The organism is uncultured Microscilla sp. (assembly GCF_947493425.1).
Taxonomy (GTDB): Bacteria; Bacteroidota; Bacteroidia; order Cytophagales; family Microscillaceae; genus Microscilla.
In genome coordinates this window covers 1-41805 of the sequence record NZ_CANLRP010000061.1, presented here as the reverse complement: position 1 = coordinate 41805, position 41805 = coordinate 1, and the positions used below count along the sequence as shown (strand labels likewise).

At 40.8% G+C, this 41805-nt stretch carries 30 protein-coding genes; 17 read left to right on the top strand and 13 right to left on the bottom strand.

Features of this window, described 5'->3' with window-relative positions; translation table 11 throughout:
• Positions 1 to 279: 279 nt before the first annotated feature.
• From Q0954_RS16630 to gldF, 4 genes are all read left to right on the top strand, one after another.
• Positions 280 to 1428 carry a serine hydrolase gene (locus Q0954_RS16630; protein WP_299458622.1) on the top strand — a complete coding sequence of 383 codons (1149 nt, stop codon included), beginning with the start codon at positions 280 to 282 and terminating at the stop codon, positions 1426 to 1428.
• 399 nt (positions 1429 to 1827) lie between these two features.
• The gene (gldA, locus tag Q0954_RS16625; RefSeq protein ID WP_299458621.1) at positions 1828 to 2739 is read left to right on the top strand and encodes a gliding motility-associated ABC transporter ATP-binding subunit GldA; all 912 of its coding nucleotides are present in this window, start codon (positions 1828 to 1830) and stop codon (positions 2737 to 2739) included.
• A 9-nt stretch (positions 2740 to 2748) separates the two neighbouring features.
• Complete coding sequence (locus tag Q0954_RS16620) at positions 2749 to 4221, top strand: DUF6056 family protein (RefSeq protein ID WP_299458620.1); 1473 nt, start codon at positions 2749 to 2751, stop codon at positions 4219 to 4221.
• A gap of 11 nt (positions 4222 to 4232) precedes the next feature.
• Positions 4233 to 4961 (top strand): gliding motility-associated ABC transporter permease subunit GldF, encoded by a 729-nt coding sequence (gene gldF / locus Q0954_RS16615; RefSeq protein ID WP_299458619.1) that lies wholly within the window; start codon positions 4233 to 4235, stop codon positions 4959 to 4961.
• A 75-nt stretch (positions 4962 to 5036) separates the two neighbouring features.
• Here gldF and Q0954_RS16610 read toward each other — a convergent pair whose 3' ends face one another.
• Entirely contained in the window at positions 5037 to 5723 is a 687-nt protein-coding gene (locus Q0954_RS16610; protein WP_299458618.1) for a hypothetical protein, read from the bottom strand.
• Positions 5724 to 5975: 252 nt separating this feature from the next.
• Between Q0954_RS16610 and Q0954_RS16605 the strand changes: the two genes are divergently transcribed.
• Positions 5976 to 6671: an Ig-like domain-containing protein gene (locus Q0954_RS16605; protein WP_299458617.1), complete on the top strand. Its 696-nt coding sequence runs from the start codon at positions 5976 to 5978 to the stop codon at positions 6669 to 6671.
• Between the two features lie 115 nt (positions 6672 to 6786).
• A complete protein-coding gene (locus Q0954_RS16600) occupies positions 6787 to 6930 on the top strand; it encodes a hypothetical protein (RefSeq protein ID WP_299458616.1) in 144 nt (47 codons plus the stop codon).
• A gap of 51 nt (positions 6931 to 6981) precedes the next feature.
• Here the strand turns inward: Q0954_RS16600 and Q0954_RS16595 are convergent, their stop codons facing one another.
• The 4 genes from Q0954_RS16595 to Q0954_RS16580 all read right to left on the bottom strand — a co-directional run bounded on the left by Q0954_RS16595 (position 6982) and on the right by Q0954_RS16580 (position 10773).
• On the bottom strand, positions 6982 to 7467 hold the full coding sequence (locus Q0954_RS16595) for a hypothetical protein (RefSeq protein WP_299458615.1): 486 nt from the start codon (positions 7465 to 7467) through the stop codon (positions 6982 to 6984).
• A complete protein-coding gene (locus tag Q0954_RS16590; protein ID WP_299458614.1) occupies positions 7464 to 8141 on the bottom strand; it encodes a hypothetical protein in 678 nt (225 codons plus the stop codon). Before Q0954_RS16590 ends, Q0954_RS16595 begins: the two co-directional genes overlap by 4 nt.
• Before the next feature lie 12 nt (positions 8142 to 8153).
• Positions 8154 to 8849, bottom strand: coding sequence for a hypothetical protein (locus Q0954_RS16585; RefSeq protein ID WP_299458613.1), 696 nt, complete (start codon positions 8847 to 8849; stop codon positions 8154 to 8156).
• A gap of 1072 nt (positions 8850 to 9921) precedes the next feature.
• Complete coding sequence (locus Q0954_RS16580) at positions 9922 to 10773, bottom strand: M57 family metalloprotease (protein ID WP_299458612.1); 852 nt, start codon at positions 10771 to 10773, stop codon at positions 9922 to 9924.
• Positions 10774 to 11659: 886 nt separating this feature from the next.
• Here Q0954_RS16580 and Q0954_RS16575 point away from each other — a divergent pair.
• Positions 11660 to 12973 carry a hypothetical protein gene (locus tag Q0954_RS16575; protein ID WP_299458611.1) on the top strand — a complete coding sequence of 438 codons (1314 nt, stop codon included), beginning with the start codon at positions 11660 to 11662 and terminating at the stop codon, positions 12971 to 12973.
• Between the two features lie 253 nt (positions 12974 to 13226).
• On the top strand, positions 13227 to 13640 hold the full coding sequence (locus Q0954_RS16570) for an Hsp20/alpha crystallin family protein (protein ID WP_299458610.1): 414 nt from the start codon (positions 13227 to 13229) through the stop codon (positions 13638 to 13640).
• A 105-nt stretch (positions 13641 to 13745) separates the two neighbouring features.
• Here Q0954_RS16570 and Q0954_RS16565 read toward each other — a convergent pair whose 3' ends face one another.
• From Q0954_RS16565 to Q0954_RS16555, 3 genes are all read right to left on the bottom strand, one after another.
• Positions 13746 to 15140 (bottom strand): VCBS repeat-containing protein, encoded by a 1395-nt coding sequence (locus Q0954_RS16565; protein ID WP_299458609.1) that lies wholly within the window; start codon positions 15138 to 15140, stop codon positions 13746 to 13748.
• A gap of 333 nt (positions 15141 to 15473) precedes the next feature.
• Positions 15474 to 17003 carry a PorP/SprF family type IX secretion system membrane protein gene (locus Q0954_RS16560; RefSeq protein ID WP_299458608.1) on the bottom strand — a complete coding sequence of 510 codons (1530 nt, stop codon included), beginning with the start codon at positions 17001 to 17003 and terminating at the stop codon, positions 15474 to 15476.
• An 80-nt stretch (positions 17004 to 17083) separates the two neighbouring features.
• Positions 17084 to 21472: an FG-GAP-like repeat-containing protein gene (locus Q0954_RS16555; RefSeq protein ID WP_299458607.1), complete on the bottom strand. Its 4389-nt coding sequence runs from the start codon at positions 21470 to 21472 to the stop codon at positions 17084 to 17086.
• A gap of 602 nt (positions 21473 to 22074) precedes the next feature.
• Between Q0954_RS16555 and Q0954_RS16550 the strand changes: the two genes are divergently transcribed.
• The 4 genes from Q0954_RS16550 to Q0954_RS16535 all read left to right on the top strand — a co-directional run bounded on the left by Q0954_RS16550 (position 22075) and on the right by Q0954_RS16535 (position 28558).
• Positions 22075 to 25611, top strand: a complete 3537-nt coding sequence (locus Q0954_RS16550) for a DEAD/DEAH box helicase (RefSeq protein ID WP_299458606.1) — start codon at positions 22075 to 22077, stop codon at positions 25609 to 25611.
• 415 nt (positions 25612 to 26026) lie between these two features.
• Positions 26027 to 27130: a DUF2252 family protein gene (locus Q0954_RS16545; RefSeq protein ID WP_299458605.1), complete on the top strand. Its 1104-nt coding sequence runs from the start codon at positions 26027 to 26029 to the stop codon at positions 27128 to 27130.
• Complete coding sequence (locus Q0954_RS16540) at positions 27127 to 27864, top strand: sulfite exporter TauE/SafE family protein (protein ID WP_299458604.1); 738 nt, start codon at positions 27127 to 27129, stop codon at positions 27862 to 27864. The genes Q0954_RS16545 and Q0954_RS16540 overlap by 4 nt, the downstream gene beginning before the upstream one ends.
• Positions 27865 to 28126: 262 nt before the next feature.
• Positions 28127 to 28558, top strand: a complete 432-nt coding sequence (locus Q0954_RS16535; protein ID WP_299458603.1) for an STAS/SEC14 domain-containing protein — start codon at positions 28127 to 28129, stop codon at positions 28556 to 28558.
• Between the two features lie 195 nt (positions 28559 to 28753).
• Here Q0954_RS16535 and Q0954_RS16530 read toward each other — a convergent pair whose 3' ends face one another.
• Positions 28754 to 29653 (bottom strand): alpha/beta hydrolase, encoded by a 900-nt coding sequence (locus tag Q0954_RS16530; protein WP_299458602.1) that lies wholly within the window; start codon positions 29651 to 29653, stop codon positions 28754 to 28756.
• Between the two features lie 482 nt (positions 29654 to 30135).
• A complete protein-coding gene (locus Q0954_RS16525; protein ID WP_299458601.1) occupies positions 30136 to 32340 on the bottom strand; it encodes a fibronectin type III domain-containing protein in 2205 nt (734 codons plus the stop codon).
• Between the two features lie 938 nt (positions 32341 to 33278).
• Between Q0954_RS16525 and Q0954_RS16520 the strand changes: the two genes are divergently transcribed.
• Positions 33279 to 34481, top strand: a complete 1203-nt coding sequence (locus Q0954_RS16520; RefSeq protein ID WP_299458600.1) for an aminotransferase class I/II-fold pyridoxal phosphate-dependent enzyme — start codon at positions 33279 to 33281, stop codon at positions 34479 to 34481.
• Positions 34482 to 34837: 356 nt separating this feature from the next.
• The gene (locus Q0954_RS16515; protein WP_299458599.1) at positions 34838 to 35590 is read left to right on the top strand and encodes a 7-carboxy-7-deazaguanine synthase QueE; all 753 of its coding nucleotides are present in this window, start codon (positions 34838 to 34840) and stop codon (positions 35588 to 35590) included.
• A gap of 6 nt (positions 35591 to 35596) precedes the next feature.
• Here Q0954_RS16515 and Q0954_RS16510 read toward each other — a convergent pair whose 3' ends face one another.
• A complete protein-coding gene (locus tag Q0954_RS16510; RefSeq protein WP_299458598.1) occupies positions 35597 to 36313 on the bottom strand; it encodes a leucine-rich repeat domain-containing protein in 717 nt (238 codons plus the stop codon).
• An 810-nt stretch (positions 36314 to 37123) separates the two neighbouring features.
• On the opposite strand from Q0954_RS16510, the gene Q0954_RS16505 reads away from it, so the two are divergent.
• The gene (locus tag Q0954_RS16505) at positions 37124 to 38968 is read left to right on the top strand and encodes a leucine-rich repeat domain-containing protein (RefSeq protein ID WP_299458597.1); all 1845 of its coding nucleotides are present in this window, start codon (positions 37124 to 37126) and stop codon (positions 38966 to 38968) included.
• Positions 38969 to 39065: 97 nt separating this feature from the next.
• Here Q0954_RS16505 and Q0954_RS16500 read toward each other — a convergent pair whose 3' ends face one another.
• Positions 39066 to 39641: a hypothetical protein gene (locus Q0954_RS16500; RefSeq protein WP_299458596.1), complete on the bottom strand. Its 576-nt coding sequence runs from the start codon at positions 39639 to 39641 to the stop codon at positions 39066 to 39068.
• 190 nt (positions 39642 to 39831) lie between these two features.
• The gene (locus tag Q0954_RS16495; protein WP_002702664.1) at positions 39832 to 40179 is read right to left on the bottom strand and encodes an RNA-binding protein; all 348 of its coding nucleotides are present in this window, start codon (positions 40177 to 40179) and stop codon (positions 39832 to 39834) included.
• A gap of 692 nt (positions 40180 to 40871) precedes the next feature.
• Between Q0954_RS16495 and Q0954_RS16490 the strand changes: the two genes are divergently transcribed.
• Together Q0954_RS16490 and Q0954_RS16485 are read left to right on the top strand one after the other, a co-directional pair.
• A complete protein-coding gene (locus Q0954_RS16490) occupies positions 40872 to 41126 on the top strand; it encodes a hypothetical protein (RefSeq protein ID WP_299458595.1) in 255 nt (84 codons plus the stop codon).
• A 300-nt stretch (positions 41127 to 41426) separates the two neighbouring features.
• On the top strand, positions 41427 to 41805 hold a 379-nt coding region (locus Q0954_RS16485; protein ID WP_299458594.1), incomplete at its 3' end, for a helix-turn-helix domain-containing protein.

The window sequence follows — 41805 nt, the reverse complement described above, 5'->3', positions numbered from 1 at the left end:
CAAGTGTGTTTAATGATTGACAACTTTTTAATAGAAAAATCACTTTATAATTATTAAATACCAGTTGTGGCTCCTACCGGATGTTGCCTTGAACGCAAAAAGTGCCTCAGTCAGCCTTGAGTTTATGCCCTCAACCTCGACACTTATTTTGAACATGTTCCTAAGCACTTTGACTACCACCCAACGCCCCAAAATAAGCCAGGTATTCTTTTACTTCACCCAATTAAAACAACTTAGCGAAGCAGGTTTTCGTTACCTCAAAAATGAGGCAACGAAACTATGAGAAAAACTAAACTACTCGTGCTTTTTTTAGCACTGATTTTAACCGTTTCCTGTAAAAAAGAAGACGACACCGAACCTGCCAACAATTCATCACAGGGTTTCAGTGAATTGGAAACCAAAATTGTAGATGAAATGACCAAAGAGTCCATTAACGGACTTTCCGCATTTATTATTAAAGGAAATGAAACCGTTTGGATCAAAGGATTTGGAAAGGCAGATGTAGCCAATAACAAAGAGGTAAGTAAAGATACCCCTTTTATGTTGGGGTCTGTTTCTAAAGCGGTCACAGGCATTGTTCTTCTGACTTTATACGATGCCGGGAAATTTAAATTAGATGACAACATCAACAACTACCTCCCTTTTAAAGTAATCAATCCCCATCATCCCAACGAAACCATTACTTTTAAAATGCTGTTAGCCCATGCCGGGTCAATCAACGATGCGGGTTATGATGAACTAGACGACAGCAAAATATATACATTTGGTGGAGATACCTCGCTCGACTTGGGGGAGTTTTTGAAAGATTATTTGGTAGACGGTGGCAAATATTATAGTACTGACTCCTACACAAAAGACAAACCAGGGGCAGGCTTTAAATACTCAAATGTGGGCTCTGCTTTATGCGGCTATTTAGCAGAAGTTATTGCAGGAGAAAAGTTTAGCGACTACTCCAAAAAAGTACTTTTTACCCCATTAGGAATGAGCAATACGGGTTGGTGGCTAAAAGATATAAATATAGATCAGGTAGCCATTCCTTATGAAAACGATGGCACCGCCATTCAGCATTATACTTTTGTAGATTATCCCAATGGGCAGCTCAGAAGCAGTGTAGAAGATATGAGCAAGCTGATGCACATGTTTATGCAACAAGGTACACTAAATGGCCAAAAAATATTAGAAAGCACTACGGTAGACTTAATCAAAGCCAGGGCTGGTTTTGTAGATAGCTCAAACTTTGGGTTGAGCTGGTATTATGATAAAACCAGCGCAGGAGATGAAATATTGGGGCACAATGGCTCAGAACGAGGAGTACAGACTGAGTTCTTTTTGGACACTAAAAGTGGGGTAGGGGTAATGGTGACAGCCAACAAAACCACTTCTTTGGAAAGCATTCGCGATTTGCTTTTTGAGGAAGCTAAAAAATAATCACCATCATAAGGCGAGCCTCCTGGTGGCGACCAAAAGCTTACGCCAGCAGGAGGAACTACCCAAAACAAGGGCGGTTTCTTGTGGGCGTTGAGGTTTTTATGGCCAATTGCCCGATTTGTATTTACCTTCCGTGAAAAAAAATCATCATTTTTACTAATTTTGAGTTACGATGCGTTAATTGCATTCAGGAAACACTTTCATATTCGACAGGTTTCCTAGCGCAGTTGGTAGACTTTTAATAAAACAGCGTTTTATACCTGCCAGGTTTTCCAAAACCTGGCAGGTATAAGCAAGTAGGCTTTTAAAATACTTGACGCAAATATTAAATTTCAATTGCCTATACTACGAAACCTGTCAGGTATAAAAACAGACATTATAAACAATTAAACCAACTCTATGTCAGTTGTTGTTAGCAATCTTACCAAAACTTTTGGTGTTCAGAATGCCGTAGACCAGGTGTCGTTTGAGGCACAACCGGGCGACATTGTAGGGTTTTTAGGACCTAACGGCGCCGGAAAGTCTACCACCATGAAAATAATCACTGGCTACTTGCCCCCTACAGCAGGCAGTGCTACCGTGTGTGGATCTGACGTAACCCAAAACTCCATGGAAGTACGCAAGCACATTGGCTACCTGCCCGAACACAACCCCTTGTATTTAGACATGTACATCAAAGAGTATTTGCGTTTTATTGGGGCCTTGCACGGGCTCAAAGGGCGCAAACTCAAACAGCAAGTAGCGGCGATGGTAGAGTTGTGCGGGTTACAACGTGAGCAACACAAAAAAATAGGCGCCATCTCTAAAGGGTATCGCCAAAGGGTGGGGCTGGCACAGTCTATCATTCACGATCCCAAAGTGCTCATTTTAGATGAACCTACCACTGGGCTTGACCCCAACCAAATTGTAGAAATACGTGAGGTGATTAAAAACATTGGACAAGAAAAAACAGTCATTTTTTCTACCCACATTATGCAAGAGGTACAAGCCATGTGCAACCGGGTAATCATTATAAACCTGGGCAAAATAGTAGCCGATGGCAATGTAGACTCGCTTAAGGCAATGCAAAATAAAGCCAATGCTTTTATTACCGAATTTAAAGAAGAAATTGACTGGAAACTCATTGGTGAGCTTGAAGGTGTCATTGAGGTGCAGCCATTGGGTGCTGGTAAATACAAAGTGTTTGCCCAACCCGAAACAGACGTGCGCCCGCTGATGTTTGAACTTGCCAAAACCCATCACTGGACCTTGGTAGGGCTACAGCAGCAAGAAAACACCCTGGAAGATGTTTTTCAGAATTTAACCAAATAACCGACCGTTTTGATTACACTTCTAAAGGGTTTACAAAGCTGGATTTTTCTACAGTACCCCAAGCTTTTGGTCGGTGGCTTATTGCTGGCGGTACTGCCTTTTGTGGGTTTGTCGTTTTATGTGCATCCTTATTACGACGACTTCAAGGTATATACATATACCCAAGGCTTAGGTTTTGTTCAGTTTTTCAATTACTGGTATTCAGGCTGGACCGGGGCTTATACTGTCATTGGTTGGTGGTTTTTTGCCAACCCGATTTTTTACAGTTTCTTTGCCTTCAAGCTCATTCCCCTTCTTTATATATTACTGCATTGGGCGTCAATTTATGCATTGGTGGTTGTATTGGTGCATCCTGCCCGGCACATACACCAAACACGCCTCATGATAAGTTTATCATTTTTGGTCATTTACCTGAGTCAGGCACCCGCCCTCAATCAAACCCTTTATTGGTATGTAGGCGCTACAGCTTATTATTTACCTGTATCTTTTGTGTTGTTTTTTTACGCCCTTTTTATCAGGTACTTGTCGTCGGCTCACCAGGTAAATCTCTGGCAATATACCGGGCTTGTTGGTCTCAGCATTTTTATTGTAGGCACTACTCCTTTTGTTATTGTGTGGCATGTAGGTTTGCTCGGTTTGTTTACAATCAATGCTTTTTACAAATACCCCAAACACGCCTACTACCTGCTGGCACTATTACTCATTACTTTAGCCATGACCTGGGTCAACCTGGGCAGTACAGGAGGCTTTGTAAGAGCCCAAGCCCTTAAGAACCAACTTGCCCAACAAGGTATCAGCTTTGAGCAAAACACTTTTAAGCTGGTTACATTGTCGTGTTACTTTCTTTTGTATCATTTGGGCAACTGGCTCAGTAGTAGCGTATTGTTGCTTGCCAGTGTGTTCTTTATTCCCGTGGCAGTCAGGCTAGAGCAACGTTTCAATATTCAGTCGAAAATCATCTTTACCCACCCTTTATTGTTTTTGGTAAGTGTAGTAAGCATGTTATGCGGTTTTAGTCTTATTGTGCACTATTTTCATTCGGTATCAGTACGTATCTGGAATATTTTTTTCCTTATTTTCCTTATTAATTGGTTTATCTTTATACAATTAATTGTTACTCATTATATTCGTTCTCAGAATATCGCGGCGTTGCTCAAAGTATTGAAAATAAAACCACTTATGATTACTTTGTCGCTGGTTTGGTTATGGTTGTTGTTTGTGCCAAGTCGCTATAACATACACAATGCCTATTACGACTGGTTATTGGTAGCTCCAGTGTACGAAAAAGCCATGCAAAATCGTTACAAGATACTTTTGGACGCCCAAAAACATGGAAAACAAGAAGTAGCTATTCCTATACTATCAGAGCGGGAAAAATCTAAAATTATGTTTATTGATGATATAAGTACCGATCCCAATTATCATTTAAACAAATTATACGGGCAGTACTTTGGTATAAAACAGGTCAAAGGCATTAAGTAAAGTCAGACATTATGCTAACAATTTTTAAAAAAGAATTCAACAGTTTTTTAAGTTCACTGATTGCCTACATTGTCATCGTTGTATTTCTTACAGGCATAGGCTTGTTTATGTGGGTGTTTCCCTCTACCAATGTGCTCGACTATGGCTACGCCGACATGGAAAGCCTCTTTTCGCTGGCGCCCTATGTGTTTATGTTTTTGATTCCGGCCATTACCATGCGTACCTTTGCCGAAGAAAAAAAGACGGGCACAATGGAGTTGCTCTTTACCCGCCCCCTCACCGACTGGGACATTTTGCTGGGCAAATACCTGGCTAGTCTGGCGTTGGTCATTTTTGCTTTGCTGCCTACACTGATCTACTTCTTTTCGGTGTATCGTTTGGGCAATCCAGTGGGCAATATAGACATATCGGGCACAATGGGATCCTACTTTGGGCTGATACTACTAGGTGCAGTATTTACCTCTATTGGTTTGTTTGCCTCAGTGCTCACCGAAAGCCAAATTGTCTCTTTTATCATTGCCCTTTTTCTTTGCTTTCTTTTTCACGAAGGCTTCGGTTACCTTGCCAATGTGCGCGACACAAGCGATTTTTCGTATTACATTGTTCAGTGGGGCATCAGTCATCATTACGAAACCATCCGCAAAGGTTTGATAGACTCACGTAACCTGGTGTACTTTTTTAGTATGATTACTGTGATGTTGCTTGCCACCAAACTGGTATTGGGCAGCCGCAAATGGTAAACATAATACTTGGCTTAAAGTATGAAAGTGTTTTGGGTGAAAAACAAGGGCAGTTTTAAAGCTCAACGATTACAATCAAATGCCTTCCCGTTCTTTTTTGGGCGTATAGAATACCTCACATTCAGGGTGGCTACGTTTAAACCGACGCACCGTTTTGTCAGTCAGGCGGGCATCTTCGCAATAAAGCAATTGTAGTTTTTTTAATTTTCTGAGGGGGCGCAATGTTTTTACATATGTAGAGTTACAGTTGAGCTCTTGTAAAAGATGCATGCCCTTGAGGTAGTCAAGGCGGTCTATATCGGTCATACTACAGTGCAACACCCGCATATTTACCAGCTTACGCAAAGGCTTGAGAGTGCTTACGTGGGTATTGTAACACGATAACTTCAGCAAAGAAGTCATGTGCTGGAGGGGCTCCAGACTTAGTATATTGGTAGAGCTACAATCAAGCACCTGTAGGTATTTAAGCTGACTTAAAGGGGTGAGCGTAGCAAGTTGAGCATTGCTGCAATCCAGTTCTTGCAAATACACTATTTGCTTAAGTTGTGCTTCGGTAGGGCGCCCGGTAAAGCCGATATTTCGGCGAAAAACCTCTTGCCATTCCGGAATCAGGTTGTCCCACCAACTCTGCGACGATTTAAAAATACTTTTCCAATCTGCGGCGATCTTGTTTAGGTCAACCCCAAAACTATTATTAATTTCGGTATTGAAGTTTTGCCAAAAAGCCTTCAGGTCGTTTTGAAAATTACTGCCATTATTCATTATATACTTATCTTATAGGTTTGTTGTTATATGGTACACACCCACATACAAATTGTACACCAAGCACTTTTTAGCCAATAATATGATGAAATACTGTCAAAATATCAGCTATTCGTACTGATTTATACTAAAATACCGAGCAATTGTATGTCTTTTTGCCTATCTGTTATTATAAATATACGGGCTACCCAGAAAAATTCACAATTTTTACTTAATTTTGCATTACGATATACACAAATGCTTGAAAAACTAATGTTGTTAAGAAAAATCATATTACTATGCCTTTTGTGTGGGTTTTATATGCCCTCCCTCAATGCGCAACACACCACCCAGCATCGGGTAAGTACATCACCCAAAATAGTAAAGTTACATCCTGCCCAAGCCAGTACACATGTGCCCATTGCTTCTCAACTCATCATACAGTTTGACCGCCCCATCCAAATGGGCAGTGGCAACCTTATCATCCAAAAAGAGCAAGGCAACACACCAGTACAAATCATAGGGGCTTCAAGCATTCATGTAAATGTAGACCACAACCGCCTGGTGGTAGACCTCAGCATGCCGCTGGCACATTATACCACCTACCATATTCAAATAGACAAAAACTATGTAAAAGACCTGGAAGGAAATGCTTTTGCTGGTACTCCAGCGGTCAAAAACTGGCACTTTACCACCAAAAAGCCCACCGAGCAAAAAAGCTTACATGTGTTTCCAACACCTGCTACCGACTATTTCAACGTGCAACTCAAAGGAGTTCAAATCAAAGTTGCCCGCATAGAACTGTACAGTTCAAAAGGGGAGTTGGTAAAAGTACAATTGTTGAAGCCTTCTAAAAATAATATGCTGGAGCAAAAGATATGGATACGCGACCTGCCCGAAGACATTTACATATTAAGGGTGATTACGCCCAACTACCTGATGGAAAAACGAGTGCCTAAGAGATATTAATTATAGGGTATTTTTGCCGCGTTTAACTACGTCGAGCTTATTACAACAAGTTGCCCCAATGCATCGCATATTCGTCTGGGGCTTTCTTATAAAAAGCGACAAACCCCTCTGAAGCTTGCAAAGCACAAGGTTTCGATCGGGCGTGGAGACACTGCCCTCCAAGGACAAGCTCAGAGCAGGTGAGGCGGAGGTGTTTTTTGAAGTGATGATGCAAGTGCAGAAAATTATTGATGGGGGAGAGGTGTATATCGATAAATAAATAAAAGGCAAGCAAACTGTCCAGCCATTCAGTTGCTTGCCTTTATTGGTTTTAGAACTTAAGCCTGAGCCCTATACCATTGCCCGAAAAATGTAGGCGTAACCTCATTCCTGTTATTTGGTTGGTACCCAGTCTTTGGTTATAAATTTTGGCAGCCTGAGCCGCTTTTTTGTTAGCACTGGCATATATTGGAATGCTTATAAGTGCCATCCCTACACCTACACCAGCAAGTGCCCACAATGGTTTGCCTCCAGCAAGCGCAGTACCCAATGGCCAGCCTATCAGACCTCCGCCCAAAGTAGCAAAAAAAGTAGCCACGTTTGCATCTGCAAAAGAAGCCTTAAGGTGTTTGTATGCTTCAGGGGTATTCATCATTATACCCGTGATTTTTATTCTATTCAACTTTTTGCCATTCTGCAAAAAATAACCTCTCTTGAAAGTAACAGAATCGGTAGATGCAGGAGTAGTGGGTGTTGTTTGAGCAAATGTATACAAGCTCAATAAACTGATGGTCAAAACTAATATGATCTTTTTCATTGGTTAAATCTCTTTTTTTCGTTTAATAAAACTTTATGAATGGCTGTTTTTATAGCAGTGCGTATATTGAGATATTCGGGTGGAGTACGCCACTTGCCTTTTATTTGTTTGTGTTTATATGACTCACCCTGGTACATCAGTGTATTGTCATGTAAATTGACTATCTCTGATCCGATGCGGCAATAGCCAAATCGCGAAAACGTAATAAACCCACTGTAGTTTATCAGAAGCCCATACGCTACCCTTACAATCAACAGTTCGTCTACTTGCAACTGAGCTTTCAGAAATCGCAAATCATACTTGTAGTGTTTTTTTCCTTTTACTTTCTTGGTTTTATATAGCGCAAGTTTATCAGGGCGAAGCGTGTAGTCAAGTGTTACATATTGCTTGCCTCTTTCGTTTAAAACCTGAGGGTAAAATGTTTTGATAGTATGCAATACATCCATTTTTTTGTCTACAATTGCCAAAGGTTCCAAATATTTGTTACCTTGAGTAAGCGCCAGGTCTAGTACATCCTGTGCTCCCATTCGCCCCAATTGTATATCGTCTATAATGTAGACAATGCCTACCTTGGTTTTATTAGCGTAAAACTCTTTCTTGATTTTCACTTTAAGTGCACAGCCATTTAGTAGCAACAAAGCACTGATGGCCAGCAGGTAATATATCCTTTTCATAAAGCTGAGTAGTTAAAAATTTGGGTCAATTACACTAGTTGGTGGAGTATACCCCAGCGAATAACGCAGACCAAATATCAGTTCATGGTCTAAACTAGCTTTGCCAAAATAGTTACGCCAACGAAATATCAAGTGTAGCCGTTGAGTACTATTGCCTTGTGCCAAAACCAAAAAACGCAGGTTTGTTCCCAGTTCATAAAAGGGGTTAGGGTTAAAGTCCAACGTTTGTGTTGTGCAATCTTCGCACTCGTCTATTTCTCTTGTTCCGTTGGTGGATATATTGCCTGTATTTGCCAACAAAGCAATAGATATTTTGTCTGAGGCTTTGTTATGAGGTACCAGTATCAAATAAGGAGTTTGGGTGCCAATGCTCCACCTAAATTGAGTAATGAGGAGGTCTGACTTGCCTGTTTTGAGCTGTCCGGTTGTTTTGTGTTTCATGAGTTCGGTAAAGCTTCCATACTCGTCAACATACACTCTGCCTGCTCCCAATGAAACGTTGAATAGGTCGTAAATGTGAAAGCCAAACGAAAGCTCAACCCCTTGTCCATCTTGACCGATTTTGTTTTTATTGGCAGCGAATTTTCGGAAGTTCATGCGACCACCCCCAAAAAACATGCTGAATGATACTGGAGTAAGTGGTGCCCACTTTTTGACCTTTGTCTGGTCGGGAATTTTTTGTGCCTGGGCACTCAGGCAGAGTGCCATTGTCAGACTCAATAAACTAACTTTAAGTATGTACATAATAAAAAAATGATGGTGCAGGGGCTCAAGTGTAGCAACACTTGGCTGGATGAGTACCTGCAGTTTGCACTTATTTGAAAAAAATGATAATGTTGGAAATGATTGTTTGAAATAACCTCTAAATGCTTATTTTTTGATGTAATATAAATATCAAAAAGATGCTAAAATAGAGGGCATAGTTCTCCTGTAATGCTTTGGTAAATGCTACAAGGCATCACCCAAAGCCCCAGGAACTACTCAGAAACTGTTGGTAAGTGATCCGAGAAAACATAAAGCTGTCGCAAGCAGATACAGAGTGTACTCATTTAGTTTAGTAAATAAGGTACAAGTGTATTGCTTTTTGCGTAGCAACAAATCTAAGGAATGGTGTAAAAATAAATTTCTATAGTAACGCTAAAATATTTTGTTGCTATACGAGTCCAAAAATCGGCTAATAGCATCGCTATTCGTCTATTTTTTAACAAAGTATAGCCTCAAAAGATGAGGTTAAGAATGCGTATTTATTGTGGTACCATTCCTGATTAAGCCTCTTGAAAGGAGATTTGCTGTTGATTCATTGTTTGACTACTGGATATAGTGCATAGCTAAAAATGAATAAGGAGAAGTAAATGGTTTATTGATGAAATGATATTAATAGGGGGATGTAATAAATTAAATTTTTCATAAGTTTGATTACTTTTATTATTGATCATACAAACAACTCTGATGTTGATGTAATATTATGATGTAAATGTAAGGAAAATATAAAAAAACATCCAAACAAAAAAAGATTAAATCCTCCCTTGTCAATCCTTTGTCAAGTACTATTTGGTACTATGTTGATTTATAATTGTACTTAATTTATTTTTATGCCTATAGTTACTGTTGCAAGTTTACTTGATGATGTGCTCTTGATAAGTTTTGGAAATGATGGTGCCTTGTAAATATAAAAACCCTGACACATAAGCACCAGGGTTTCATAGCTTAACTATATATTACAAATATTATAAAAGTATGAGATATTGTAAGTAAGCACTTGTGGTCTTACTTTGCTACATTAGTACATGTAGTTTAAAGACACGTTGTCGTAGTAAGAAAACTCGCCAGGAGTACCTAAACCACCACAAGACAACATGATAGACTGAGCATCGTAGCTGGTAGGAGTACCAGGAATGTTGATGGCTCCATCGAAACCTTGGCCTTCGCTTCCACCTTGTCCACAGCTAATAGAGCGATTGAACCAGTCAGTATGACGGAAACCGATGCAGTGTCCAAGTTCGTGCATTGTAATGTGACGTGCAGTTTGTAAACCAGCGTTGTTTACGCCAGAGTTCATCTGTACCCACTTGTAAGGAGCCCCACCGCTTGGGAAACCAGCCTGAGCACCTATCTGATTGTTAGGCACTTGATAAACCACAATGTCGTATGCATTGAAGTTGGTACCAAAAGCCAAAGTATAACGTAAGCTAATGCCAGCTGCATTGTATCGTTGGATGGCTTGCTGTAATGCTGTTCTTAAAGTGTTACCCAAACCATATCCACCACCACCAGTGTAACCAATTACACGGATAGTACGAGGGGCATTTACTAAGTTAAAGGTACGGTATTGCTCACCCTTAGGGCCTTTTGTTTTGGGGCTGGCAAGCATACTTTTTAGCTGATCTTCTGAAATAAACACATCTTTTTCGAGGGTATACCCGGTTTGAGTTTTCCCTGTCAACGGGTTGGTTATCTGGCCGTATGATCCGTCACGGGCGTCAAATCCCAGACTGGCAAACTTGTCTACTACCTCTTGGCTCAAGCCTTTCTTTTGGCTTTGGTTAGGGGTAGTCTCTTGTTGTTTACACGAAAAGGTAAAGGCAGCAAGTAACATTAAAAATAGGCTGTGTAATAGATTTAATTTCTTCATAATTTTTTTAAATAATTGTGTAAGATAATTGGTGTTTGAGTCAAATAACTCGATGCAATGTTACCATTTGATATGGTATAAGTCCAAAAAAGGCAGGTAAACAAAAAGTATACAAAGCACATTGTTTAAATTTTTGCAAGTCACTAGAGGTGAACAATATTTTTAAAAGGAAATTTTGAGAAAATATTATAGTGTACAATGAGAAAATTAAGAAATTATATTTTACTTGTAAGTATCTTTTTATCATTTATTTAAATGATTTAAAAAGGAAAATAATAAGAAAATATAAGTAAACAATAGGGAAAATACTCTAAAATGTTTTGGTAACATTGAAACGAGGATAGGCTGTTTTTTTATGTAAAATGAAATTTTTTGATTAAATGAATGTTTGTAGAATATTATTCTATATAAAATGTTTTAGTAAAATTTATTTTGTTTTTATAGTTGTTTTTAAGTGTTTTTGTGGGTTTTATAAGCTGTGTCAATTGTTTGTCAGAGGGTATAAATTAGCATCTTTAGTTGAAGATAATGTTTGTAAATTCTAATTGTTTAAACTTTATGTTAAGATAATTTAATTAGTCAATTGATATGATTCTTTAATGAGGGTTAATTACTTAATTTGCTGTTTTTGTGGTTAAAATAGTATGATAGCCAAGCATTTTTTGACATTTAAAGGAGTTCTTTCCAGAGTTTATTTTTTTTGAGCCTATGCAGTGTTTTTTATAAGTAATGAATGACCAACTCTTAAAGTCTTAGTTTAAAAACTAAGAGTATAGTTGTTTTTTATCTTTAAACCTTCTATACTTGTAATTATAGCTTTTGTTTTGGTTGATTATTCTGGCAAAAGTACTTATGTCCAATGTTTATACTAATGTTTGTTGTAATAATGATGAAATATGTTTCTCAGGCCTTTTGGTTACTGTTGTTTATACCCGTCTTGGTCTTTGCCCAAACTCCGCAAGAAAAAGAAAAATATGTAATGCTTGACGATTTATACAAGGCAAAGCAGTATGAAAAAGCCATCCCACCGTTGAATTGGTTCTTGAAAAATAAACCTGACTTTCATAAAAACATCTATATCAAAGGTTATAACCTATACCATAATTTGGTAAAGGAAACTTCTGACGCACAGCAGAAAGCCAAATATCAGGACAAAGCCCTGGCGATTTATGATATGCGCGTAAAACATTTTGGCGAAGAGGCAAAGGTAATGAACCAAAAAGGACATTATGCCTTTTTTTATTGGGGAAGTCGCCCCGACAAAGTCAATGATTTGTTTAAGCTGTATACCAAAATTATAGCTCTCAATGGCAATAATACCTACTACCGCAGTGTGTCAAACTATATGTATATGATTTCGCAGCAATACCGAAAGGGAAATATTACGGGTAAAGAAGTGGTAGATGCTTATGATAAGCTCACCAGTATTATCAATGCCAATATGCCCAAGTACCCCCAACACTGGACTGAGGTAAAAAACTATGTAGATGATACTTTCAAAAAGATAATTAGATCGAAAAGCAAAGAAGGTAAACCCATGCTTTCCTGTGAGTTTGTTAATTTATATTATATGCCCAATTATCACAAAAACCCTAACGATATTGAAACGATCAAAGAGATTATGCGCTTGTTGATCGAAATAAGGAAAACCAACCCTTCGGCACCTTGTGGTCAAGACTCTACCTTTGCTATTATGAGCGAGAAATTATTTAAAGCAACTCCTACTTATGAGGGGGCATTGCTGGTAATCAGTATCTATAAAAAACAAAAAAATTATGCTAAGGTAGAGGAGTTGATAAACCAATTGCCTGACTTCGCCAAAACCAGCAAAGAAAAAGCAAGCGCGTATTATGCCATTGCCAAGGCAAAAAGAAGCGCAGGAAATAAGACAAGTGCCCGAAACTTTGCCTTGAAAGCAGCAGCAGCTGATGCCAAACTTGCCTCAAAAGCATATAACCTTATCGGCGATATGTATTACAACAGTGGGCAAATTTGCACCAATAAAAACCCCGTGCTGAACCGTGTAGTATACATAGCAGCTTATGAAATGTACCAAAAAGCAGGCAATGCCACCAAAATGGCTAAAGCCAAGGTACAGTGCCCCGACATAGTAGATGCACATACTTATGGGATGCAAAAAGGACAGTTGATTTCGGTGGGTTGCTGGATTGGTGGAAAAGTAAAACTTATGCTACGCTAAACCCGTATTAAGGGCAAATGTTCAACACAGCCTTTTTACCTTTTACTATGTATGGTAATTGCCTGACATGATTGTCGGGCTTTTTTGTGTCATAAAGTCAGCCATTGTTGTGTGTTTACGATGTAAGTGTGACATTGTGGCTGTAAATCCTTGCAAATCAGCGGCATTCTGTTGGTTTTGGGCACTGGTACAGCCTTTGATAAATCCCTCTTTAAAATCAACAATATTCCCCAACACTAAACCAAAGAACAAAATGGAAGATAATATGCAAACCAATAAAGTAACCATAGAAAAAGGTCTTTTGAAAAGCATAGCGCAAGATGTGCGTGCATTGAACACTGTAGCCGGAGGAATTGTGGCTACTCAAATGAAAATTATACAGTCTGAAGATGGCTACACAGTAAAAATAAAGGCGCCAACCGTGCCTATTGAAGCCTACAATATTGAAATAAACCGTGACCAGTTGATGATTTACACTACACTGGCAGAAGACGCTTCAAGCGAAGACATCATTACCCCTTTTTTCCAGGTATTGCCTATTAGTTCTGGGGTAAATGTAGAGGCTATCGAGGCAGTGTTTGAAAACGGAGAGTTACAGATTTTTGCTCCCTTTTACGAAGAGCACAAGTCAAGCAAAATCAAGAGAATTAACATTCGTCAGATTTGAGAATCTTAGTTTTTAGTTATATCGCTTTTAATGTTCGTACAAAATAAAAACCTCTGCCTGGGATTAGGTAGAGGTTTTTTTGGTGAAAAGCACATTTAGGGTACTTTACTGTACCTCAAAAGACTTCTCTTCCGAAAACTTAGAGCTTTGAAAAGCCCCATTGATGGTTTGTACACTCCAGTAATACTTGCCCGGAGGTAGGTTTTTTATTCGCCAATTGTCGTGATGGTGCGCGTTGCCGTTTTCTACCACCAGCCTAAAGCCACTCTGGGCGTCTGCCATGGGCGAAAGCTGGTCGTTTTTGCCCGGAGCAGTGCCAATTCTTATATTATAAGTAATGCCCTTGAGATCTTTTATCTTTGCCCATTTCAATACTACATCTTTGCCTTTTACCTCAGCGTTTAAGTTCGACGGAGGGTGCATCTTTACATCTTTGCCTTTGTTAAGGTTGTTTTGATAAATTTTGGTATGTTGGTTAAAACTCTGATCTTCGCCCGTAATCAAAATATCCAAGTCACCATCATTGTCATAGTCGCCCCAGGCAGCCGATCCAGCCGACAAACCTATAAGCGGAGCATTGATGTCTTTGAAACTACCTTGGTTATTTTGGTAAATTTTAGAGCGTCGCTTGCCCTGATTGTCCATTCCTGTAATCAAAATATCGAGGTCACCATCGTTGTCATAGTCACCCCAGGCAAGCGAGCTGCGCGATACCTGGATCAAATTGGTATTGATTGCCATAAACTTACCTTTATTATTTTTATATAACTTGGTCAATCTTTTGCCTTGATCAGTCAGTCCACACATCAACAAATCCAAATCCCCGTCATTGTCATAATCGCCCCAAGCAGCCGCCCCCCGCAAAAGCCCGGTAATGTTGGCGTTAATGTCGGTAAACTGGCCATTGTCATTACGGTAGATAAGACATTTCGCCAGTTTTTTGGTAGGGTGGTACCTGCCCGATACCAAAATATCGAGGTCGCCATCGTTATCATAGTCACCCCAGGCAGCCGTTCCGCGTGAGATGCCTATTAAGTTTGTCTTTATTTTTACTAGCTTGCCCTTGTCATTTCTAAAAATTTGAGTTTTTCTGCCACCACTTTTAGTATTGCCTGCCATGAGCAAATCCAGGTCACCATCGTTGTCATAGTCGCCCCAAACCACCGTACTGGCGTATACTCCATCCAGTTTTTGAGGACTCTCTTTGAAGTAATTACTGCCCTCATTATAGTATATTTTGGCAATGCGACTTTCTCCATTTTGCCCGGTAAGCACCAAATCCAGGTCATTGTCATTGTCCAGGTCAGTCCAGGCAAGGTTGTTCGATGCTACACTATTTACCCCTGGCAAACTTGCTTCAATGTCTTCAAACTGTCCATTGTTATTGTTATAAATGCGGGTAACCCGTTTTTTACCGTCCCACCCCATCATAAACACATCCAAGTCGCCATCGTTGTCCTGGTCGCCCCAGGCTACCGAACTATACTTGAGGTTAACCATTCCGGTTTTAACCTCTTTAAATTGGGCTTGAACCCCCCAGGTACACATTAAAAATAAGGAAAAAAAGGTGAAAGTTCGTAAGTATTGCATGGTTGTCATATTTTGTATTGAGTTGAATATTTGACGAAGAGAGGCAAGGCATTGATGAAGCAATGGACAAAAATGCCTTGCTAAAAGTTAATAATATTTTGGTATGAAGCCTAACAGATGACCTAAAAAAATGATCATTTTTCAATGCCTTTTTTTGAAAACTAAATTTAGGTACGCCCATAAGCCAACTACTGATAAAAAGCCAGAAGTATAGGTGCTTCTGGCTAAATCTGGGACTATTTTTTAACTATCTGGAAACCTCATCTTAAATGCTACCCTGCGGTTTTTCTTACGGTTTGGCTCGTTTACGTTGGGCACCAGCGGACGATTGTCGGCATATCCGGCAGTTTTAATTCGCTTAGGGTCAATGCCATCGTATTCCATCAAATATTTACGCACTGCCTCAGCACGTTTTTTAGACAACCTCAGGTTACCCGCTTTGGTACCAATGTTACAAGTGTGTCCCGATACCTCAATCTCTGCCTCTGGAAACTCCATCATTTTTTGGGCTACACTATCAAGCAAAGCCTTCGACTTTTCGTCCAGCTCGTCGCTGCCCAGCTTAAAGCGAAAAGCACCATCTTCAAGCCCTGGCTTGGTTTTCGGTTTTTCTTTGGGTGGGGGAGGGGTAGGCACCATGGCCATAGGAATAGCCCCTGGAGGTTCAGGGTTAAACTTCATACCAGAGTCGGGGTCGATGGGGGGGATTTCGTAGTGAGGTTTTTTAAGAGGCTTGCGCTTAAACTTAAACCCTACGGTGATTTCAAACACGCTGTGTCCCTGCCAGATGGTAGACGATTGAGCGGTTGGCCAGTCAAAGTTAAACGCTACAAAATACGAAGGTTTGTGAAACTCCAGCGAAGCTATAATCGCCTTGTTGAGGTTGTACCAGGCACCCACGCCCACTTTGGCATCTTTGAAATAAGGGGCGATTTGACCCAGGATAAAAGGACTGGCAAAAACCCAGGTACCTGCATTGATCTGGTTGTTTCCCGTCCGGTTGATCCATCTGAAGTTAGGAAACACCGAAAAGTTGCGGTTTTCCCATACCCTCATTCCCCCCGTCATGGTAAACTTTCGTCGGATGACATCTTTTACCTCGTTGAAAAACGACTGGTTAGGTTCGTTGATGTTGTACAACGACATGCCCAAAAAAGCTTTGGTGTTGCCCAAGGTATCTTCGGCTTGCCACATCATACCTGCACTGGCCGAAAAATAGCTTTGTGAGGTATTAGCGGCACTTTCACCCAGTCCGGCGTTGGGGTTTACGGTTCCCCCCTGAAACTGCGCATCGGTGGTGAGGTTGTCAAAGCGAATAGAGCGCTGAAAATAACCCCCTTGTGCCCCAAAACTGATGTGATGCTTGCCCCAGTTTTTGGTATAATATTGATCAGTTTTTTTGCCCAAAAAGTGTGAACCAATCTCGTGGTTATAGGCAAAAGCCCCGGTAAATCCATTGGTGTGAAGGAAAGTACCGTTTTGGTCATTGACAAAGCCCAAGGCTACCCCTCCCCACCTTTTTTGGGTGTTTTTGTTGATGAGAGGATATACCCCGGTAGCCATAAAAAACCGGTAGTTTTCATCGGCCACATTGGGCTGATTTCGGTAGTTCAAAAAAATCTGACGATCGTTGCTTGCCGCAGCCCTTGCCGGGTTGGTAAGCAAAGGTGTATAATGGTATTGGGTCATGTTAAAATCTTGCGCCTGCCCCAGGGTATGCAACCCCAATAACAAACCACAGATTACCCAAAAATTTTGTGTAAAATTTTTCATCTGTATTGATTAACTAAGGTGTCGTTATGTTTTTAATAAAGGCAACAAGTAACTAAACCTGTTGCCCATTGTTGAATGTGCTATCTGAGTAGATTAATTTTTCCGGCTTTGGCGCCCTTGAAGCTTATTTCCCGCCCATCTACAAATGTTCCGATGATGCTCCAGGTATACATGCCTATTGGTTGGTTTACCCCACCTCTGGTTCCATCCCAACCAGTGGTCATTGCTTCATCTATCGATCTGGTTTCGTACATCAAGTGCCCTGAGCGGTCAAACACTCGAAATCTGATCGTTTGAATACCACTTCCTCGTACGATAAAACGATCGTTTTGACCATCTCCATTGGGTGAAAACAGCGAAGGAATGAATATATCGGTATTAGGAGTCACTATTACCCGTAGGGTATCACTGCCATTACTTTGGCATCCGGCAGCATTGGTAGCAGTTACTGTATAAGTAGTAGTACTGGTGGGTGCCAGTACTGCCTGTGCTCCATCGGTTGACTGAGAGTTAATGCCTGTAGTAGGAGTCCAGGTGTAAGAAACCGCCCCAGTTAAGTTAATGGTGACACTATTCCCTTCATTAATGGTGACCTGGTTATTGCCCTCTACATTGGCTTCTACTCCCGTAAATGTAACCGAAGGAATAGCATTTACTGTAACGGCTATTTCGTTAGAAGTAACCGCTGGTGTACAAGACAAACTGGAGGTCATAACTACTGTTACTACATCACTGTTATTGAGCGAGTTGCTTGTAAAAGTAGCTTGGGTGGCTCCGGCAACATCGTTTCCATTGACTCGCCATTGATAGGTAGGACTGGTTCCTCCGTTGGTGGCAACAGCAGTAAATGTGATATTTTGCCCGGCACAGATGGTATTGTTGGTAGCGTCAGATGTGATGGTTGCTGTGGCAGTAGTTATAGGACTAAAAGTAACTGTACTGGCACTCGATGGTTTGGTACATCCATTGGCTGTTACTTCTACTATATAGCTACCAGCAGCATTTACAGTGAGTTGGTTGCTATTGGTGCCAATGTTTATGCCATCTTTTTTCCATTGATAAGTAGCCCCGGTTACAGCGGTAGCAGTAAGTGTTCCGCTGGTACCACAAAAAAGGACTGATGTGCCATTTTCAATAGTGGAAGCAAAGTCTGATACTGTAATGGTGACTGTACTGGCTTGCACCACTGATGAGCATCCTGTTTTTGTGGCCAACACATTAAAGGTTGTAGTGGCAGATAGGTTTCCGGTAGGCAAGTTGATTGTACCACCTGTACCTGTTACTGGGGTACCTACATTGCTATTATCAGTGTTGTTGCGTAATTGATAGCTTACTCCCGTTTCGGAGCTGGCTACAGTCACATGCACCCCGGTGCCTGAGCATATTGAGGTACTACTTGCACCTATGGTGAGTCCACTACTTAGTGGATTAGTTGTAGTAATGGCATGGGTAGAGGTAAGGGTACTTTCGCAACTTCCTATGCTGGCTTTTACACTAATGGTGACATTAGCTGATAATGCTCCAGTAGTCAAGGTAATGTCGCCACCAGTACTGGTAATTGGATTGCCAGTATTGGCGCTTCCGCTAAACAACTGATAAGTTACGCCATTTTCTGAACCTGTGATGGTAAAGCTTACTGTTTCGCCACTACAAATCGTGGTCTTGTTTGGGGTAACCGTTAGACCAGTCGCAGGGGTTGAGACGACCGAAATAGTTTGTTTGCCCGTAAGTTCTGCCCCTGCCACACAAGCTCCCCCGGTTGCCAAAATATTAAAAGTAGTATTAGCCGCTAAGTTTCCAGTGGCAAATGTAATGGTTCCTCCGTTTCCTGCTACGGTTCCTCCTACATTAACGTCACCAGCATCATTACGCAGCTGATAGGTTACCCCAGTTTGAGATTTAAGCAAGGTAATCGTGGCTGCTGTACCGCTACAAATGGTGTTAGAAAGTGCCCCTACCGTCAGGTCTTGTTTAATAACAGTAACGGTTTGGGTGGTATTTAGTACTACCGAACAGCCTCCAGCGTTGGTTGCCAATACATTAAAAGTTTCGTCGGTAGCAAGGGCCCCAGTATTAAAGCTTAAAGTCCCGCCATTACCTGCTTGTGGGGTGCCTACAGCATCTGTACCTTTTCTTAGTTGATAGTTTACTCCAGCTTCAGAGGTGGCCACTGTAATGTCGGTGGCTCCATTAGGACACACAATATTGCCTGCAGCTCCTACGGTAAGTGCCGGATTGGGAGGTGCCGCCTGTATTACCGGAATAGTGAGGTAGTTGTTGGCATAGCTACACTCAGCGGTACCTGTGGTAGTAGTACCTGCAGCCAAGGTATAAGTGGCTGCCGAGTGGTTGTGGTTGAGCAATATATGCAGGTTGGTGAGCATGCCAGAGGTAGAGCTACCGTTTACTATCAGTGTTCCATTAATGGGTACTGCCTCGTTGGTAGTGAGCTCTTGTATGAGCGTGGGGGCTGCATCGGTATAGGGGTTTTTGTCAAATACGGCAATTTTTACTCCGGCAGGCAAGGTAGCGCTTCCTTCGTTTTTTACCACAAAACTGTAGTTGATGACCCCACCATTTTGGCAGATGTTGGTAGCGTTTCCATTGACTTCTGCCGTCATGTCGGGTGCCGGAAAAATGTGATCTCCAGCAACATCATACAAACTTGCCTGATTCAAAAAAGTATTCAATATTTTTTTGTAAGGCTTCCCATCAAAACCAGTCACGTTAATGTAGTTTTGCTGTTGCCTTGGAATGGTCAGGTTGTCGTTTACATTGGTAATAAAATAATTGTGTTGGTTCCATACTGCCCGTGAAGGTCGCCATACCCTATTGGTTGACTTCAGGCAGCGCACATAGGCTTGTTGATCGTCTAGAGGCCCATTGGCATCTTGAGCGGTAAGTATAATCTCAGTTTGTCCATCACCGTTTACATCTACTACTACAGGATTGTCGTATCGAGTACCCGATCGGGATATAATCGTAGTTTTCAGCGCACCAGTTTGTCCGTTATATACTACCAGGTTTTCTTCTTCACTGTATACTACCTCACTTACCCCATCTCCATCAAAATCAAACACCGTACTAGAGGTTCGCTCTGAGTTATCGTCCAGCCCTGTTTTCTCCCATTTGCTGGTAAGGGTACCAGTGCCAGGGGTGCCTGTAGGGTCTAACACTATGTAGAGGTTTTTACCTGCTACGCCTATTTCCAATTCGTCGTCTGTATCAAAGTTGGCTACATTGGCACGTCCTCCTTTGGTAGTACTTGTAAGGGTGTAGGTAGAATATAGCTGGGTAGAAGTTTGCAAGTCCCAAACGTATACTTTACCACTGCTTACTACTATGCCATCCAAGTCACCATCATTGTCAACATCCGCTACAGAGGTTACCCCATCGCCCAAACCTCCGGGAGCGGTTACTTCAGCATTGAGTGTGCCGGTGGCAATATTTACTGAGTATACGGTGTTGCCCGCTACTAACTCTAGCCCCGAACAGTTGGCACAAGCCCCATCAGCCAATACATCTACCGCTATAGAAAAAGGCTCATTTTCTCCACTATGTGCTCCACTGGAGCCTGAACCATCTACTAAACGTGTACCATTGACAGCCGAGTAAATTTTATTACCCACGTATACTTCTACTACTCCATCTTGGTTAAAGTCGGCAAGGTTGGGGGTATAAAGTCCGTTTTCGGGGGTGGTAGATTCGAAAGTTTTGGTAAGGGTACCGTTGGCGTAATCATATCTCTCGAGGTTACCAGTGCCATTGAAAAAGAAAACCTCGCCTAAGCCATCCCGGTCTACATCGCCAATGGCTACTGAAGTAAACTTATCATTATTACTTATATTTACATTTACTTCTACCTGTCCTGTCACGCCATTAAACATATACAATTTACCAGGATTGTCTTGTTTTGCCACTACTTCGGGCACTCCGTCGCCATCCATGTCACCTACCATTACTGTGGCACGTTGGTCAAAAGGAGCAGTACCTGGTTGGCTATTGTCGCCATCTACTCCACCATTGGCACTTCGAGTGTTCCATATTTCTACCAGGTTAAAATCACCTGGGTTTGCCGTAAAGTTACAACTGGGAATAGGATTGCCATAGAAAAAACCGTTGCAACTGGAGTTATTGGCACAATCAGGGTCGTAACAGTCAACCAGCCCATCACCGTCATCGTCAATGCCATTGTCGCATATTTCTGTGGCAAAGGTGCGGGTAGGGGTGATAAGCTCCAATTTGTTTTTTTTATCCAACGAAGGGGCAAGCAGTTTTTTTTCTGGTTTTAAAACAGGCTTGTTTGCTATAGCAGAGGAGGTCAAATTTAATGGGGGGCTGTTTTTGGCGAGCCAATTTAAATTAAAACCCAAAAGAGCCACAAAGCTCAATACCAAAATCCATTTCTGGATATACCAGTTGCGGGTATACCTTTTTTGCAAAAATAAACTGTTAATCCTATTCATCATTTTTGTCCACTGAGTTTATAATAAAGTTTTGTATTTCTATAAATTAGCATGATGCATAGCAGGATATTTGAATATTCTTGAATACATTGCCTGTTATAGGTTGTTATAACAAGTACTTTACCTGATAAACTATTACAATTTTTTGATAAGCAGGAGCATTATTGTGAATGCCAGTTGTAGTTTGACCTTTACATTGTATGAGTGGTGTGTGCTGGTATATTTGGTTAATTTAAGAACTTAAATTACGATAGGCTTTATTAGGTTTTTTATAGAGGATTTATTCTGCATAACTAACTGAATCAAAAGTATATAGTATTTATGTAAACTACAAGCTAAATAGAAGGTTCAAAGCAAATACAGGTGTTTTTACGTATATAAAACAGTAAAAACAACCAGGTTTATTTTGGTTAAATTTAGTAGGTAAGTAGTGAGTAAGACTAGCCACATTATCATAGGGTAGGTATTGTTGCCTTGTGTCTCTACACAACTCTTCTGAAGTTTGTGCATTATTTGTGTATTTCTGGACAGTTACTCCCTTGTATAATTACTGGTTTTTTAGGAATATTGCCAATTATTACAAAAATGTAAAACCAAAGCAAGCAATGGCAAAAAAATATGGCAATACCTGGTGGGGGCAGCAATGGCTCAATGCATTGAACAATATAGATTTTTCTAACCGCTTACCAAGAGGACGTACCTATGCCAACAAAGGAGCAGTGCTGGATGTAGAGATCAAAGGGAATGTGGTGACTGCCAAAGTACAGGGGTCAGAGCGTTACCCTTATAAGCAAAAGCTAGAGATAAAGGAGTTTTCTGATGCCGAAAAAGACGATGTTCTGGACATTATCACTGAAGATCCCTTCATTTTGTCATCTTTGCTCAACCGTGAATTGCCGCAAGACTTGCTGGAGATTTTGAATAAAAAAGGCATTCAATTGTTTCCTAACAGTTGGCATAGCATCCAAGGTTCTTGTTCTTGCCCCGACTGGGCAGTGCCTTGCAAACACTTGGCGGCAGTGATTTATATCATTGGCAACGAGATAGACAAAAACCCTTTTATGGTGTTTTTGTTGCACGGGCTTGATATCTTAGCCGAAATACAAAAAAGAGGCTTTACCTCGCATGGAGACTTTAAGTTGCCTGTCACGCCTTTGCGTAAGCTACTGGCAGACCCCAGCCAATCGCCCGATTATAGCTATAAACTAGCCATTACCAAAAAAATTGATTTTTCGACCTTACCACCCAGCAAAGAAAACTTGCTGCAGTTGTTGTCCGCCAAGCCATTGTTTTTTCATGCCAAAGATTTTAAAATACTGCTAGAGCAGGCATATACTAAAGTGGCAAAAGGGGTAAAAAAAGAACAAAAGCTACTCCCCGAAGTAGAAGAAGGTTTTTTTGATGCCTACCAGGGCGAAGTCAACATTATTTTAGGTCATACACTAGACTTTCGTTATGCAGTGCTCAAGCCTGAAAATACGCAAGTACAAGCGCCGCCACCTATACAAAACACAATGAGCCTGATAGGGCATTTGCGCGAACTGAATCCTGCTCATTTACACCGTCATCATCCTTCGGTAGTTGCCTTACATTTTACTTATCGGTTTGCAACCTACCTTGCCACCACTTCGGCGTTTATCCCTGAGTTGGTAGAAACCCAATTCGACGAGTATATCATTCGCTGGGTGCCTGCTTTGCTGGTAGATGAGGTAGCAGTTATTTTTGACATATTGGTGCAGCTTACCCCACCCGAAATGCTTGCCGTGACGGTGAAAGATGACCTCAGTTTTGTAACGCCCGAAGAGCAGGTAAAAATGTTGGCAGGAGTGTTTTTACATTACTTCATGACTGAGCATTATACCTATAGTAACAAACAGCAATACAATGAGACGGTTTTCTTAAGTTTTTTTGACCAAAACCCTTTGTTTGTACAGGGATTTACCCAAAAAGAAAATGCTCAAGCCATCCAGAAATGGTTGCAGAAGTTTTACCTAAGCGAAAAAGAATACCTGCCCGTACTGAAGGTAGAAGAGCTGGAAGATGACGAAATGTTTGACCTCAGTTTTTGGGTACAAAAACAAGGTGCCCAAATGGATAACCTTATTAGTGTCAAAGATGTATTCCGATATAAAAAATACAAAGATGTTCGCTTGGGCATTATTCAAGATTTGGCAGTTTTGGCAGAGTATTTACCCGCGATTAAACAACTCATCAAAGAAAAAGGCGACTACCGTATATTGGTAGGCAGCGAAGATTTTGTGCAAATTTTTATGTACACTTTGCCTGCCCTACAGTTGCTCAATATTCAAGTGTTGTTGCCCAAAGCCCTGCAACGCCTGGCACGACCCCAGCTGTCGGGCAGGGTACAAGCCGAAGGGAGTTCGGGGGCGAGCAAAAGTTTTGTAGATTTAAAGCAAATGTTGTCCTTTGATTGGCAAGTGGCTTTGGGCGATACGCTTTTGTCACCCGACGAATTCAGAAAAGTAGTGCGCAAGTTGAAAGGCATTGTCAAGCTCAATGATGAGTATGTGCTTTTTGACCAAAAAGAAGTAGAGGCCTTGCTCAAAAAGCTGGATAAACCGCCAAAAATAACAGATAGTGAAGTGCTCAGGGCAGCGCTTGCCGCTGACTACAAGGGGGCTAAAGTAGGTTTAGATAACAAAGCCCGCGAGTTGATCAGAGGAATGGTCGCTTTTGATACAGTAGCTTCGCCCAAAGACTTAAAAGCTACCCTGCGCCCTTATCAGCAACGGGGCTATGAGTGGCTCTATAAAAATGCGCAGTTGGGCTTTGGGAGCTTGCTTGCTGACGACATGGGCTTGGGCAAAACCCTACAGGTAATCAGCCTGATGCTTAAGCTCAAAGAGGAGGGTAAGTTAAACAAGAAAAAAGCCTTGGTAGTGGTACCTACTACTTTGTTGGGCAATTGGCAAAAGGAAATTAATAAATTTGCGCCTGGTTTGCAAACTGCGATTTACCATGGGCCTAATCGCCAACTTGATGTAAAAACGCCCGATATCATTATTACCTCTTATGGCATTGCCCGCAGCGACATACAAGTGTTGAGCAAAATCAAGTGGGCTTTTTTGGCTATAGATGAAGCCCAAAACATTAAAAATACATCTACGGAGCAAACCAAGGCAATAAAAAAAATAAAAACCGATAGGGTAGTGGCAATGAGTGGTACCCCGGTAGAAAACCGCTTGTCGGAATACTGGAGTATTTTCGATTTTACTAATAAAGGATACCTGGGGGCGCTTACCAAATTCAAAGACGAATTTATCAAACCTATAGAACTAGAACGAAGCCAAGCGCATTTAGACCGTTTTAAGAAAGTGACCGCACCTTTTATTTTGCGTAGGGTAAAAACAGACAAAAGTATTATCAGTGACTTGCCTGACAAGGTAACAACTGATCAGATTTGCAGCTTGACCAAGGAGCAAACGGCGCTTTATCAAAATGTGGTAGACATGATCATGCGCGAACTGGAAGGAAAGCAAGGCGAAGAGGGCAAAGCCCGCAAAGGTTTGATTTTTCAGTTAATGAATGCCCTCAAGCAAATTTGTAATCACCCCAGCCATTACCTCAAACATGCTCAACTTGACCCTGGTCAGTCGGGCAAAACCCAATTGTTACTTTCGTTGCTGGACAATATTTACGAGAATGGTGAAAAGACGCTTATTTTTACTCAATACCGAGAAATGGGTGACCTATTACTGCCTTTGCTTGAGCAACGTTACCATAATACCCCGCTTTGGTTGCACGGAGGAGTAAGCCGTAAGAAGCGTGACCAGATGGTAGAAGATTTTCAAAACAAGCCTCATGTGAAAACCATGTTGCTTTCGCTCAAAGCTGGAGGTACCGGACTCAACCTGACCAAAGCCAGTAATGTGATTCATTACGACTTGTGGTGGAACCCTGCCGTAGAAAACCAGGCAACTGACCGGGCATACCGCATTGGGCAGCAAAACAATGTGATGGTATATAGAATGATTACCCAAGGTACATTTGAGGAAAAGATTAACGCCATGATTCAAACCAAGAAAGAATTGGCTGACTTGACAGTGAGCACAGGCGAAAACTGGATAGGTGACATGAGTAATCGGGAGTTAAAAGAAGTTTTTGACCTGGAGAAAGGATAGAAACAGTAAAAGTTATTCTGACAAGAAATAAAGATGAAAGTCCCCCTGTAAAGGGGGATTTTTTTTTGATACCCCTCTGTTAATTGCTTCACCCTACGGTTTGTTCTAAATAGTATCGAATATCTAATATTAATTTAATGTTAATTAATATCCCCTTTGTGTCTTATTCTCGTCCTCTAATACTTTTTTAGCACTACTTGTGTTTTTTTAATTTTATTTTGTTTTAAACTTGATAATAGGTTTTTGTGCTGATTTAATTTTATTTACAATATTTTGTTTGGTTAATAAAAAGTACTGTCCTCTTTTTTTGTTGTTTAATTTGGGCGATTTTTAGTTAATTAAATTAACTTTAAAATATTTAATGTTACTTTTGTGTTAATATTTTATGAAATTAATGTAAAATAAAAGATCCCTTATGAACATTTTTTCAAAAAAACCTGAGAAGACAACGAGTAATTTGTCTAAGAAATACCTTGATAATGACCGAGGTTTTTTTCTTTATTTTCGTCACATGTCAATGAAAATGCAAGAGCGTTTTGCTCAACTGTACCCGCACAAAGGCGTGCCTCAAGTATTTTTGCATGGCAATCCTCACATCGAAAACTACACAATCAATGGCAAAGGAGCCGCCATGATAGACTTTGATCGTTCCCGCATAGGGCCTTATGCCTGGGACATTGTACGTTTTTTGGCATCGGTGTCAGTCAAGCGCAAAGAAGTAACCGATGAGTTTTTGTCTAAAGAAGTGCTCGAATACTTTTTAGAAGGATACCTACGCAGCTTTCATGCGCCTCATTTACCTTATAAACCCATTTCTACGGCAAGCAACCGGGCAAAATTTACAGTATGGCACAACAACGTAGAAGAGTACCTCAAGGCAAACATTAAGTGGGCAAAGCGTATGCGAAATAATCCTGTGCGTACCAATAACAAAGACCTAAAGGCTTTACTACAAGGTTACCTACAGAGTCGCAACGAACTAGACCTGCTTAGTACTCACAAACTGACCGAGGCAGGGCAAGCTACTGGTACATTTGGCAATCAGCGTTTTCTGATGGTGTTGTCGCCCCAGAAAAACACCGAAGCCGAAAGTGTGTTTTTGGACATCAAAACTGTATACCAAGACCCTGACAATCGCTGGTACTATAACCCTTACAATCACCATGGCATACGTATGATAGAGGCGTCTAAACTTTATGCCCCTGGAGTAGAGCAACGCATGGGGTATGTTACTTACCAAAACCAGGAATATTGGGGTAGGGCTATTCCGCCAAAAAATGCCAAACTGAAGGCCAATTTGAACAGTGCTGAGCAAATAGACATGGCTTATTCGGTAGCCACCCAGTTGGGAAGCGCCCACCGTAAGTCTTTGCAAGGAGGGGTAGAGGCCATGAAGCTGGAAAAGCACTTGCTGGCTGACTATGCCAGGCTTACAGACATTGCGCATCAAATGAATATGGAGCTAATGCAAGCGTACCAGGCGTATGTACAACAACTCAACGCCACTAAAGCTGGATGAGTACAGGTGGTTTAATTGTTTTAATGTTTACGGCAGTAGTGGCGTCAGTGATTAGCTCAGTGTTTGGGCTTGCTGGTGGGGCTATTCTGTTTACAGTGCTTACCTGGGTCGTAAGCATCAAAGAAGCCATTCCTATCCACAGTGGAGTCCAACTTATTGGTAATACTTCGCGGGTGTTAGTATACATCCGCGAAGTTCGCTGGGATATTGTATGGAGATTTGTATTATTGTTGGTGCCAGGCGCCTACCTTGGAGGCTTGTTTTTTGGTTACTTTCACCCTTTGCTGCTGGAGTTTTTGGTGGGGGCATTTATTCTTGCCACTGTGCTTATCCCTCAACCAAAGCACCAATCTATCCACCTCAATGTGTTTATAGGGGTGGGTTTTGTGTCTAGTTTTTTGGGAATGATAGTGGCAGTAACGGGACCTTTTATTGCTTCATTTTTTGTGTTCAACAATGTGACTAAAGAAGCAATGGTAGGTACCAAGTCGGTTTGTCAGGCGTTAACTCAACTTAGCAAAATTATCGTGTTCTCGAGCGTCATGAAGTTTGATTTTACGTCTTTTGCCTTTGCGTTACTTTTGTTGGGTTTTATGGCAGTTATTGGGACTTTTATTGGTAAAAAAATTATAGGTAAAATAAGTGATAAAAAATATAATCACCTCAATAATATGCTTTTGGGGAGCATTGCACTTAGTATGATGCTGAAGGTAATACTCACTTTGGTTTTGTAAACGTATCTGTAAAATATCCTACTTTGTTTTTGATCATACATCTTATTTTTACTTGAATAACGCTTTAATTATTGAGTTAAAATGTTTTTGTGTAGAATCGTTTTGCTTGCATTTAGTCATCAGCCAGAATAAATTAAAAAAAACCTTAAAGGAGTGCACTAATAAATGTAGGGCACTTTTTTTTATGCTGATAACTATGCATACATTTGCCTTTGAATAATGCAATATAACACACTACACTACATAAAACATAATTATTGTTATGAACGTACACTTTCAATCGAAACAAGCAACTGTCTCTTTTGATCCAGCAGAAGGGTTTATTCGCTTGAAAATCGATGCATTTTTAGGTGCCGAAGGAATCAAAGAATTGTTTACCCAAACAATGCAATATTTCAAGACGCTGGGCATCAATAAAATTATGAATGATTTTAGGGGTTTTCAAGGATCTTCGCCAGCTGCCCAACAGTGGGTGCTTGACAACTATTACCCCGCAATGAGACACTATGGCCTGGTGCACATAGCAACTGTAGTAAGCAGTTCGGTGTTTGCCAACCACACCGTAAACAATGTGCAAAGTCAGTTAAGCAGAGACTTTGAGTACAAAACTTTTGACGACATAGAAGAGGCCGAAGAGTGGCTGGAAACACAACCTTCGTACGCTTATAATGTTCCACCTTTTGCCAAGGCATAGGTTTTTGTATACATAAAAAATCCCCAAAAAGATAAGTAAAGCGGAAAAAATAAGATGTGCCAATAAAACAAAATATTTGTTGAGTGGGCGAGTCAAAAAACCTTTGCATAGCCAAAGCTATGGAACTGTTCTAACCATTGCTTTTTGGGGATTTTTTGATAGGAGATTTGTGTAGTACAAATGAATCCTGTCTGCCTATATGCCTCCTACAAATGCTAAAAAAGCCTGTAACACACCTTCGGGATCCTCTACCTGAGGATAATGCCCTATCGTGTCATCAAGCATCACTACGTCAGGGTTATCCACCACTTCTTTATAACGTGCCACCATGTGCTTGCCCGATATCGGATCGGCGGGTCCGTTGATAAGCCTGATAGGTACTATAGAATTTTTGAGCCCACCCACCCAGCGTTCGCGGTACACCTTGCGTTCGTTCATGTAGCGAATCAGTTTATGCCCTATTCTATGGCCATTGTTCAAAGCAATAAGTTGCCAGAAATCATCCAGTTCCTGGCTGGTAGGTTGCGTATGGGCACCAAATACCTCCGAAAACCTTTGACTAAAACGTTTTTTATTCATCAGCTTTGTTACCCATACCCCCAGTGGGCTAATGAGCATTTTTTGAATGGTACGGGGTTGGTGAGTTTCGGGAAATAATCCACCATTGAGCAAACAAAGCGATTGAATCTCTACACCTGTCTGAAGAGTGCCTTGTTTGGCTCGGTCTAAAAAAGCAGCCAACATTTCTTGTGCCACGGTATCGCCGTAATCGTGGGCAAGGATGTGACATTTTTTGATGCCCAATTCAGTCAGGAGCGCCTCGTGTAAGCGTGCCTGGTCGTGAATGTTGTAATAGTATTTGTAAGGCTTTGCCGAATATCCAAAACCTATCATGTCAAGGGCAGTTACCACAAATTTTTCGGTGAGAGGTTGCCATATCTTGTGCCAGTCCCACGACGAAGTAGGGAACCCATGTATGAGCAATAAATGCGCTTTATCGGGTTGATTGGCATTTTGCCCTGCTTGTACATAAAATATTGATTGATTTTTATAGGTAAAATATTTCCCCTTGGCTTTCCAGTCGGTGAGTTGCATGGTGTTGGGCGTTATAGGTTGCCTAAATGAGTGTTTAAAACTGCTTTGAACACAAAATAGTAGTTTTTTTTGCAAGCTCAAAAACCCACGTACCAGAAAACCAGACTAAGCGCACCATGTTTTTCACAAAAAGCAAGTGCAATAAATAAGGCAAATGTTCAGTGAGATACCAAATATAACCTGCGGTTACAATATCGCTAGAACCCTGTCAAAGCTTTGAACTACGGACTTTATAAATCGCTAAAAACCAACGTGATAGAAAAAGCGTAGTTACCCAGAGAACAGGGTGTACCTAGTACCTGGCTCCTAGTGCTTTGGGAACTAAGTAGTTTATACACTATTTCGAGTTTATTTTGGTGGCTGTCAAACCTCCAAAAAACGAGCATAGCCTAAGCTACGTGAGTTTTTTTAGGTGAAGTCAGCAGGCAAAAGAAGCCGAAATATGTGAAAGGAATTTAGTACCCAGAGTACTAGTTGCTAGCTTAAAAACTACAGCCTTGCATCTTATAAATGGCAGCAAAAAAGGCTATTTTTTGGGTGGCAACGCCTTTGTGGTTCAACAGATAATTGAACAGCTCTAAACTGCCCGTTTTTTCACTCTTAATATTTCGTATAGGTAAAAAACCTCTAAACTCATTCTCCTCAAAGTTAACCGCAGCCACTTCCCTGGTCCACAGGTCTCGATTGGTAGCAATAAAAAAGCATAAGTCGGGGTTAAACAAAGCCAGTGGGCTTAAGCTTTCCTCGTAACTATACTCTCTAAATATCGCCCCACTTATAGTCTTTACCATTACCACATTGCCTTTAGCGTCTCTTACATAAGAAAAGTAATACTTGAGGGCAGTACCTGCCTCATTGCTGTAGATAGCCCATGAAGTACGCTGTTTTTGGGCGTTGTATGTAAACTTCCACAGTTCCTTGAACTTACCTGCGTGGTCTTCTTGCCTTACCGATGCCAACACCCCGTTACTGTAAGTATAAATATGCCTTACCGCAAGTGTATCAGTATGGTGTTTGTCTACTGTGTTGATGGTACCATTGGCATGGTAGCTAATAAACCACTTGAGGGCGGTTTTTTTATGATGATCAATTTTAATCAAGCGATTTTGTGCATCATAAGTATAAGTTTGGCTACGAAACTGAGAGTCGTACGTATCATAAGCTCCACTAAAATCTATTTGGGCAAGTTTACAGCTATTGCTAATACAAGGGTTTACTTGTATTATGTTTGAGTAAGCCGAGTATTTACTAAGGCGTTTGGCACGTATACGGTAATAATAGGATGTTTTGAAGTCCAACCCAGTAACTTTGTGTGAGTTGCCCAATACCTCCTTATTTTGATAGCCTACCACAAAGTTGCTAAAGTTGGCATCGGTAGCCACATCCAGCACATATATATTAATGTCTGCTTGTGCTTGCCAGTGGGCGATAAACTCAAATGCTTTGTGGTCGCTCATAGCATTGGCAATGGGAGCGGGCAATAAGCCAGTCACTGTAGCAATGGTATTGGAGTACCCAGATATTGCCCCCAGGCCTTGAGCCCTTACCCGGTAATAGTAGGTAGTACTGGCGTCAAGCGATTGTACATCTACAAAATTGTCGATAACCGCCAGGTTATTGTAAGTGGGCAAAATTTGACTAAAGCCCGGATCAAGTGCCACATCTATCAAATATGAGGCAGCATTAATTACTGGTTGCCAATTGGCTCTAAAACCCCCACTTTCTACATTGGTGGCAGCCGTGGCTACTGGAGCCGTCAGGTTAATCGTACTGACAATGACCACTTTAGAGTAATTAGACCTGGTTTCGCTGTTGAGTGCCCTTACTCTGTAATAATATTTTTTGTTAGCATCGAGGTTGACCACTACCAAACGATTGGCACTTACGTTTAAATTGTTGTATTTGGACAAGATACGCTCAAAGAAAGGGTCAGTTGATACATCTATTTGATAGGAGCTTGCCTCAGGCATTGCTTTCCAGTTGGCTATAAAACTCGTATACCCTACCTCGGTAGCGGGAAGTGATTCGGGGCTGGGCAAAACAGTGGTAAACACTGATAAAGTATTTGAGTATTCCGACAATGAGTTGGATTGTTTCACCCTTACTCTGTAAAAATATTGCTTGTTTACCGTGACATTGCTGATGAGCAAATGAGTGTCTGCCACTACTTCTCGCCCTTGGTAACCTTCTATAAAACTAGTAAAGCTTTCGTCGATAGCCACATCCAATACATAAGCAGTTACAATAGGCATTTTTTTCCAGTGCAGGCGAAAACCAGTGGCTGAGATTTCGGTGGCTGGGTATACCAAGGGGCTGCCTAATGCCTTGGTGGTGACAGTGATCACGTTAGAGTTTTGAGAGGTTTGATTAGATATATTTGCTCTCACCCGGTAGTAATAAGTGGTATTGGCTTCCAGGTTATCGAGTTGTACAGCCAGCTCGGTAACCCTTTTGGCGTGATAACCAGGGGCAAACTGAGTGAAATCCTTATCAAGTGCCAGGTCTATTTCATAGCTTCCTGCTCCGGTTACTTTTTTCCAGTGTGCCACAAAGCTCACTACCTCTACTTTGCTGGCTTCTGTAGCCACTGGTGATGGCAGAATAAACTCTTTCTCAAATAAAGAACAACTATAGAGTAAGCTACTGATGATAAGTATTAATAAATTTACTTTGATACCTTGATGCATTTGATCTTTTTTTTATAAAAAACAGACAGACACTGAGCATAATTATTCTTTGGGTTTTTATGAGTTGTTTTACCCAAAAAATTGAAGGTAGATGGATAGCTTTGTGTGGGCTGATTAAAAGATTGGCGCAAATTTACAGTGTTCTCAGGTTTTTTTTACCATACTTGTTTGCTACCAGCCCTATAGCAAATAAGTATGGGTGTTTTTTTTGTAATATATCAATGGCATTGTAAAGTAATGAAAGGGAGAATCTTAAAAAATGACCAAATATATGCTGTTTCAGGCTGGGCTTTGTAACCTTTAGACTGGTCTTATCGCTTGACTAAAATATAAATAATGTTTTATAATATTGATTTTCAGGTGATTAAAGTGCTATTTTATAGAAGCCTGGTACAAGTTTTTATCTCTCAAAACCTCTTTATCGATGAATCAGGCATGTTAGTAATGTTTATGAGAAAAAAAAACAGGTGTTGCCCAATAAAAACCTGATTTGCAAATGATTGTCTGATAGCGAAAGGTTACAATTTAACTTTTTACAATGAACTATTTGATGGAGTAAGGGGCAAGTATGGCTAGTTTGCTTGTGGTTGCCCAGGGATGGGAAAGCTTTGCAAGTCGACCAGTTTTTAGGCGATTGCCCAGCAAAATTTAAGGGGTAGGTGATGGGTTGGGTTAACAAATAATATACTTAATTATGTAAGCTTGCTATTGAAATGTTAAGTAATGAGGTGTTTTAGGTTGTTTTTGTTTTGTAAAAAGCCTTGTGTAGGTGTTTGATACTATGCTGACTATTTTTTGTCTGTAGGTATAAAGCCCTTTTGCAAAGCTGTGAAAACTAAAATCTCTGATTATATTTGATTTTAAGGAAGTGTTATGCGTGCTTTCAAAGTGCATTTGTAGCCTTCCCACATTCTTTAATAATACTAACACGAATATCAATGCAAGATAACTCAGAACACTTTGAAACCAACGCCATTCGTACCCAGGTCACGCGTTCGGGAGAGCGCGAACACTCTGCGCCCATTTATGCTACCTCAAGTTTTGTGTTTAACGATGCCGAACACGCCCGTGCTTTGTTTGCCAACGAACAAGAAGGCAATATTTACTCGCGCTATTCGAACCCTAATAACGATGAGTTTGTTCAGAAAATGTGTTTGTTGGAGGGCACCGAAGACGGAATCGCGCTTGCCTCTGGTATGGCGGCTATGTTTTTGAGCATGGCGTCTTTTCTTAAGGCGGGCGACCACGTGCTGGCTTGTCGCTCGTTGTTTGGGTCTACCCACCAAATCATTACTCAGATTTTTCCACGTTGGGGCATTAGCCATACGTATGTAGACATAGACAAACCCGATAGTTGGGAAACTGCCATACAAGACAACACCAAGATATTATTTATAGAAACTCCCTCAAACCCTGCCTTAGACATTATAGACCTGGAGTGGGCGGGCAAGCTTGCCAAAAAACATGAGTTATTGTATGTAGTAGACAATTGTTTTGCTACCCCTTATTTACAAACCCCAGTTCAGTTTGGAGCAGACGTGGTAACGCATTCTGCTACTAAGTTTATAGATGGGCAAGGACGCACCATTGGGGGCATTGTATTGGGTACAAAAGCCGCCATAGAAGAAGTACGTTTTATGGCGCGCCACACCGGACCAGCTCTGTCGCCTTTCAATGGTTGGATATTGTCTAAAAGTTTGGAGACGCTGTCTATCAGAATGGAAAAACATTGTGATAACGCCCTGAAACTGGCGCAATATTTAGAAAAACACGCAGAAGTTAGTTTTGTGAAATACCCGTTTTTACCTTCTCACCCCCAGTATGAACTGGCCAAAAAGCAAATGCGTTTGGGAGGTGGTTTGGTGAGTTTTGAAGTAAAAGGAGGGGTAAATCGAGGGCGTGACTTTCTCAATGCTTTGCAAATGATTTCGTTTACGGCCAACCTGGGCGATACGCGTACTATAGCTACTCACCCGGCATCTACTACCCACTCTAAGCTCAGCGATGAAGAAAGAATGGCTGTAGGCATTAGCCCTGGCCTTATTCGCATTTCTACCGGGCTTGAACACATTGACGATATTATTGCCGATATCGAGCAGGCCATTCGTGCATCGGTGCCAGCAACACAAGTACAGGGGTAGGCAAGTAACAAACAAGTGCTTCGTATATTCTTAGTAACGTATTCGCAATAATTGTCCGGTTTAGAATAAATCCGCTTTACTGCCTTTCGTTACCCCGGCAGTTCCGCCGGGACTGTAAGTTTTTATTGCCCGTAGCGCTGTTCCGAATCAAGTTCGGAATTCAAGCTCTACGAGCGCAAAAAATGCCTTAGTCAGTCGTGCGTATTTGCCCTAAAAAACAGAAACTTATTTTGAACACGTTACTTAGCGTTTACTGTCTGTTTTTGCTAATATTGCACTATATATTAAACAATGATAAGCCATAAGCTTAAGCAAACGTTGCTTGAAGTTTGTGGCTTATTGCTTATTACTGAATCATGAAGATTGCCAAATTTAACGGAAAGGGAGAGATATTTTACACCATACAAGGCGAGGGTAAAAGCCTGGGTAAACCCACGGTTTTTATCAGAAGCTCCTTGTGCAACCTGCATTGTATTTGGTGCGATACTGACTATACCTGGAACTGGAAAAACACCCCGTACCCGCATGTGTTTGACCAAACGCCGGGTTATGAAAAATACGATAAAAAAGAGCAAATTGTAGAGCTAAGTACGGCACAAATTATTGAGGAGGTAGAACCGTATGCTTGCAAAAATCTGGTGCTGACTGGAGGAGAACCGTTTCTGCAGCAAAAAGCATGGGTAGAGTTAATGGCTCAATTACGCAAGAAAGACGCAGGGTATTGGTTTGAGGTAGAAACCAACGGTACCTTGTTGCCTTCCAGCGAGTTTGACGCTTTGATTGATCAATACAACGTATCGCCAAAGTTAGAAAACTCTAATAACTCTATGAAAATCAGGGAAAAACCTGAAGTGTATGCTTTTTTTAGGCAAAGCCCCAAGGCTTGGTTTAAGTTTGTGATTGCCCAACAAGCTGATCTTGAGGAGGTGTTAGCACTGATAAAAAAGTATGACTTGCCCTCCCATAAGGTATACCTAATGCCTGAAGGCACTACCCCCGAACAGCTCAAGGCCAAACAATTGTGGTTGGTAGAACAATGCAAGCAATACGGGTTTCATTACACCGATCGGCTGCACATTCATATTTATGGCAGCAAACGTGGCGTGTAGCGTTATTTAACGAAAGCGCACATAAGTATTGGGTAAATGACGGTTTATTTTTTTAATTTCTTCGTGAGAGAAGTAATTCCCATAAAGGGTTATTTTTTTGAGGCGGGGCAGGCTGTATATTTCCTGAGGGAGTTGGGTAAGCTCATTATTGCTAAAGCCCAGGTATTCGAGGCTTTGTAATTGGGCAAACTCTGGAGGAAGCGAAGTAATACGGTTGTTGCTTAAACCAATGTATTGCAACTTGGTGAGATTGCCTATTTCGGGGGGTAGCGTAGTTAATTGGTTGCCGCTGAGTTTAAGTTCTTCAAGTTGGGTAAGTTTGCCTATGGTAACAGGCAGCGACGCAAATAAGTTTTCGCTTACATTGATCTCGCGGAGCTGGGTAAGTTGGGCTATTTCAGGTGGAAAGTCAGTTAACTGATTGTACTCAAGGTAAAGTTCGCGTAGGTTTTTGAGGTGTACAATGCTTGCCGGAATCTCTTTGAGTTCACAGTCTTCCCAGTCCAGACTTGGGATGTTAGCAACAATATCTAAAAAGCCATGCTCCAGGCATAATAGTACTTTTTTTCCGGTCGAGAGCATTTTATAAAGTTCAGGTGGCACCCCATTGCCCTTCAGTATAAAAAAGGCTAGTTCTATGTTTGCCTCATCACGACTGTTGAGAAACTGTTTGATGCGTTGGATATAAACTTCAGAATATTGACTCCCTTGTTTAACTTCCATTTTTCTACGATTAATTTAATTTTTTTATACAAAAGAGTGATTAACCCTTACTCTACCCAGTTTTTAACCTTGTTGAGCGTCATTGCCTCAGATCGTGTCTTCACGAGCTGATCGAAACCTTGAAAAAAACTGTTGCCAAGCTCTATGACGGGGCGATTTGTGGAGGCACAAACCGAGGTGAAAAATAGTAGGGTAGAGTAATTAACCCTTAGAGCTTGTTTAAAATTCACCTAAAAGGCGTTTTACGCGATTTTTGCACTCATATATTGCTAAATTTAGCCGTTGGCAGAGCCCCGAAACAAGTTCGGGATTTATAAACTCGGCACAGCAAAGCTGTAGCCATCGGTTATCAGCAATAGCGCTGCTCCGAATCAAGTTCGGGATTCCAGAACTATTACTTCAAAATTTAACGCATCTGAGCACAAAACTCATCGAAAATCACACTAAACGCGAAAATTTAAACAAGCTCTTATAACGTCAATATACATTGGCATTCAGAGGCTCAATTGGTTGTAGCCTCTACCGAGTAAAGCAGCTTAAGTTACATACTAAAAACTAAGCGTTAAAGGTACAGTATGTAATAAAATGATGGACAGAGTCCTTTCTATAGTATAGACTTTATGATCAAATATCCAATTTATTTTTGTGATTGTGGGTTCAAAAGGTTTTAAAAAATTGTTATTTCGGAAAAACTGTGTCATTACTTGCTCAAACTTTTTTTGTGAACGATCTGGTTGTTAGAATTAATCTGTTAATTTTACAAGAGAAGCAATATTGATCAGCAAGCATACACCATAGCGTGTATTTATTATGATTACCAATTTTATGGACAAAGACTTTATCGAAAACATCAAAGGACATCTCGAAAGTAGCGAAAGGTTTAATAATGAGCTTGCCTTTCAGATTTTATCGGGAATGGAACCAATGCCTGGAGAATTAAAAACTTATTTGACTGGTACCAGCGACAAACTGCTGCTTTGTCTTGAGCATGGGTTTATGGAAGTGTTGGAAGACATCAAAGAGATTGAGTTGGCAGGGCAGGACTTTACAGAAAAACCCGAGGTATTGCAAAATATTGAGCGGATGTTTGGGCTCGAAAAAATAAATTTGAGCAGTAATTTTTTGAGTACGATCCCTTTTGGGCTTACCCACCTGCGCAACCTTAAGGTACTCAACCTTTACCAAAACCGCCTGGGCAAATTGCCCGATGCAGTGCTCAACCTGCGTAATCTTGAGGTGCTTAACCTGGGTAAAAACGGGTTCCATCGTTTTCCTGATCATTTCGATAAGCTCACAAGTCTTAAGTCTTTGGAATTGAGCGATAATTTTTTGACTGAAATCCCCCCCGAAGTAGGCAATTTGACCCTGCTCGAAGCGCTCAATGTAAGTGTGAACCAGATCAAACATTTGCCGCCCGAACTGGGTAGACTTTCGGCGCTTAAGTGGCTCAAAATACAGCAAAACCAAATAGAAGAACTACCCGAAACTTTTGATCAACTCGAATACCTGGAAGAGTTGCGTCTGGAACGCAATAAGTTTACTCAATTTCCGGCAGCATTGCTTAAGTTACCCAAGCTCAAAAAGCTGTATATCTTTGACAATGAGATAGAGGTATTGCCTGCTGAAGTTGCCCAAATGACCACCCTTGAGCACTTGCAAATGTCGGGCAACCAGCTCAAAAGCCTGCCCTCAGAAATAGGCAGCCTGTCACAACTAAAAATCGCTTATCTGGAATACAACGAAATTGCTGAGCTTCCTTCGGAAATTACCCAGCTGAAAAACCTGGAATACCTCTCGCTGGAGCACAATAAGCTCACTGGTTTGCCCCAAGGCTTGGAAAAACTTGAAAAACTAGAGTTTTTGCATTTACATCACAACAACTTGGCAGAGTTGCCCGCCTCTATAGCGCAAATGAAAGGACTCAAAGAGTTGGATGTACGCAATAACGAAAGGCTTGACCTGGCAAATGTGTTTAAAAGTTTGGAGCATATAGAAACGGTACATGTACAAGCCAAGCAGTTCAGCAGCATTCCTGTAGACGCTGATCACTGGCAGTATTTGCCGTTTTTGACCTTAGATCAGCAAGGGCTGACCCAACTACCCAAAGCTCTAGAGCAAATGGTGGCGTTGACTGACTTGAGTATAGGTGAAAATGAACTTACAGCTTTGCCCGAAACCCTGGGCAACCTTGTAAAACTGGAAAGATTTAATGTGCAAAAAAATAAGTTGGGCAAACTACCTGATGCCTTGGGCAATTGCAAGGCGATGAAGTGGTTGCACGTGGGTAGTAATGCATTGACTGAATTGCCAATGGTGATAGGAGAGTTAGAAGACTTGCAAGAGGTGTATTTAGACAACAACCAGTTGACGGCACTGCCCAAAGAGATAAAAGGTTTAAAGAAATTGATGGTAGTTAACCTTGCCAACAATCAGCTGACAGCCTTGCCCACCGAGATAACCGAGATACCCTATATTCAGTATTTGTACCTCAACAACAACCAGTTGACCGATCTGCCGGAAGGCATAGAAAACTGGGTAGTATTACAAGAACTCAATTTGAAGGGCAACCCTATATCTGAAGCTACTCAACAAAAAATACGTGAGAAATTACCCCGAACCCGGATTGCTTTTGGTGAAGGAGTAAGCAAAGAATAATTTTTTAGTTGAAAACCCCGTTTTTGGTTGAGGTTAAAAGCGGGTTTTTTAATGATCTATACATCAATAGAGCTTGAATACTTATAACACATACCCTTTAGACGTTGTTTTTCATTCGTCGACTTACTTTTCGTTGTATTTTTTCTATACATCGATCAAGCATCGACTCAACTAAAATGGTACCGGTACTATACACAGGACAATCAGAATAAGGATCATCTTCTTCGTAGATACTTTCCTTGGCTACATCACAAAAATCCCATGCTTTGATCAATTCCCCATTTTTATAAAGGGCAAATGCTACGTCAAGCCTTACTTTTTCGCGTGAGATTGTGGTAATGCCGCAATCTTCGGGGCAGCGAATGGTGGTGCCTGTTTTTTGACCAAAGCGTATGCTGCGAATGGTTAATTTAAATGGGGTATTTACAAAAAGCCCTCCTTGTACTTCTACCCGGTTTTCTTTTAGAAGTGTAGTGAGTTGATTTTCAATATAAGCCTTGGTATCGGTTCGGTTCCAGTTGTTAAGGTATTGGCCACTGTCAAAAGAAACAGCCACAGAGGTTTGATCCAAAAAAAGCGGAGTTTCAACAGGGAGTTGTATCTTACCACAACTGCTCACTAAAGGAAACAAAAGGCATAGCCACACCATTGATAAAAAAGAGTGATTTTTCATTTTATCGGAAGGTTATTTACAAAAAAAATGATAAAAAGGTGGGCTACCCAGAACTTGCCAGCCTATACGTTATACCATTGGTGCTTTGTTTCGGTAGGGCACAAAAAAACACCTGATGTGTTGATTATCAGGTGCCATAGAAATGGAGATAATAATGTATGTGATAGTGAGGGTTGTACTATAACTGGTTTTAGTACCCGTTGTTATAGCCTCCGCCCCGGTTATAGCCACCACCGTAGCCTCCGCCTCGGTTGTAGCCACCACCACCACCGCTAAATGCGCGATTGTTGTGCTGTTCACGAGGACGAGCTTTTTTTACTACAATGTTTCTTCCTTCAAAATCACTTTCGTTCAAAGCGTTGATTGCTTCAACTCCTTCTTCTTCGTTAGGCATTTCTACGAACCCAAAACGGCGAGACATCCCCGTATCGCGGTCATAAATTACTTTAGCTGATTCAACTTCTCCAAAGGGTTGAAATAGAGAATGTAAGGATTCGTTGGTGGTTTCGTCACTCAACTTGGCCACAAAAATATTCATGATAAAAAAAATTAAAAAAAAATAATAAACGTAAGAAATTGGTAAATGATTATCAGGTGTAGATATAAATAGCTAAAGGCAAGATATATTCATTGGTTGATAGTTAAGTACCAATATTTGACAAATATAACAAAAAACCAGACCTCTGCAAGAAAAGTAAAGATTTATTGTTTTTTGTAATAGCTGAAAAAACCTCTTATAAGTATTTGATAATCAGGATTGAGCCAAATATTTAACTGTGAATCGTTTTCTTAAAACATTTACTATTAGGCTGGGCAAATAACAAGTGATGAATAGAAGCATTTTTGACAATATGAGGAGCAATAAATATAAAAGTTAGATGTAATAAAATACCTTTGATGTGAATAAAAAGAGGGGTTATAATACTATTATCTTTATTTTAATACAATATACTGGCTTGCTATTTGCTGTAATGCAAAGCAATCATGTAAAGCATATAAAATACTTTTCTTACACCCCTTAAAATAGCCTCACTTGCTGATTATCCAGCCATTTAAATACGTTAAATACACCCGTATTTATACGTGTTTTTGGTGATAAGCCCCAATTGTTTTTAGGTATAAATACTCAGTCATATTTGGGTTGATTTAGGTAAACTCCCATAAGATACTTACCGTTGAACCCACTATGCAATCTTCAACTTGCATACCTTTTTCCAACTTTGATCAATTATGACTATGACAGCTAAAACAATCAGCCGAAAATCCCTCGTTGAAAATTTATTACCCGAAATTATTGTACAAAGAACATTGAGTCAATTGCCTTTAGAACTAAAGGATTTATACCTCGCCAAACAGGCAGAAGGCGTAGAAGTAAGCATTGGACTTGATATGCAACTTGGCTTTTATATGTTAGCACAAGCCAACTTGTTTCAAGCAGATTTGCTTTGGTGTGAAAACCAAAGTCGCGAAGTAGTGGCAGCTTAAGCCCTACCTGTTACAAGTACTATAAAAACATTAAACCTTGTAAATAGCTATACTATACTTTTTAAATGATAGTACCTCCTCAAAGCAACTTGAGGAGGTTTTTTTATATGTAGTAAGTAGCAGCAAGTCCTTAGATACCGATGAATATCGGTGCAATTAGCTACAAGTAAAGATAACTCTCTAATAATATGATAGTTATAGTGCAGTCGGTAGACTTTTAATAAAACAGCTTTTTACACCTGCCAGGTTTTGTAGTGCAGTCGCTTGACATTTAATAAAAAAGGTTATATTTTCTACTATATGCAAGAAGATATAACCTTTACTAATGAAACCGATATTCGTACTTATCGCCATCAGGCTATTGTCCGTTTTTCTGCGCAAGGTCTCACCCAACAATCTATTGCCGAAGGCTTGGGTTGTAGTCAAGGCTTGGTCAGCCAAGTACTTCATATTTATGAAGAATCTGGTTGGTCAGGACTCAGAGCTCAAACACCTCCTGGGGCATCCTCTCGCTTAAGTTTCTCCGATTTAAAGCAACTTGAAGATTATTTGCGGCAAGGGGCCAAGGCTTTTGGTTATTGTACCGATGACTGGAATCGTCCTCGGGTGAGGGAATTAGTGGCTGAAAAATTTGGCGTACACTATAAAAGCCTGACTAGCATCAGTCGCATCCTAGACA

What these genes read in the sequence shown, in the direction of transcription:
- Q0954_RS16540 (WP_299458604.1), top strand. Translation starts at nt 27,127, where the DNA reads ATGAGTACAGGTGGTTTAATTGTTTTAATGTTTACGGCAGTAGTGGCG.
- Q0954_RS16565 (WP_299458609.1), bottom strand. Translation starts at nt 15,140, where the DNA reads ATGGTTAACCTCAAGTATAGTTCGGTAGCCTGGGGCGACCAGGACAAC.
- Q0954_RS16505 (WP_299458597.1), top strand. Translation starts at nt 37,124, where the DNA reads ATGATTACCAATTTTATGGACAAAGACTTTATCGAAAACATCAAAGGA.
- Q0954_RS16560 (WP_299458608.1), bottom strand. Translation starts at nt 17,003, where the DNA reads ATGAAAAATTTTACACAAAATTTTTGGGTAATCTGTGGTTTGTTATTG.
- Q0954_RS16570 (WP_299458610.1), top strand. Translation starts at nt 13,227, where the DNA reads ATGGAAGATAATATGCAAACCAATAAAGTAACCATAGAAAAAGGTCTT.
- Q0954_RS16590 (WP_299458614.1), bottom strand. Translation starts at nt 8,141, where the DNA reads ATGAAAAGGATATATTACCTGCTGGCCATCAGTGCTTTGTTGCTACTA.
- Q0954_RS16510 (WP_299458598.1), bottom strand. Translation starts at nt 36,313, where the DNA reads ATGGAAGTTAAACAAGGGAGTCAATATTCTGAAGTTTATATCCAACGC.
- Q0954_RS16495 (WP_002702664.1), bottom strand. Translation starts at nt 40,179, where the DNA reads ATGAATATTTTTGTGGCCAAGTTGAGTGACGAAACCACCAACGAATCC.
- Q0954_RS16515 (WP_299458599.1), top strand. Translation starts at nt 34,838, where the DNA reads ATGAAGATTGCCAAATTTAACGGAAAGGGAGAGATATTTTACACCATA.
- Q0954_RS16595 (WP_299458615.1), bottom strand. Translation starts at nt 7,467, where the DNA reads ATGAAAAAGATCATATTAGTTTTGACCATCAGTTTATTGAGCTTGTAT.
- Q0954_RS16525 (WP_299458601.1), bottom strand. Translation starts at nt 32,340, where the DNA reads ATGCATCAAGGTATCAAAGTAAATTTATTAATACTTATCATCAGTAGC.
- Q0954_RS16585 (WP_299458613.1), bottom strand. Translation starts at nt 8,849, where the DNA reads ATGGCACTCTGCCTGAGTGCCCAGGCACAAAAAATTCCCGACCAGACA.
- Q0954_RS16605 (WP_299458617.1), top strand. Translation starts at nt 5,976, where the DNA reads ATGTTGTTAAGAAAAATCATATTACTATGCCTTTTGTGTGGGTTTTAT.
- Q0954_RS16550 (WP_299458606.1), top strand. Translation starts at nt 22,075, where the DNA reads ATGGCAAAAAAATATGGCAATACCTGGTGGGGGCAGCAATGGCTCAAT.
- Q0954_RS16530 (WP_299458602.1), bottom strand. Translation starts at nt 29,653, where the DNA reads ATGCAACTCACCGACTGGAAAGCCAAGGGGAAATATTTTACCTATAAA.
- Q0954_RS16545 (WP_299458605.1), top strand. Translation starts at nt 26,027, where the DNA reads ATGAACATTTTTTCAAAAAAACCTGAGAAGACAACGAGTAATTTGTCT.
- Q0954_RS16490 (WP_299458595.1), top strand. Translation starts at nt 40,872, where the DNA reads ATGACTATGACAGCTAAAACAATCAGCCGAAAATCCCTCGTTGAAAAT.
- Q0954_RS16580 (WP_299458612.1), bottom strand. Translation starts at nt 10,773, where the DNA reads ATGAAGAAATTAAATCTATTACACAGCCTATTTTTAATGTTACTTGCT.
- Q0954_RS16610 (WP_299458618.1), bottom strand. Translation starts at nt 5,723, where the DNA reads ATGAATAATGGCAGTAATTTTCAAAACGACCTGAAGGCTTTTTGGCAA.
- Q0954_RS16535 (WP_299458603.1), top strand. Translation starts at nt 28,127, where the DNA reads ATGAACGTACACTTTCAATCGAAACAAGCAACTGTCTCTTTTGATCCA.
- Q0954_RS16500 (WP_299458596.1), bottom strand. Translation starts at nt 39,641, where the DNA reads ATGAAAAATCACTCTTTTTTATCAATGGTGTGGCTATGCCTTTTGTTT.
- gldF (WP_299458619.1), top strand. Translation starts at nt 4,233, where the DNA reads ATGCTAACAATTTTTAAAAAAGAATTCAACAGTTTTTTAAGTTCACTG.
- gldA (WP_299458621.1), top strand. Translation starts at nt 1,828, where the DNA reads ATGTCAGTTGTTGTTAGCAATCTTACCAAAACTTTTGGTGTTCAGAAT.
- Q0954_RS16575 (WP_299458611.1), top strand. Translation starts at nt 11,660, where the DNA reads ATGATGAAATATGTTTCTCAGGCCTTTTGGTTACTGTTGTTTATACCC.
- Q0954_RS16520 (WP_299458600.1), top strand. Translation starts at nt 33,279, where the DNA reads ATGCAAGATAACTCAGAACACTTTGAAACCAACGCCATTCGTACCCAG.
- Q0954_RS16555 (WP_299458607.1), bottom strand. Translation starts at nt 21,472, where the DNA reads ATGATGAATAGGATTAACAGTTTATTTTTGCAAAAAAGGTATACCCGC.
- Q0954_RS16630 (WP_299458622.1), top strand. Translation starts at nt 280, where the DNA reads ATGAGAAAAACTAAACTACTCGTGCTTTTTTTAGCACTGATTTTAACC.